The sequence below is a fragment of the Flavobacterium sp. RSP46 genome, assembly GCF_003984825.1.
Classification (GTDB): Bacteria; Bacteroidota; Bacteroidia; order Flavobacteriales; family Flavobacteriaceae; genus Flavobacterium.
In genome coordinates this window covers 57672-103047 of the sequence record NZ_RYDM01000010.1, presented here as the reverse complement: position 1 = coordinate 103047, position 45376 = coordinate 57672, and the positions used below count along the sequence as shown (strand labels likewise).

Genomic DNA, 45376 nt, shown 5'->3' with positions numbered 1-45376 from the left:
TTTGAACCCCAGTCTGAAAAGACTGGGGTTCTTTTGTTTATAGATACCACGTGTTCGCCCTGCGGGCTCGGTTCGTCACCTTTCTTTGAAAACCCCTATTCCTATCGGAATAGGGGTTTTTTGTTTTAAAAAATTATGTTTTTTTTTGTTTTGTTTCATTGTTGTCCGATAAAAAAGAAGCCAAATTAATGGCTTCTTAAAAATCATCGTAATTTTGAGTTGCAAAAATCAAATAACGATGGGTAAAAATAAGTATTTTCGACTAAATCTGTTTTCGGACAGTTGATTTCTTTAATAGATGATTCAATGATTCAGAAAGCTGGTGTCCGAGCGGAAATAATCCCAACGGCTAGCGCGATGCCTCTGGCTCGTGCCCAATGTCATTAAGTTAAGGATTTTCATATTGTATCTTTATGATTTTTAAGTACTACAGTTCTACCTAAGTCTTAGTTATGTTTGCAACCGAGTGAATGAGATTGCTAAAAAAATAAGAATAGTCACTGAATTCATACTTTATCCAGACTTATTTTCAATATAAAAATATCTTGAGCTTGTTTTTATGGTTTAGGAAGCGAACTTTTGATTTTTAAGAAAATTATAGGCTAGCATAAAAAATCATTCTTAAAATCTGCTATTTTCTAAAACTAATTTCATCCAACCCAATTGTGTATTCTGCACGTTGATTATTATTGACATCCCAAATTTCCATTTTTATTTGAGGAATTCCCCCCCCCCAATTAATTGTTAATAAGCCAAAATGGTTATCCATAATAGGGCCTTCAATTCTATTTTTGTTGGGTGTCGCAAAGTGCCAGGTGGAGGAAAGTCCGCTGGAGGTAAAGTCGTAAATAGGATATAATCCGGGTTCTGTAAGTTTAGAAATTTCACCATAATGAACGTCTCCGGTCAAAAACAAAATACCGTTTGCTTTGGTTTTCTTGATTAGATCTAAAAATCTTTGTTGCTCCAGCGGAAAATTAGCCCAGCCTTCATACCCGTTGTACTCAATCCCAAACTGGGATCCTGAACCAATTAGGCGAAGATCAGCTGGTTTTTGTAGTTCTGTTTCTAACCATTTCCACTGTTCGGCTCCTAAGTATGTGGAATCCGGGTTTTGTACTGGTGCATAGTCCAATGAGTAAAAATAACGTTTGTCATCCTCAAGTTCGTTATTATATAGCTTGTAATCATCCCGGAAAGTACGGTTGTCTAACAGGATAATCTGTACTTTTTTGCCTTTAGTTTCATACAAATAAGAGGTATATATTCCCTCGTGTTTTCGTCTTTCGGAAGCTATAGGTTCCCCAAAAAAATTAAGAAAAAGTTCTTTTGATTCTTTCTTTTTGGGATAATGCCTTCCTGCATCATTTTGGCCGTAATCGTGATCATCCCAAGTAGCTATGATAGGCATATTTTTTTTCAAATTTTGAAAAGTAGGTTTAGCTGCCAATCGCTCGTATTTGGCTTGCAGTGTGTGCATATTTTCAGTGTCACCGTAAATATTATCTCCCAGAAATATAAATAAATCTGGTTGGTGTTTTACCACGACATCAAAAATAGACAGGGAATTACTTTGGTTTGAACACGATCCAAAAGCAATTTTTGAAAGGTTTTTTTGCGAGTAACCATTGCAGGAAAGCAATGTTAAAGCTGCTAAAAACAAGGGTATTTTAAAGAGATTATTTTGAATCATTTTTTATTGTTTTGTTTATAATCGTATTTAAAAGGAGATTGGTTGTCCAAAAAAATTAATGCTTCTCTACAAATCACATGGTGACTTTTAGAAAGTATTTTTAAACGGTGACAATTAAAAATATAGGTTTGAGTAATAATTTTGAACTTAATTATAAAAAAAAATCTTCCCAAATGTAATAAAAAAAAGGTATCTAACTAAAATCACATTAGAAACGTATTGCTACTATATTACCTTAAAACAGATTGGTTTGCTGTTAATTAAAAGTTAAACCAATAGATTATATGCAATTTACAGGTGCTAAAATTTATTTTTGATATTGATTAACCAATAAAAAACCTATTAATGAAGAAATTTTTCATTTTAACTGCAATCGCAGCATTAATGCTTGTGCCTACAACCCAATTTGCACAATCGAAAAGAAAAAAAGATAAAAACACCACTGTAGCCCCTCCACCAGAAAAGAAACCAGAAGCTACCATCAAGGAATACAGCAAGGTGATTACCAAAGACGCCGTTTCTGACGAAGGTTTGTTTATGGTACACAAAGTGGACAAAAAATATTTTTTCGAAATCCCGAATAAATACTTGGATAAAGACATGCTTTTGGTAAGTAGGTTGGCTAAATTACCGGCTAATTTAGGAGGCGGATATGTAAATGCGGGTTCCGAAACCAATGAACAATTAATTATCTGGCATCGTTTTCAGGACAAAATTCTGATCAAATTAAAATCATTTAGTGCCGTTGCCAATGACAGTTTACCCATTAGTATTTCAGTAAAATCAAATAATTATGAACCTACTTTATTTGCTTTTGATATTGTAGCATTTAGTAAAGATTCTTTAAATACCGTTATTGATGTGACTAAATTTTATAGCACTGACGTTAAATCAATCAGCGGTTTATCTAGTGAAATGAGAGAAACCTATAAAGTAAAAGGCCTCGATGAATCCCGCAGTTTTATCAATACGATGAAAAGTTATCCTATGAATATTGAAGTAGTTCAGGATTTCACTTACAATGCATCTAAACCGCCTGTTCAGGAAGATGCAGAAACAATTAGCATCCAAATGAATCAATCGATGATTTTGTTGCCGGAAAAACTGATGCAACCCAGATTAGCAGATCCGCGAGTGGGTTGGTTTACCATGAGCCAGATTGACTATGGAAGTAATGAATTGAAATCCGACAGTAAAACCTATATCCGCCGTTGGAAATTGGAACCAAAAGATCCTGTCGCTTACGCAAAAGGTGAACTGGTAGAACCGATCAAACCTATTGTGTACTATTTAGATCCTGCCACGCCTGAAAAACTACGCAAATACATTAAACAAGGAATTGAAGATTGGCAAAAGCCTTTTGAAACTGCTGGTTTTAAAAATGCAATTATTGCCAAAGACGCGCCTACTAAAGACGAGGATCCTGATTTTAGCCCGGAAGACATTCGGTATTCTGTGATTCGTTATGTAGCGAGTACGACGCGTAATGCGGTTGGACCAAGTGTTTCTGATCCCAGAACGGGAGAAATTATCGAGAGTGACGTAATTTGGTACCACAATCATTTGCGTTCCTACAGAAACCGTTATTTGTTAGAAACCGGAGCAGCAAATCCTTCAGCAAGAACCTTGAATACCACTGACGAAGAAATGGGTGAAATGATGCGCATGGTTATTGCACATGAAGTAGGGCATGCGCTTGGTTTTCCTCATAATATGGGCGCGAGTTGTGCGTATGATACTGAAAATTACAGAGACGGTGCCTTTACTCAAAAAAATGGAATTTCAGCGAGTTTGATGGATTATGCCCGTTTTAATTATATCGCTCAACCTGGAGATAAAGACATTCGTTTCATACGCCAGATGGGGCCTTACGATCATTATGCTACCAATTGGGGATACAGAGTCATTCCTAATGCCTCTTCTCCGGAAGTAGAAGTGCCTATTTTAGACCAATGGATTATGGAAAAAGCAGGAAACCCTGTTTATAAATATGGGAAACAAAGTAGTAGTTTTGATCCAACTTCACAAACGGAAGATATTGGAAATAATTCCATGAAAGCAAGTTCATACGGACTTAAAAACTTGCAATATGTAGCTTCTCATTTATCAGAATGGACGAGTGATGTGACTAATAACTATGAGGATTTAGACGAATTATACAAAGAAATGCTGGATGTCTGGAGTAGATATGTGGGACATGTGGTAACGAATGTGGGCGGTGTTTATGAAACAACCAAAAAGCCAAACCAAACCGGAAATATTTATGAAATTGTACCAAAAGCAAAACAACAAGAAGCCATGCAATGGTTACAAGCCAATGCTTTTACTTCTCCAACGTGGTTGGTGAATGTAAGTACATTGAAAAATATTGATTACTCCGGTTACACAGAACGTTTTCGAAATTTACAAGCCATACATTTGAATGCTATGTTGAGTTTTGAACGAATTGGTCGATTGATGGATGCGGAAATAATGGGAACTACTAATTATAAAGCATTAGATTTATTGAGTGATATGCGTAAAGGAATTTGGAAAGAAGCCAATTTAGCTTCGAATGTGACTATTTACAGAAGAAATTTGCAACGCGCATACATTGAAAGAATGAGTTATCTGATGAAAGAAGAAATTAAATCCGGACGTTCTTCTGACTATTATAATGTGGCTCAGTCCGATGTGAGAGGATTGGTGAGAGGCGAGTTGAATGCATTAAAAACCACCTTAGCAGTTGCTAAAACCAGAGTTGTAAATGCAGAAACAAGATACCATTATGAAGACGCGATTAAAAGAATTGAATTGATTTTAAATCCAAAATAATCAAAACTTAGATTCTGTTTTACAAAAAAAATCCGCTTTCGAGCGGATTTTTTGGTGTTATAAAAAAAGATTTTATACTATGAAAATGATTTACTTCAAAGGAAATGTAGCTTCGAAAGCCTTAAATCTGGACTCTAAATCATTTAGCAATTGTTTTTTTACAGAAGCCTCTTTGATGAAACTGTACTGAATGCTGTTGTACACATATTGCTTTATATCTTTATAGGAAACGTCTTTGTATCTTTTGGCTAACAAGACATATTGTTCGGTCATATTCGTGCGTAAAATCCCTGCATCATCCGTACTAATTACGATTGGCACGCCAAATTCTTTATATAAAGTCAATGGATGACGGCTTTCTTTTACCTTCAAAATAAACTCATTGCTTACTAAATTGATTTCGATAGGAATGGTTTTCTTTGCCATATAACGCAGCAAATTATACGAATCATTCTCGTAGGCCATATCTACTCCGTGCCCAATACGGTTGGCTCCTGCAGTATAAACGGCTGATCCAATATGCCACGTTAACTCTTCCGGTTGTACTAAACCAAGCGTCAACTCGCCGGCGTGCATTGTATATTTTACATTTGGATAACGGGAATGACAGTATTTAAACATTAGCATGTGTAACCAATAATCCTTCATCGAGGTTTCGCCATCTTCCGGAGAAACAATGTTAACTCCTGCCATCAGTGAACTTTCATCTGCAGATATGAATGCGATTACCAGATTTTTGAATAAATCTACGGGTTCCATAAATCGCAATACAAAATTTTGATACCGCATTGTAAATTGCTTGTCATCGATTTTAAGGTCTTTGTGCAGCTTAGTAACAAAATTGGTATTGAAGGCTTTAGCATAGGATTCGGCATCTTTTTTTAGTAGTGAATTGTACACCGAATCCAATGATTTTAAAACTGCTTTTTCATCTTTTGCTAAAGCTGATTTTCGCAATCTGGAATTGAATTTTGTTAAATCATCGGTATTCATATCTGTTGGGATTGTAGACAATTGGGTTTCAATATAACTGACATTTTCTGAAATAGCTCTGTTTTTAAGTTCCAATAATCCTTGTCCAAAATTCCCTTTGATGGCCGGTTCGAACTTCATAAATGATTCGAAAAACAACTTGTCGGATGGATAATCTACATCATTATAGTCTTTTATAGACCACTTTTGCATGATTTTTTGCTTATATGCTTCTAATGTTCCGTTATTTTTCAATGTCGAAAATAGTAGCCAGTTTCCCGTTGCTGGTTTTTCTTTTAACACATCCATCGTCTCAATATTGAGATAAAAATCGTCTGCAATAGCGCGTTGCAATATGGATTCAGCGTAAATGGAACCTGAGAAATGATGATGCAAATCACCGCCTTTTGGCATTTGCGAAAAGAAAGCAGTTAGTTCCGCTTCATTGTTTCTGATCTTTTCAAAATAGTCATTCGTGGATTGTGAGTAACTATTATTTAAAAAAAGTGCGAAGAATAAAGTATAGAGTAATTTCATGATTTTTTAATTGTATTGATAGTATTTTGCTGGTTCTTTTTTCAAAACGGTTTTTTTGCTTTTAAGCTTTTAATGCAAAGGATATTTTTTTATGCTTGAATCTATTGATGTGGCATTTAAACCCTTGTTTTTGAAAAAAAGATATACCTTTTGCCAAATTTAAGCAATTTCACTTTCTGTTTGGTGAAACAATTAAAAAGTTTTATTTTTGCAACTCTTATGAAAAACGGTACCATTCTAATCTCTCAAGGTACTCCGCCTTGATTTATAGTTTTTAAATCAAAAGAGTTTTTTAAAAACATTTTATCACATTTTTTGTCGACACAACTTCTTTATATGAAATTGTACCCAAATATTCTTATTATAATTATCACATGAAAAAAGTATTTAACTTATTTGATTTTTCACGGCAAGTCAATTACAAAACTGAAATTTTAGCAGGATTAACCGTGGCTATGACTATGATTCCGGAATCATTATCTTTTGCAATAGTAGCAGGTTTTCCGCCATTGATGGGTTTATATGCGTCTTTTATTGCGGGATTGATTACGGCTGTCTTTGGTGGTAGACCGGGAATGATTTCTGGAGGAGCAGGAGCAACGGTAATTGTTTTAATTGCTTTAATGAATTCAAATGGATTAGAATATGTTCTTGCAGCAGTTGCTTTGGCAGGAGTTTTACAAATTTTAGTAGGGCTTTTTAAACTTGGAAAATTTATCCGACTGGTACCACAGCCCGTTATGTTTGGTTTTGTAAATGGATTAGCCGTAATTATTTTCATGTCGCAATTGGATCAATTCAAAACCTTTGTTAATGGTAAAAGCGAATGGCTTTCTGGAACTTCTTTCTTTATTATGGTAGGATTGGTTGCATTGACAATAGCAATTGTGGTGTTGCTACCCAAAATAACAAAAGCAGTTCCATCTTCATTAGTGGCAATTATTGTGGTATTTGGACTGGTTTTTTTCTTTGGAATTGAGACTAAAACGGTGCGGGATATTGCTTCCGTAAGTGGCGGTTTTCCACCTTTTCATATTCCTAATATTCCTCTTAACCTGCAAACGTTACAAATAATATTTCCTTACGCATTAATCATGGCTTCTGTGGGATTGACAGAAGGGTTATTGACCTTGAACTTAGTCGATGAAATAACTGAAACAAAAGGCAAAGGAAATAAAGAGTGTATCGCCCAAGGAAGTGCTAATATTTTGAATGGTTTTTTCTTTGGGATGGGAGGTTGTCCTATGATTGCACAAACATTAGTTAATCTTTCGGCGGGTTCCAGAGCGCGATTATCAGGAATCATTGCTGCACTAACCATACTTGTAATTATTTTGTTTGGTGCTCCAATAATTGAACAGTTGCCTATGGCGGCTCTGGTTGGTGTCATGATTATGGTAGCAATTGGAACATTTGAATGGGCGAGTTTCAGAATCATCAATAAAATGCCAAAACACGATATTTTTGTTGGGATTTTAGTGGCACTAATTACTATAGTATTACACAATTTGGCTTTAGCCGTCTTAGTTGGAGTCATCATTTCTGCATTAGTTTTCTCTTGGGAAAGCGCCAAAAGAATTAGGGCTAAAAAATATCTAGATGATAAAGGAGTGAAGCATTACGAAATTTATGGGCCTTTATTTTTTGCTTCAACAACCGCTTTTTTGGAAAAATTTGATATTTTGAATGATCCAAACGAAGTCATTATTGATTTTAAAGAAAGTAAAATTACCGATATGAGTGCTATTGATGCCGTAAATAAAATTACAGAGCGGTATGCAAAAGTCGATAAAACGGTTCATTTGCGACATTTAAGCGAAGATTGCAGAGTGTTACTAAAAAACGCGGATAGCGTAATTGACGTAAATATTTTAGAAGATCCTACTTATAAAGTTGTTGTTGATTAGCTTTACAACTTGAAGCTATTCAAAAAAGAATAGCCACAGATTCACTAATTTTATTTTTTATTCGAATTAAAATCATTAAAAATGTGGCGATAATCTTATTTATTATTTTTATAATAAGCTATACTTTCATCGCCTCTGCTGCTAATCATCCTGTTTTGAGAGCGGCATTGATAGAACTATTCAGTAAGTTGTCGCCACAAATGAACAGCGTATCTGATATTTTTATTTCCGAAACAGCAATCGTATTTCGCACACTTGCCTGATTAGGCAAAGCATAGTCAATGTGATACGCCTTTAGAATTTTCCACGAACTTATTTTTGAACCAAGGGTATTTATTTTATCTTTTAAATTCCCAACGGGAGCAAAAAGAGTGGCAAGTGCGGCCGATGGTATTCAGAATGGATCTGCCAGTCTAGCTCCCACAATAATTACATCCTGTTTCATAGCTTTTTGATAAATTTTCGTATAAAAACAGACCAAATAGAGTTTTATAGTCACTTAAATAAACGACAATTTAAATTTTGATTATTGTTGCTGTATTTGAAATTGCATCATTAAGTCAATTTGTTCGTCATTTCCTAAGGTAAAAATGTGTTTGTCAAATACTACAAATCCATTTTTAGTATAAAATCGAATGGCTCGGTGATTTTCTTCCCAGACACCAAGCCAAATATAATCAACGCCAGTACGTTGTGCAATCTTTTTTACTTCGTTCAGCAACAGTTGCCCAATGTTTTTACCATGAAAAGTTTGTAAAACATAAATCCGATGTATTTCTAAAGCATTTTTGTTTATGTTTTCCGTTTGAGCATCACCTATGTTTATTTTTAAATATCCAACGATTTCTGATTTTGAAATGGCTATATAAAAAAAGGAATTTGGATTGTTCAATTCAGTTGTTAATTGTACTGCATTGAAGTTTTTTTCGATGTAATTAGTGATGTTTTCAGGGGTGTTTACAGCGGCATAAGTTGCTGTAAATGTTTGGATACTTATCTTTTGCAGTTCTTTAAGATCAGCGATTGTAGCTTTTCTAATTTCAATTAGATTCATGTTGACCTACTCTTTGTGTTATTTTTAAACTCAAAAATACCAAAAAAAAGGTTGCTAAACTAAATCCTCTAGTACACTATTAAACAAATTAGTTTAAAGGCTCTTGATTTCTTGATTTCAATTAGTACTTTTGGGAGAATTAATAAAAAGCGCTCGAAAGAGTAATGTGTATGAAAATTGTAATATCGCCAGCCAAGTCGTTAAATTTAGAGAAACAGCTACCTACGGAGTTGCACACCCAACCTTTGTTTTTAAAAGAATCGCGAGAAGTCCACAAAGTTTTAAAAGAGATGAAGCCTGCTGATTTATCAATTTTGATGAGTATTTCAGATAAGTTAGCAGATTTGAACTGGAAACGAAATCAAGATTGGAAAACACCTTTTACCACTTCAAATGCACGTCCGGCTGTGTTTACTTTTGATGGTGATGTGTACATTGGATTAGATGCCTATTCGATTCCAGGAAAAAAAACAGAAGCTTTACAAGATCGTTTAAGAATCCTATCCGGTTTGTATGGCTTGCTGAAACCATTGGATTTAATTCAGGCGTACAGATTGGAAATGGGCACCAAATTACCCATTGGCGAAAGCAAAAATCTGTATGAATTTTGGAAACCAATCGTTACAAAAGCTTTAAATAAAGAGCTCAAAGAAGACGAATTGTTTGTCAATCTTGCAAGTAAGGAATACTTTTTGGCAATTGATGTCAAGGCGTTGAAAGTTCCTGTGATCACTCCGGAATTTAAAGAGTACAAAAACGGAAAATTAAAGATCATCAGCTTTTTTGCCAAAAAAGCAAGGGGAATGATGGTGCGTTATATTATTGATACGGATGCTCAAACGATTGAAGATTTGAAAGGGTTCAATTATGATAGCTATCAATTTGATGCAAATTTATCGGAGGGCAATCATTTGGTTTTTACCCGTTAGAGACGCTATTAATCGGCTCTTTATTAATGCATGGCATCAGCAGGATTGATTTTGTTTTTCCCTTTTTTGATAAAAAAGATGATTGGAATACAACACAGAAACATAATTCCCAGATACAGAAAAATATCCATATACGATAAAACGGTACTTTGTTTCATCACTGAATAATCAATAACCTGATAGGCTTTTTTCAGCGATTCATTAGCACTAAATCCTTTTGACATAAACCCTTTTTGCAACATTATAACGCGTTGTTGGACTTCGAACTTGCTGGCATCTAAATTTGAAATCAAATTTACTCTGTGTTCCTGACCAAATCTCGTGATAAAGGTGGTGATAATTGCTATTCCAAATGAACCTCCCAATTGGCGCATCATTCCTGTAAAGGCTGCCCCTTCGCCAATATCCTTTCCTTTTAAGGTGGAGAGTGACAGTGTGGTTATGGGTACAAACAGCAGTCCCAATCCTATTCCTCTTAAAATTAATCCCCAATACAAATGCTCAACACCCGTATTAGGAGTCAAGCTGTTGTGCATCATTAGGGTAAAGAAAAAGAAAATCAAAAAACCAAGACCCACCATATAACTTTGCGGAACACCTCTTTGAATTAGTTTACCAATAATGGGCATCATAATAGCAGTGGTGATTGAACCCGGAATAAGCAATAATCCTGCGTCTGTAGCGGTCCAGCCTAGAATTGTTTGGGTATAAATTGGAATTATTAAGGTAGAACCATAAAGACCAAAGCCTAATATGAAACACATTATGACACCAATTCTTAGATTTCCATCTTTTAAAACCCTCAAATTGACAATAGGATGTTTATAAGTCATTTCTCTCCAAATGAATAATACCAAACCAAAAATGGATACCGTACTCAAGAATATAATTATTTTATTGTTGAACCAGTCATCTTGTTGTCCGTGTTCTAGAACATATTGCAAAGAACCAATAAACACAGTCAACAGAAAAATCCCCAACCAATCGACCTGATTGGCTTTTAGTTTTTCGCCATATTTAGGACTTTTAACAAAAGTTAAAGCTAGAATAGTAGCTATGATACCAATGGGAATATTGATATAAAAAATATAAGGCCAAGAGAAATTGTCAACAATATAACCCCCTAATGGCGGACCCAAAGTAGGTCCCACGATAACTCCCATTCCATAAATAGCCTGTGCCATACCTCGTTTTGCAATGGGATAACTCTCTGTTATAATGGTTTGTGCGGTCACTAATAAAGCACCACCTCCCAAACCCTGAATAAATCTAAACGTAATAAGTTCCCATATATTATTGGCATTGCCGCACAAAAAAGAGGCTACTGTAAAAATGATAATGGAAGTCACAAAATAATTTCGTCTTCCAAATTGTTGTGAAAGCCAGCTGGTCATAGGGATTACAATCACGTTTGCAATAGCATAAGCGGTAATGACCCAAGCAACATCATTTAATGTGGCACCCAGACTTCCTCTCATGTTTGTCAGTGCCACATTGACTATAGTGGTATCTACGATTTCAAGTAAAGCACAAAGTACTGCTGTGATCGTAATAAGAACTCGTCTGTAGCCATATTCTACTAAATCGTCTTCTCCTGCTTGTGCCATTTATACTAAAGTGTAAACTATCATTTTATTAAAAGAGGTGCCGTTTTTAATTCAAAAAAAACAGCTTTAATCTAAATGTACATCAACATCTACATTCATTCCCGGACGCAGTAATTTTATTTTTTCAGGGTCATTTGTTGGAATCAAACTTATTTTAACAGGTAATCTTTGAATGGTTTTCACAAAATTTCCTGTGGCATTATCTGGCGGTAATAAGGAGAAACGGGATCCTGTTGCTGGGGAAAAGGAAGTAATGGTTCCCTTGAAATCATATTCGGGATACGCATCTACTTTTACGATTACTTTTTGACCAATAACCATTTTGTTGAGTTGCGTTTCTTTGAAATTAGCAACTACCCATGCTTCATTGTTGTTGATAATATAAAATAGGGATTGCCCTGGTTGCACTAGTTGTCCCGGCTGAATATCAATTTTTGATACCTGACCATCAATAGCAGCAGTGATAGCAGTGTAGGTTAAATTTAATTTTGCGGCATCAAGCATTGCTTTTGCTCTTTGTATATTGGCTGCAGCCACTTCTGTCTGTTTACCTGAAACTTTAGATTTAGCTATAATAACTGATTTTTGAAAGGCAGTGGCTCTTTCCTGTTGTTGTAACACGCGTACTTGACTTTCAGCTTCCAGTTTGGCGGCTAAAGCCTGTTCGTATTGTTGTTTTGTGATCGAATGGCTTTTGTATAAATTATCATATCGATTGTAATCACTGGTTATGCGTCCCAATCTTATTTTTGCGGATTCGATATTACCACTTGCAGATCGTACATTGGCATCCGAAACAGAAATACTGGCTAAAGCACTTCCTATATCAGCTTTAGTAACTTCAAAATTACCTTCAGCGCCAATCATTGCAGCATGTGCTTCTTCAATTTTTAACTGGTAATCCCTTTTGTCAATGGTAAAAAGCGTATCGCCTTTCTTTACAAAATCATTGTCCTTGATGTACACTTTATCCACATATCCTGAAACTCTTGGGATAATTGGGTTCATGTTTTTTTCAATTTGGGCATCATCAGTTTCTTCGTGAGATTGTGAATGCAGGTATTTAAAAGTTCCGTACGTCCCACCTAAAACTACCAATGCCACTAGGATTATGATAAATTTTGTATTTGTTTTTTTGTTTTCCATGGTAGGTATATTATAATTTTGAAAGTGTGAAGGTTTGAGATAATTGGCCGGTTACCGAGAGTAACTCATAGTATTTTTGAATGGTATTGGCTTTGGCCAAAGTCTTGTTGATTTTAGAACTCAATTGCTCTACATCAGCCTCCAGTAAATCATTGGTGTCCGAAAGACCGTTGTCATATTTATCTTTGATGATTCTGTAATTTTCAGAAGATTGTTCCAGCGCTTGTCCATATACAACATCTTGTTTTAAAGCTAAATCATAATCTTCAATCGCTTTTTGAACTTGGATTTTAATATAATCCGTTAGTATGGCTTCAGAGTTTTGGACTTCTAAAAATTTATTTTCGGCCAGCCGCACTAAAGTTCCGTTTTTTAGAATGGCACTCAAATCATACGAAAGCCCGATGCCTATATTCATCGCGTTTTGCACCGTAATCACATTGCTCAGGTCTAATGCCGTATACCCGCCAACTAACGCAATGGCCGGATAGTACGACCCTTTAGCTATTTTTATATTGGCTTCACTGGCTTTTCCCTGAAACCGAAGGGCTTCTAAATCCTTCCGATTTTCTAGTGCCGGTAATTCATTTTCAGGGATATTAGTCATTTGGAAATCGGCAAAATCACGCTCTCGAATCTCTAATTTTGTGTCCGGATTTAGTTTTAAAAGCGTAACCAGATAAAAGTTGATGATTTTTAAATTATTATTTGTTTCGTCTAATGACAATTGGATTTTCGAAGCCTGTAATTGGGATTTTAACAAATCATTTCTGGGGATAATTCCATTTTTTTCAAGGGCTATAAAATCGTTTACCCGCTGTTGCGCACTTTTTTGATTTTCTTTTAGTAGTTCAATTGTTTTCTGGGCTTTGTATAAACTGGCATAATAATCAATCACCCGCAACGCAATTTCCTCCTTTGTTTGCAATGCCGTAGCCATTTCTGCCTGATACAAATTTTCATAAACGGTGATGCTATTTTGAATTTTAAAACCTGAGAAAACCGGAACACTAGCATTCAACTGTCCAATCATCAATTGATTGACAATTGGGAGTGCTTCCTGAGTTCCTGTATTATTTTGATTGAGTTTGAAATTAACGGAAGCATTTGCTAATCTTTGGTATTGCCCTGAAAGTTTCAAATCAGGATATTGATTGTTTTTGGTAGATTGCAGTTCGTACTTTTTAGTTTTTACTTTTGTATTGGCTAGTGTAACTTCATTACTTTTGGCCCAAGCCAAATTGATGGCTTCGTTCAATGTTAAACTTGTTTTTTCTTGCGCTGCTGCAGATGAAATTCCAATGAAGAAAATCACAATGAGCATGAATGGACTAACTTTCATACGTAGATAATTTTTGTTTTTTGTAGGAATATGGAATTCGCATAGGTCTTTATTATTGTTTGCATAGCATTTCTGGTGTGCCCATTTCATAGATCAGAAGTGCCTTTACAGTTTGTTGAATGTGCGTTGTCAAATTGGTTTTGATGTAATTATTGTATAAATCTTCAGTTTTCAAGTTTAATAAATTTTCGAAGAAAGGTTTGTTCATGTGAAAATGAAAAAAAGTGCCCAGAATTGTGGGTGTGATAAGCGGAATAATAATATCTTTTCTGAAAATGCCTTTATTCTGGCCTTCTTTAATTATAATTTCAAGGGATTTTAGATTTCCTTTTTTTAATTCTGAAAAAACCGAAAGATTTTGTTTGCTTTTTTTGGAGGGGAATTCAAAGTGTAATATTCTATAAATCCCTCGATTACTATTGATTCTGTTGATGTACAGTTCAATCAGCTTATTGATTTTGTCAAGGGGTTCCAGATCTTCCAGCAATAAATGTTCTAATTGATTTTTAAGATCTGAAGTTCTGTACACTATAAGCGATTCCAGTAGTCGCTCTTTGGACCCAAAATAATACGAAACCATAGCAATATTGATTTTTGCTATTTTTGCTATGTTCCTAATCGAAGTACCGTCAAATCCCTTTTCTGCAAAAAGAGTTTCTGCAACTTCCAGGATTTGAATTTGTTTGTCGTTAAAATTACGTTTCAAGAGAATTTAATTTTTTCAAAAACAAAACTAAACAAGCGTTTAAATTAAACAACCGTTTGGTTTTTATTTAACATTGTTTTAACATTTTAAATAAAGCGGAACGGTTTGTTTTATTTTTGATAGTCTCAAAAAGGAAGGTTTCGGGAACGGTGACTTCTATCTAAAATTGTGAATATCTATTTTAGGAATAGTAAATTTAGTTTCCTTTAAAATCTATCTTTGACATCCTAAAAATAAAATAAAATGAGCACAACTTGGTACGAATGCAAAGTGAAATATAGAAAAACAGATGAAACCGGCGGGCAAAAAATTACGACCGAACCCTACTTGGTAGATGCGTTATCTTACACAGAAGCCGAAAGCCGAATTAATGAAGAAATGTCAGCGTATATCAGTGAAGAATTCAAAATCACGAATATAAAAGTGGCTAATTATGCTGAGATTCATCCTTTTGAAAATGCAGATCGCTGGTTTAGATCTAAAGTTTCATTACTCGCCTATGACGAAGAAAGTGGCAAAGAACGCAAGACCAATATGTATTTATTAGTGCAAGCCAATGAGGTAAAAGAGGCTTATGATAATACTATCAGTGTGATGAAAGGCACGATGGGAGATTATACGATTCCTGCTATTTCAGAATCTCCTATTATGGATGTTTTTCCGTATTTCAGTGGAGAAGAAGGAGAATTGGAACAAATAGAAAGGTTCAATGCAATCAAAGCTTCTAAACCGGAAGCAACTGTCGAGATAGAAGATCACATGGAGTTTGAAACCGCTCTTGAAGAAGAAGCTGCAGTTTAAGATAAGTTGTATTAAATAAAACTCACCGCAAATTCGCAAATTATAGAAACCGTTGCTAACTGTTTTTATCTGCGAATTTGCGGTTTTTAAATTTTAATACTAAGTTTTTTATAATTCCAATTGGTTCTGTCTAGCCAAGACTTTCTCGTATGCTTTTCGTGGGCTTCCTCTAAAATAAACTTCGCCACAATAGGTATAACCTGAATTTTCAAAAATTTTTATCATGGCAATGTTGTCAAAATTGGTGTCTGCTTTTATGCTGTAAATGAGGTTGCTTACCGCAAAATCCTCAATGTGTCTGAGAATCATTTTAGCCAAGCCTTTGCCTAAATACTTTTCAGCAATAGCTACGCGGTGCAGTACAACAAAATCATCATTGGTTAACCAGTTTCCTTCAATTTTCTCATAAGCAGGTTCGTCATTGATTAATACCGCACTATAACCAATAATGGTTTTTCCTTCAACCAAAACAAATCCTTCCCCTTTTTCTATATCTTTTTGTACAACCTCTGGATTTGGATAACCGTCTTGCCATTGATTGCTGCCGTCTTTTTTTCTTCGAATGATAGCTTGTTGTAATATCTCCCATATTGGAGATATCTCAGAGGATTCTGCTTTTCTAAAGTGATACTTGATCATCGTAATTTAAGTTTTTTAGGGTATTCGCTAAAGTATTTCTGCCGCTTACAAAGGGTACTAAATTAGGTTTTATTTTTCGTTTTTTTTTAGCTTTGGTCTATAAAAGAGTGTTTTTTTATACTCAAAAGAAGCTGTAGAGTACAAATGAATCAACTTCTGGAACGTTTATGGAATGACAGAACAGAACTGTTGAATAAAAAAAAGACTACAGCAATTCCTGAAATTAAACTAGAGTCAAATTTAACAATGATAGCGGTGGTGGGCATCTAACACTATTTGTCAATAGATAAAATACGTTTTTTATGTTTCATAAGTGTGTAAATTATTCGAGCGCAATACCCAAAACAAATCCTAAAGTATTCTAAATTGTATTGATTTACAGTTTTTTATTTCTGAATTTTGATATCTAAAGATAGATCATGAAAAAGAAAATTCTGGCCTTAGGAAGTCTAACATTGCTCTCAGTAACTTTATTCGTAATGAATCTGTGCCACTCTACACCTAAAAAGGTAAAGGCAATACAAAATTTTGATAAAGACAAATTTCTAGGCAACTGGTACGAAATTGCACGGCTGGATTTTGTTTTTGAAAAAAATTTAAACAATACCACAGCTAAATATTCACTCAATAAGGATGGAAGTCTTAAAGTGATAAATCGGGGTTTTAATTTTATAAAGAACAAATACGTTGCAGCTACAGGCAAGGTTAAGTTTGCGGGCGATTCAAACACCGGAAAATTAAAAGTTTCTTTTTTTGGTCCATTTTATTCAGGGTACACCATTATAGCACTTGATTCGGATTATAAATATGCTTTGATGGCTGGGAGAAGTCTTAAGAATTTATGGTTTCTTTCACGAGATAAAACAATGCCTCAAAATATAAAACAAGAGTATCTAAAAACAGCACAAGACCTTGGCTACAATACTTCCCAGCTCATTTGGGTCCAACACAATTAATTGATACAATTGAAAACGTACTTGCTTATTTTCAATAATTGGTACTTAGTACGTTCCAATTGAAGCCGTAAATTGTGCAGGAATGTATGAAAAAAAATATTTATTAATTTTTTCAGGAAAAATTAGAATAGTATTTTTGTCACATGAATTTATCCAAATCAAGTGTTTTGTTTATGGCAGCCTGCACTGGACTTATTGTTGCCAACCTCTATTATTGCCAACCCTTAATTATTTTAATAGCATCCGAATTTAAAATCCCCGTAACGGATTCCGGTACAATAACCTACCTGACGCAAGCAGGTTATGCTATTGGACTTTTTTTTATGGTTCCGCTTGGCGATAAGATTGAACGTAAAAAACAGATTTTAATCACCACTTTTGCCTCAGTAATAGCCTTGATTATTGCTGCTACTGCCCAAAGTTTTGTGGTGCTAGAAATTGCTTCATTACTTATAGGTATTACTTCTATAGTGCCACAATTGATTTTACCTTTGGCTGCCTCTTTGAGTAAGCCGGAAGAACGGGGTAAAGTGGTAGGGACCATTATGAGTGGTTTGCTTGTGGGGATATTATTGTCTAGAACCCTTAGCGGCTTTATTGGAGATATTTGGGGCTGGCGAGCCATGTTTTGGATAGCCGCCGGAATATGTCTTTTTATTTTTTTTGTAATCTACAAGCAATTTCCATTCAATCAACCAGTATTCGGGGGAACTTATGCGCAATTAATCCAATCGCTTTTTTCTTTGATAAAAACCCAACCGTTATTGCGAGAAGCAACCGTGATGAATGTATTTTGTTTTGCTCAATTTGGAGCGTTTTGGACCACAATGGTGTTATTGCTTTCTGATGATCCTTTTCATTTTAATAGCGCAACAATAGGTCTTTTTGGCGTGGTGGGCGCTTCCGGAGCATTAGCGGCACCTTTGGTAGGTAAAATCGGAGACAAAGGCAGTTCTAGAGTTGTTGTGGGATATGGCAGTTTATTGATGTTAGTCAGTTTTGTTATTTTTTATTTTTCAGCACAAAGTATTATCGGAATAATTATAGGGATTGTCTGTATTGATATTGGTTTACAAAGTGTTCATATTTCAAATCAAACCCGTGTATATTCAATACTTCCAGAGGCACGAAACCGTATGAACACCGTGTATATGTCGTTTAGTTTTTTAGGAACCGCGGCAGGTTCAGCTTATGGTTTGATGTTATGGAAATATGGAGGCTGGCAGGCCGTTACTTTGGGTTGTATTATTTTGTCCTTATTAGCATTAACTGTGTATGCAGTTACTTATAAACGCAAAGACAAAGTGCAAAAAGTACAATGAATTGAGTGTATAAAAAAAGCGCAAAGTATTTTGACTTTGCGCTTTTTTTATAATACTCTGAAATACTTTAAAAAAAAATATAGTTTTTTACATGAGTTTGCCAAAGAAAACAGCATTCCAAAATAATTTTTCTGTTCCCAGCCAGAAGGCTCGGAAATTAGTATTGTCTGTGAAAATTAAAATAGCTCCATCTCCTTTTCGAATGGCTTGAAACGGTACGGTTTCTTTTAACAACTCCAGTTTTGGTTTCGAAATGTAACCGCTCAACAATGGATTTTTAGTATATTGGATTGGATTACCAAAACTGTTTTTATTGGGTTCAATAAAAACAGAGGAGTTTCTGAAAATAGGCATCATATTTCTTGGCATTCCATAATTAATAGGATGTGATAAATCTAATCTGGTTTCAAATATTGCCCCGCCAATCTCTTGTGCTCCCGTGAAATCACTAGTTTGTTCAAATGAAATTGCTTTAGCTTCATTTTTAGTAGTTTTCAAAGTTAATTCAATTAATTTACTATCATTCAGCCATTTAATAGCATCCTGATACGCAATTAAAGTTCCTCCACTTTGAGTCCATTGCTCTATTTTAGCTGCTGTAGCTGGTGAAAGTCCACCATAATTTCCATTGACCATGATCAAAGTCGTATAACCACTTAGAGTCACTCTTTGTAGTTGTTCCATATCTATTTTAGTCAATGGAATTTGTGCTTTTTGATCAAATAAATGCCATAATTCTCCCGCATCTGATGGATCAACACCACGTCCCACGACCATAGCTACTTTAGGCATGGTAAGATTGACTAGATTGGGATTTCCTAAATTGGCACCATCAGTAAACCCGGTTTCTACGGCGGTAATAGCAATAGCGTATTCCGGGATAATTTGGTTCAGGTACGCATACATTTCATCTGAACTCATTGTCTGATTCTGAACAGGTACTAACAAACTCCCATAGGAAAAAGTTTTTCCGTTGTGGACAAATGGTTTCTTAGTGGTTTTTATACGCAGTCCTTTGGCCTGTAATTGGTATAAAAGTTTAGGAGAATTGTAGTCTGTCCATTCGATTAGGTATCCTACATCACTTTTTTGATTGACCGTTCCGGGTTTCAATACATTTTCGTAACGTGCCCCGGCTTGTGAAAGGGAATTCAGTTCCTCAAAATTTAAATTGAAAGCCAGATCAAAATTCCATGCTGAAATGTCATAAAAGATACTGTCTTTGAACTTGGTTTGTCTATCAAAAATAGCGTGTATGAGCTTTGAGTTTTTTTGTTCCATGGGAATAATAATACTCAAATCTTTACTGAATTTCTTTTTGTTGATGGTGATGTCTTCTTTCAATTGCAGCATTTCAATTTTATGCTGGCTAAGTATTTTGGCGAGTTCTTGAACTTTAGTAGCATCTTTTTCGTCTCCAAATACATAGCCTTTTGTTTTGTTTCTTTTACTTTCGGCACTGGAATTAGTAAAAAAATCGCGTTGGTATTCCAGCAACTCTTTTCGCATTTCATACGCAGCCTGTACTGATGACAAGCTGGTTGTAAATTGATTTTTGATGGTAAATGGAAAAGTGATTATTCCGTTTACGCTTTGTTGGGCATGTCCTCTTGAACTCGCTTGTTCAAATAAAATACCGATACCTCCATTGATGTCAGGATAGGTAGATCCTTTGCCGTAATAAAAGTCATCAAAACCATCTTCGACATAATAAAAACTTCCAATTTTATCCAATGCTTTGGCATGGTAGCCTGCAATTTTTTTGGTTAGTTTTTGGTTTAATTCAGGAGTGAGTGGGTTGGTGCGACTTTGAACTCCCGGCTGAAAAAAGTAAGTCGAATTAGTTCCCATTTCGTGAAAATCACACAATACATTTGGCATCCATTTCCTGAAAGTCCTAATGCGCGCCTGACTTTCAGGAAGTTGAACGGGAAGCCAGTCTCTGTTCATGTCAAACCAGTAGTGATTAAATCTTCCGCCTGGCCATGCTTCATTAAATTCTCGGTCATTAGGATCTGTTACTAAGTTTTTACTTTTATGGCTGTTCACCCAAGTTGAAAAACGATGCAAACCATCTGGATTTAAACTTGGATCTAATAGAATAATCGTATTATCCAGCATTTTTTTTAGTTCAGGACTTTCTGAGGCTGTAAGATAATAGGCCAGAGCAATTGCGGCACCGGTTCCGCTGGATTCATTTCCATGGATTGAATAGCCTAAATAGAGTACGATAGGCAAATTAGATACATCCGAAGCATTAGTATCTGAATCCGATAAAGCGAGGTGTTTTCTATGAATTTCATCAATTTTTGCTAAATTTTCAGGACTTGAAATGGTAAGTAATTGTAGTGGACGGTTTTCATAAGTGTAACCGGTTGTTTCTATTTGCACTCTGTCAGAAGCTTTTGCAATAGCTTCCATAAAGCGAACTACTTGATTGTGATCAGTATGCATTTCTCCTAATTCAAAATTAAAAACACTTTTAGGTGTCGGAATTTTGTCATTGTACGTTTCGTTTTGCGGCAAAAAATACGCTAGCGGTACTGGTCTTTCTTGCGCATTGCAAATGAAACTAAAAAAGAATAAAAGGTAATAAATAGATTTCATAGATAAATAGGTTTTTAGTGGTGACGGTATAAAAAGAATCATTTGAATACAGGTTGTGTTAGAATTACATCAAAGATTAAATTTCAAGTGGCTTTAAATAGGATCCTTTTTAAGACAGAAAATTGGAAGAAATTTCAAGATGATTTATCAAATGTAACGTTTTAGTGAATAGGTTCAAATAAATTAATTTTGTAAATTTGCATTTCAATAAAAATTAAAAAGCAATGGAAAACGGAATATATGCTAAGTTCAACACCACAAAAGGGGCTGTTTTAGTAAAACTAACACACGATTTGACTCCTGGTACAGTTGGGAACTTTGTAGGATTAGCAGAAGGTAACTTAGAAAATAAAGTTAAACCACAAGGAGTTAAGTTTTATAATGGATTAAAATTTCACAGAGTAATTCCTGATTTTATGGTACAAGGCGGTTGTCCACAAGGAACAGGAACTGGAGATCCAGGGTACAAATTTGATGATGAGTTTCATCCAAGTCTAAAACATGATCGTCCGGGTGTTTTGGCGATGGCCAATTCAGGACCAGGAACGAATGGTTCTCAATTTTACATTACACACATTCCTACGGAATGGCTGGATAATAAGCATACTGTTTTTGGTCATGTAGTTGAAGGTCAGGATGTCGTTGATGCTATCGCTCAAGGCGATGTTTTAGAGACTTTAGAGATCGTTAGAGTAGGAGATGAAGCTAAAAATTGGAATGCAATTGAAGCTTTTATTAGCTTTAAGGGATCACGGAACAAACGGGATGCCACTTTGAAAGCTGATGCTGAAGCTGCGATGGAAAAATTAGCTGCGGGTTTTGAAAAAACAGAAAGTGGACTGCGTTACCAATTCATCCAAAGAGGAGAAGGTAAAAAAGCAGAAAGCGGAAAAACCGTTGCTGTTCACTATGAAGGTTCATTAGAGAATGGAAAAGTGTTTGATTCCTCTTATCCAAGAAAAAAACCAATCGAATTTAGATTGGGGCAAGGTCAGGTTATTGAGGGTTGGGATGAAGGAATTGCCTTGTTGCGTGTAGGTGACAAAGCACGTTTTGTGATTCCATCTCATTTAGGGTATGGATCTCGTGGTGCCGGAGGAGCAATTCCGCCAAATGCTACTTTGATTTTTGATGTAGAATTGATGGAAGTAAAATAGTTTTTAGTACTCTTTTCAGCGACTAGAAAAGACAAATACAAAGAATCCCAAAACGAAAGTTTTGGGATTCTTTTATACCGCTTATTTTACTGTACTTATTTTTATATTTTTTCGCTTATTTTTAAGGCTTTTTTATCGGAATACTTAATTGTCAATATTTATTCTTACTTCTTGGTAATTGGCATCATAGCGCCAGGAAAAACCAATACCTCCATACAGTGCAGATGGAGTATCTTTAAGACTTGTACTTATTGAGGCATCAATTTGCATGTCTTTATTTAACAAATAAGCAGCGCCACCACGAACTATTGCATCGCTGTAAAAATCACTTTTGAACCCCTGATTTTCTACAAATCCGGACCATTTGTCATTAAACCCTCTAGTCAAAGTTACCACGTAGCCATAACTCGGGAAATCAGTTGTAATATAGTCAGCAATGATATTCGTCACAAAAACCCACCTGCCATCACCTAAATGATTTTGGGTAATCAACATAATTTTTGGAGATATACCGGATTCAGTGGAAAAAGAATACGGATTGTCTGCCATTGTAAAATTAGCTCCTGCAAACACAGATACAGCAGGTATTAGTTGATGCCAGTCAAAACTGCGATTGGCTTTCCAGCTGTAGAGGTTTGTTTTTTTTTCATAATTCCGGAAAGGATCATACACTAAATATTTAGCTCCCAGAACCGTTTGCTTGAAGTCTGCACGATTGCTTTTGTTGAATAAAGAAGTGTACAGTTCGTTTTGGTATTGTATATCGGCTATCAATTCCAGCTTTTCCATGAATAATCCCCATCGCAATGTGGCATCAATCCCAAAACCGTTTGCATCATAGTTCAATAAACGATGGTTTTGTTTGATCCCGTAAACACCAGTTTCTATTTGGATAACAGACTTTCCAACAGCAAAAGCCGACATGGTTTCACCCGGTCTGTTCGAATTGATTTGATCCGTATGTTGCCCATAATGAATACTTGGAATCATTGAGAGAGCTACAATTAGTAAGATTTTGATTTTGGACATCTTATTTTTTTTAGTTAAAAAGTAACAACGCTTTTCAAATGTACTATATTTTATTATTTATTTAAGAGAGATAGTTTAATTTTGAACAGTTGATTTATTAATTTTGGAAAAAATTACACTTATATGCAAACAGCTTCATTTACGGGTTTTATAAAAGCACTTTTTTATATGATTGCTTTCTATTATATTTTTAGATTTTTGGCTAAATTATTTCTGCCATTATTAGTAAAAAAAGTAGTGCAGAAAGCAGGCGAAAACATGCAGAAGCAACAGCAGTATGCACAAGAGAATACGTGGCAAAAAACGCAATCTAAGGAGGAAGAAGTTCTTTACACAACAGCAAATACTAAAAACCCACGCGAAACCAAAAAAGTGGGCGATTATGTAGATTACGAAGAAATAGATTAAATTTGTCATTATTAGCATCATTTTTACTATAATCCAAACCATTTTACATTGAAAATAATAAATAAGTTCTATCCACACGCCATAGCCATACTTGGTTTTGTTGTGATTTCTCTGCTATATTTTTATCCTGTGTTGCAAGGAAAGCAAATTTTCCAGTCTGATATTGTGCAATATACAGGAATGGCCAAAGAGCAAAATGACTTTAGAGCCACCGATGATGTGGAGCCGTATTGGACTAATTCCGCATTTGGAGGTATGCCAACCTATCAACTAGGAGCAAAATATCCACACGATTATATTGGTGCGATAGACGATGCATTGCGATTTTTACCGCGTCCTGCGGATTATTTATTTTTATATTTTCTTGGATTTTATGGCTTGATGCTGGTATTAAAAGTGGATCCCTTGAAAGCCTTTTTTGGTGCATTAGCCTTTGGTTTATCTACCTATTTGATAATTATTCTTGGAGTTGGTCATAATGCTAAAGCACACGCTATTGCGTATATGCCACTGGTTATTGCTGGATTTATTTTGGTGTTTCAAAAAAAATATATTCTTGGAGGTTTGATTACGCTTTTTGCGACAGCATTAGAAATCAATGCGAATCACTTCCAGATGACCTATTATTTATTGATTTTCTTATTGATTCTTTCTATATATTTTGTGTACCAACAAGTAAAAGAAAAAGACTATAAATCGCTACTGTATTCATTTGGAATACTTGCGGTTGCGGGAATATTTGCTATTGGCACCAATGCGACTAATTTATTAGCTACTGCCGAATATGCAGATTTTAGTACTCGAGGGAAAAGTGAATTAACCTTTAATCCTGATGGTTCAAAAAAGGATAGTAATAGCGCCTTGACGTATGAGTACATAACGGAATACAGTTATGGAATTATGGAAAGTTTTAATCTGATAGCGCCCCGACTTTTTGGAGGCTCAAATAATGAGGCAGTAGGAAAAGACAGTAATATGTTTGAACTAATGGTGGGCAAGGGCGTACCAGAAGATCAGGCAACTGATTTTGTTTCAGGAATGCCAACCTATTGGGGAGATCAACCCATAGTTGCTGCTCCCGCATACATTGGTATAGTGGTTTTCTTTTTGGCTATTATGGCCTTGTTTATTGATACACGCAAAATAAAATATGTATTCCTTTCTGGAGCTGTAGTTGCTTTGATACTTTCATGGGGGAAGAATCTTCCTTTAGTGACTGATTTTTTTATTGACTATATTCCTATGTACAATAAATTTAGAGCAGTTTCCTCCATACAAGTTATTCTTGAATTGTGTTTTCCTGTTCTGGCTATTATGGGATTGCAGTCTTTCTTTACATTGGACAAAAAACTACAAAAGAAAGCCGTAATGGAGACCGGTGTTTTAGGGCTGGGATTAATACTGATCTTGTTTTTTAGTAAAAGTATGTTCAGTTTCTCTGGAGGTAATGATGCGTATTATCAACAAAGTTACGGACCTGACTTTGTTAATGCCTTAAAACAGGACCGAATGAGTTTGTATAGTGCTGATTTATTGCGATCTGGTTTCTTGATAGTAATTACAGCGGGTATTTTATGGTTGTTTATTAAAGATAGGTTTGCTCAGAAAACCGCTATTATACTTGTAGGCTTATTGATGGTTTTTGATTTGTTTTTTGTTGATAAAAATTATGTGTCAGGAAAAGATTTTGTCAGCGGCAGGGAAGTGGAAGTCCCATTTCAGGAAACAGCTTCCGATGTTGAAATTCTCAAGGATACAACTCATTACAGAGTTTTTGAAGTAAGTGGAAACTTGTCCAGCGCACGTGCTTCTTATTTTCATAAATCAATTGGTGGCTACAGTGCCGTGAAGCCGCGAAGAATGCAACAATTATTTGATTATCAAATTGCCAATAATAATATGGAAATCCTAAACATGCTAAATGTCAAGTATGTAATTCAGACGGATAAGGAAGGAAAAGAATTTCCAACTTCGAACCCAAATGCCAATGGGAATGCCTGGTTTGTAAGCAGTGTGAAAGTAGTTAATACCCCTGATGATGAGATGAAATCTTTAGGACAACTAGATACTAAAGATGTCGCAATATTTAACCGGCATGAGCATGGATCTAAGTTTAGAAATGTTGGATTGAAAAGGAGATGGGATACCAGTGGAACCATTCAATTAGACGTTTACAAACCCAATTATCTTAAATATACTGCTAATAATACTAAATATGCTTTGGCAGTTTTCTCTGAAATATATTATGAAAAGGGATGGAATGCCTATGTTGATGGCGTAAAAACAGTTCATTTCCCTGTTGATTATGTATTGAGAGCACTAGTTCTTCCAGGGGGGCAACACAAAATAGAATTCAAGTTTGAACCTCAAGTTATAAAAACCGGAAGCACGATTACGTTGGTAAGTTCCATAGGAATGTTGTTGCTTTTGATTGGTGGGATTTATTTTGAAAGAAAAAAAAGGCGTTAGCTGTCTGATATTTATTTGTAAATTTGATCTAATAAATTTCGAATACATTCTAAATTTTTAATGCAATGGGTAAAGTCAAATTAAATCACGAACATCCTACAGTAAAGGAGGCTAGATATGTTGAGGAAACAAGAGGATTGACTTATCAGCAACGTTTTGAAAAACTGATGGCAATAATCGAAATATCTTGCTTATTAAAGGCAGCAAAGAAATATTCAAAATCAAAATAATTTGAAATGAATATGCATAAACAAATAATAGATGTTTGGAAGTACTTGTCAGAAAACAAGGTAAACTATTTAACTATCGGTGGATTTGCAGTAAATATTTACGGCTACGGAAGAAACACAGGAGATATTGATATTTTCATTGAAGATACGATTGCTAATCGTGGAAATTTAAGAAATGCGATCAAACAAATTGGTTTAGGTGATTTTTAAAGTATTAATACAATGCAATTTATTCCGGGACGGACAGATTTCACTCTAAATATTAATTTTAGATTGGATATTATGACTTCTGTTAAAGGTTTAGAAAATCAGCCTTTTGTAGTACTTTTAGAAAAAGCAAATATCATAGATATAGATGGAATTCCAGTGTTTTTTATTGATTATGATAATTTGATTATTTCCAAAAAAGCAGCTAATAGACTTAAAGATCAACTAGATATTGAAGAGTTGGAGAAACTAAATAACAAAAATATTTATTAAAATTATGATAGAATTATTCGGTTTAAAATCGTTTCAACAAATATTGTTGTTACTTTTTGTATTAGGTTTTATTTTTGGAGTATTGTTTGGTATTTACTTATTTATACCTGACAAATTTAAATATTATTCAGTAATCCCCGCTTTACCGGCTTTTTACATTATTTCAAAAGGATTGTATCAAAACAGTACTTTGTTTTTTACGGATTTAAAATCAATTACAACAAAATCCTAAACTTGGAACCAAAAAAAATTTTAATAATTACCTATTATTGGCCACCGGCTGGAGGACCTGGGGTACAACGTTGGCTAAAGTTTGTTAAGTATTTGCCAGATTTTGGCATTCAGCCGATTGTGTATATTCCGGAGAATCCAACGTATCCTATTGTTGATGAAAACTTGGTTAAAGAAGTTTCGGATAAGACCATTATTCTGAAACAGAAAATTTTTGAACCGTATCAACTGGCTTCGTTTCTTTCGAAAAACAAAACCCAAAAAATCAGTTCCGGGATTATTCCAAATCAAAAAAAACAATCTTTTCTGGATAAAACGTTTCTTTGGATTCGCGGGAATCTTTTTATTCCAGATGCACGTGTTTTTTGGGTAAAACCATCAGTTGCTTATCTGGAGAAATATATTGTAGAAAACAATATTGATACCATAGTTACTTCCGGACCACCGCAGAGTCTGCATCTTATTGGAATGGAATTAAAACAGAAATTAGATTTAAAATGGTTTGCTGATTTCAGGGATCCATGGACCACTATTGGTTATCACAAATCCTTGCGATTGTCGAGTTTTGCTGCTAAAAAACACAAAGCACTAGAACACCAGGTTTTGAATACAGCCGATACCATTATAGTCACGAGTAAAACTACTAAAACTGAATTTGTAGCGATTACAAATAAGCCCATTGCGGTAATTACCAATGGGTATGATACGGAGCAAGTCGAAAAACAAGCGTTAGATTCTAAATTTTCTTTGGCACACATTGGTTCTTTTCTTTCCGAGAGAAATCCTCTGATTTTATGGGAGAGTTTGGTTGAATTAATTAATGAGATTCCGGAGTTCAAATCGCATGTAGAAATAAAGCTAATCGGAGCAGTCAGTCAAGAAGTTTTGGAAACTATGACGCAATTCGGGTTAAATTCCTATTTGAATAATTTGGGATATGTTTCGCATGCAGAAGCGATTGCACATCAAAGAAAATCCCAGGTTTTGTTGCTTGTCGAAATTAATTCTGAAGAGACTAAAAGCATTATCCCTGGAAAATTATTTGAATATATGGTTTCCAGCCGTCCAATTATTGCAATTGGTCCCAAAGGTTCTGATTTTGCCGAAATTATTACCACTACCAACACAGGCATATTTTTTGATTATTCGGAGAAAATGAAACTTAAAAGTGTAATTTTGGACTTTTATAATCAGTTTTTGGAAGGTAAATTGCAAGTAAATGGAGTTGGATTACAGCGTTATTCCAGAAAAAATCTTACCAAAGAATTGGTTGAACTGCTTAATAAAATATAAATTAAAAGTGAGATTGCTTTGTGTCTCGCAATGATAAAGAAATGGGAATAGTATTAAATCAATCTTTAAAGAATACGATAATTACCTATTTTGGTTTTGGTATTGGGGCAATAAATACACTTTATTTGTATCCGTTTTTTTTAGGAACAGTATTTTATGCGTTAACAAACTATATTCTTTCTTGGGCAAATATCATTATGCCTTTGCTGGCTTTTGGTATGCAAAATACGTTGGTGAAGTTTTATACCCAGTATAAAACAGAGGAAGAACGCTCTCAGTTTCTCTCGTTTACGGTACTAATTCCTTTGTTGTTGTGTATTCCTTTAGTATTGATTGGATTTTTATTTTTTGAACCTATTTCATTATACTTGAGCAAAGAAAATCCTGTAGTCAAGGATTATTTATGGCTTATTCCATTTATAGGACTTAGTATGGCTTATTTCGAGATCTTTTATGCTTGGGCCAGAGTGCACATGCATTCGGTTTTTGGAAATTTTGTGAAAGAGGTAGGGCTAAGATTATTTTCTTTATTTGCTTTGATTGGAGTCTATTATAAATGGATTACAGTGGTACAATTTATTTATGTTACTGCTATTATTTATTTTCTGGCTTTTGCTATAACGATGTTTTATGCTTTCCGAATAAAAAAACCTGTATTTCAGTTTTCCATTCCTCAAAATGTGAAAGATGTTTTAGTATATACTTTTTTCATTATTTTATCAGGTAGTGTTGCGGTTATGTTGTTGGATATTGATAAAATTATGCTGAATCAATACATTAAAATTGAGAATATAGCCTATTATTCCGTTGCTACTTATATTGCATCTGTCATAGCAGTTCCCAGTAGGGCGATGCATCAAATTACATATCCCATAACGGCTAAGTTAATGCATGAGAATAAGCAGGATGAATTAAATGATTTGTACAAAAAGACTTCAATTAATTTGCAAGTTGTAGGTGGTTTTGTAATGCTGTGTATTTTTGTCAATATCAACCAGTTGTATATAATGGTTCCAAAAGAGTATAGTGGAGGAATTCTAGTGGTATTTTTGATAGGGATTTCTAAATATTTTGATTTGATTTTAGGAAATAATAATGCTATTATTTTTAATTCAAAATACTACCGTATGGTCTTGTTTTTAGGTTTATTACTTGTTTTTCTAACAATAGGACTGAATATGTTTTTTATACCAAGATATGCTATAACAGGAACTGCTGTAGCTACTTTGTTATCAATAACGCTGTATAGTTTGGCTAAACTGCTTTTTGTAGTCAAGCGTATGCACTTGTATCCGTTTACAATACAGACATTATATTCTCTTGCGATAACTTTTGTATTGTTCTTGATGTTTTATTTCTGGGAATTTCCTTTTCATCCAATCATAAGCATAGGATTAAAATCTATTTTAGTAGCCATTTTATATATTTATATTAATTACAAGTTTGTTATTTCAATAGAGATAAACGAAGCTCTGAATTTGGTTGTAAAAAAATTCACCTAAATATTATTATTTTCGGATTGTTACGTATTAAGTCGCTTATTTTTATGTATTTATAATTATTTTTTTTATATTTAATAAAAAATAGAAATGCAAAATATCACTAAAAGTGGGTATTGTGAAGTTCTAAAATTGCCATTATTTTTGTAAACGTCATTTTGTCACTACTAGTAAAAAAATTAGAGATAAATTATCTGAAATAATATGAAAAGCAATACAAGTATAACCGAGGAGAATTTTATAAAGTTTTCCTCCATCCTGGAAAATAAAACCAACCATGGATTTATAGTGTTGGAACGAAACGACAAGTTGCCCTTCGCTATTTTATTGAAAAAAAGACAAAAAGTAGATCATCTTTTTAATTTTTGTATCTGTTGCATTACATTAGGACTGTGGTCCATCGCCTGGATTTATATTACACAGGTTTCCTCAAAAGCTAAAAAAATACTTGTAGCTATTGATGAAGATGGAAATACTTTTGAAGAGAAATGTTATATGGGATAATATTTATAATTTATCTTTCAAATATTTTCCCGTAACAGATTCTTTTATTTTAACAACTTGTTCAGGAGTTCCCACAGCCAATAATTTTCCGCCATTTTCTCCTCCCTCAGGCCCCAAATCAATAATCCAATCCGCACATTTTATTAAATCAAGGTTGTGTTCAATAACAATAATTGAATGTCCTTTATCAATCAATGCATCGAAAGACGCTAATAATTTTTTGATGTCATGAAAATGTAATCCCGTTGTAGGCTCGTCAAAAACAAATAAGGCTTTGTCTTTTGTAGCTCCTTTCACTAAGAATGAAGCCAGTTTTATTCGTTGGGCTTCGCCTCCGGACAGAGTAGAAGATGATTGGCCTAATTGAACATATCCCAATCCCACATCTTGCAAAGGCTGTAATTTTTGAGTAATTTTAGTCTGTTTATTTGCTATAAAAAAGGCAATAGCATCATCGATTGTCATTGTAAGAATATCGTGAATGTTTTCACCTTCAAAAGCGACTTCCAGTACTTCTTTCTTGAATCGTTTCCCGTTGCAGGTTTCACAAGGTAATTGTACATCAGCCATAAAAACCATTTCTACGTTGATAGCACCTTCCCCTTTGCATGTTTCACATCTCCCTCCATCAACATTAAAAGAAAAATGTTTGGCTTGATAGCCTCTAATCGTTGATAGTTTTTGTTTAGCATACAATTCTCGAATATCATCATACGCCTTGATATACGTCACCGGATTAGAACGGGAACTTCTTCCTATTGGGTTTTGATCTACGTATTCTATGTGTTTAATTTGAGCAAAAGAACCGGTCATTTCAGTAAATTGTCCTGCTTTTTCACCTGCGTTTTCCAACTTTTTTTGCATGGCCGGAAAAAGGATTTTCTTAACAAGCGTACTTTTTCCACTTCCAGAAACTCCTGTAATAACCGTTAATACATCCAGTGGAAAAGTAACATCAATATTTTGTAAATTATTTTCTCGTGCTCCTTTTATGTCAATAAAATTCTTGAAAAGTCTTCGTTTTTTAGGGACGCTAATTTCTAAATCACCGTTTAGATATTTTGCTGTAAGTGAAGTAGATTTTAGTATTTCATCATAGGTTCCCTGCGCGACTAAATGCCCGCCTAAAGTTCCTGCTTCCGGACCTATATCAATAATCATATCAGTGGCTTTCATGATATCCTCATCGTGTTCTACCACAATGACCGTATTGCCTAAATCGCGTAACGATAACAATACTTTTATCAAACGTTCCGTATCTTTTGGATGTAAACCAATACTGGGTTCATCCAAGATATACATTGAACCCACTAAGCTGCTCCCTAATGAAGTGGCTAAGTTGATGCGTTGTGATTCACCTCCAGAAAGTGTTGCAGAATTTCTGTTTAATGTAAGGTAGTCTAATCCTACTTCGGTTAAAAACGATAGACGGTTGTTGATTTCAACCATTAATCGCTTCGCAATTTGCTTTTCATACACATCTAAATCAATGTTTTCGAAAAAGGTTACCAGATGTTTAATCGGTAAATCAACTAAATCAGAAACCGTTTTTGCGTTTATTTTCACGTAGGAAGCTTCTACTCTCAAGCGTTTTCCTTTGCAGGAATGGCATTTGGTTTTGCCTCGATAGCGCGAAAGCATTACTCTGTTTTGAATTTTATAATTTTTTTCTTCCAGTTCTTTAAAAAAATCATTCAGCCCTTGAAAGTAGCTATTTCCATTCCAAATTAGTTCTTTTTGATCCTCAGACAACTCATAATACGGTTTGTGTATTGGAAAATCAAATTTGTAGGCATTATTTACTAATTCGTCGCGAAACCAGCTCATACTTTCTCCTCGCCAAGGGAAGATTGCGTTTTCATAAACAGACAAAGTGGTATTTGGCACGACTAATTCGGAATCAATTCCTATAATATTTCCATATCCTTCACAAACGGGACATGCTCCATACGGATTATTGAAGCTGAACAAATGAACGTTGGGTTCTAGAAATGTAATACCATCCAACTCAAAATTATTGGAGTAGGAATACTTTTTATCAGCGTTTAATTCTTGTAAATGGCAGATCCCTTTTCCTTCAAAGAAAGCAGTTTGCACCGCATCAGCAAGACGATTGTAGAATTCTTCTTCTCCGGAAGTATCGTGATTGACTACAATTCGGTCAATGATTAAGAATATTTCTTTTATATCTAGTGAATCCGGTAAGTCGTCCAGACGAACCATTTCGTTATTCACTAATATTCGGGCAAAACCTTGCTGTAATAGGACCTTTAGTTTGTCTTCCAGTTTTCGCCCTTCTTCCAGATGAATCGGAGCAAGCAGCAACCATTTGCTGTTTATTGCAAATGTTTTGACATCGGTAACGACATCGGTAACGTTATTTTTTTTGACTTCCCGACCAGAAATAGGCGAATACGTGCGTCCAATTCTGGCAAAAAGCAATTTTACATAATCGTATATTTCGGTTGAGGTTCCTACAGTAGAGCGGGCATTGGTAGTATTCACCTTTTGTTCAATAGCAATTGCCGGAGCAATTCCTTTGATGTATTCCACTTTTGGTTTATCCAATCGTCCAAGAAATTGTCTCGCATACGAAGATAAACTTTCTACGTAACGGCGTTGCCCTTCGGCATATAAAGTATCAAAAGCCAAGCTTGATTTTCCAGAACCCGAAAGTCCCGTGATAACCACTAATTTATTGCGGGGAATGGCGACGTCTACATTTTTTAGGTTGTGTACTTGCGCTCCTTTTATAATAATATTTTTCTTTGGATCTAGTTTCGAAAGGTCAACTTGCATAAAAATGATAATTTTTACAAAAGTAATCAATTTTGAACAGAGAAAAGGGAATGAACAACTCACAAATAATCATAAAAAGCACGGTTGAAAAGTGCTTTTCTTCTTGTATCGTTTTAATATTTTCAATCCAATAAATAAATACTATTTTTAATTTTATTTTTGAAAAATTAATAACAAGAACTTTTGAAAACAAAATTATATTTAATATCTTTTTGTATTTTTCGCAAGAGCTACCGCCAATTGTAAAATATTTCTCTACTACTTATGGTGCAGGAAATCAAAACTGGATGATTTCTCAAGATCAAAATCATTATGTTTTCTTTGCAAACTATGAGGGATTATTAGAATTTAATGGATCTAATTGGGAATTGTATCCATCACCAAATGAAACTATTGTTCGTTCTGTAAAAGTGATTGGAAATAAGATTTTTACTGGTTGTTATATGGAATTTCAGTTTTGGAAAAAACGAATAATTAGTGGAGTTTTAGAAATAAAATTGGCGAATTTGATTATTCTGCTAAATATTTTGAAATTACAAACAACTTGAATGTATTCATCGGCATGCTATTTGTGTTGTAAATGTGAAAAAACAAGAAAAATTTTAACAAATTTCAATGAACATCTGTTAATTTATATTAATTTTACTTGGATCTTAAAATAATAATTGGTTAAATTTGAAAACTTTAATAAACCTAAAAACTCTTTAGCCTATATACAAAACTACTTTTTAGAGAAAACTCTCCAATTTTAATTAAAAACTAAAAAGTATAATTATGGTTAATATACAACTCCCTGACGCATTATTGGTAAAGGAATACATCTCAGGTAATGAGGATGCCTTAGCTAAATTGATAAAAAGGCATGAATCAAAAATTTTTGGTTTTATATATTCTAAAATTCCGGATAGAGATATTACCAAAGACATTTTTCAGGATACTTTTATCAAAGTAATAAAAACTTTAAAATCAAATTCGTATAATGAAGAAGGTAAATTTTTACCTTGGGTAATGCGTATTTCCCATAATCTGGTTGTTGATCATTACCGAAAAACTAAAAAAATGCCCATGTTCAGAGAAACGGAAGAGTTTTCCATTTTCTCAATTATGTCCGATGATTCGTTGACCATAGAAAACAAAATAATATCGGAACAAGTCGAACTGGATTTAAAAAAACTAATAGAAGAACTTCCTGCTGATCAAAAAGAAGTTTTGGTGATGCGAATGTACCAGGATATGAGTTTTAAGGAAATTTCAGAGACAACAGGAGTGAGTATCAATACCGCCTTAGGGAGAATGCGTTACGCTTTGATGAATTTGAGAAAAGTGATTGATAAACACCAAATTGTTTTGACTAATTGACAATATACTGAAACTTGCTGCGTTGTAATAGAAAACAAATTTGTATTACTCTATGGCAAAAACTTACTCAAAAAAATCATTAGTTTCTCAAACAATGAAACCCAGTAAAGAAACAATTTCTTTTTTATTAAGCTATTCTAAGGCGTTAAGCATACTGAAAATAGACAATAAAAATTTCGAAATTATATCGAATTGACCAAGAAATAGCAGCTTTCCTATTTTATTTGGATTGTAAAAGACTAGAAAACCGCTTATTCCATTTGGAAGCAGCGGTTTTTTAGCATACTTTATTTTTTATAATATGTTTCAATAACCGTTTTTCGGCCAATAGTTTTAGTAATAATATCCTGATCTAAATCCCAGCCACGAGCCGGAGAATATTCTCTTCCGTACCAAATAATTTGAAGATGCAGGTCATTCCAAATTGCTTCAGGAAAAAGGCGTTTAGCATCTTTCTCTGTTTGAACTACGTTTTTCCCATTGGTTAAATTCCAGCGGTACATCAAGCGATGAATGTGTGTGTCAACCGGAAAGGCTGGAACTCCAAAAGCTTGGGACATCACAACACTGGCCGTTTTATGTCCTACCGCGGGTAATTCTTCCAGAAATTCAAAACTCTGAGGTACTTTTCCGCCATGTTTGTCAATTAATATATGGGATAAACCATGAATTCCTTTCGACTTCATTGGCGATAAGCCACAAGGCCGAATGATTTCCTTAATTTCTTCGACAGACATTTTGATCATATCAAACGGATTATCTGCTTTTGCAAAAAGTAAAGGAGTGATTTTATTTACTTGAATATCCGTACATTGTGCGGATAATAAAACGGCAATCAGCAACGTATACGGGTCTTTATGATCCAAGGGAATTGGAATCGTAGGATATAGTTTTTTTAACGTATTTATAACAAAAATTACACGTTCCTGTTTATTCATTATTTATTAAATTTGATTGGTAAAGAAAAACAATTTCGGCGGCATTAGCAAAATTCAAATTCAAATCAATAAAAATAATGACAACATTAAAAAAAGGAGATAAAGCACCTGATTTTTCAGGTCTGGATCAAGATGGAAAATTACATCAATTAACAGATTATGCAGGTAAAAAATTAGTAATTTTCTTTTATCCAAAAGCAAATACGCCAGGATGTACAGCCGAGGCTTGTGACTTAAGAGATAATTTCGAGCGATTTGAAGCAAACAATTATGCTCTTCTGGGCGTTAGTGCCGATGTTCAAAAAGCACAGGCCAAGTTTAAGGAAAAGTATAACTTTCCTTTTCCATTACTTGCAGATGAAGACAAATCAGTGATACAGGCTTTTGGGGTTTGGGGTCCCAAGAAATTTATGGGAAAAGAGTATGACGGGATCCACAGGACTACTTTTGTAATTGATGAAAACGGGATTATTGATGAGGTTATCTCGGCTGTAAAAACCAAAGTGCATGCTGCTCAGATACTAAAATAAGGATTCCGTGGTGTCATCCTTTATTGCATTTGCAAATATAAATGCAAACCAACTTTTAATAATAAACAAAGTCCAGATCTGCGGTTTTAATCGACCCCAGCTCTGGACTTTGTTTTTAATTTAACTCAAAATTTGACTACTGATTCACGAATTGATTTCCTTCAAAACTTTATTAGGATCAAATCCAAAAAGTCTGTGTTCCTTAATTATTTCTGCAATACCAGGGGGAAGCATTGTTTCCCAACCGGGCTTTCCATTATTAATCATATTTAAAACTTCACGAGAGAACACCTCTAAAATAGAGGGGTCATAATCATCTATATCAACTACTTTTCCGTTGAATTTAAAGAATTTATAGAGTTCTTTCATTCTTGGGTGTACTTTTAAATTTTCGGAGGTGATTATTTCTCCATTTTCCCCAATCATTGGATACAAGAATACTTTCATGTCGCGGTAGAATAATTTCCCGAAAGCTTCCAGAATTCCGCCACTTAAATGACGGTAATATTTCTCGTCAAAAATATCTATTAAATTATTCACGCCCATGGCTAATCCCATTCTGGCTTTGGTATAATTCGCAAAATACTCCACTACCTTGTAATATTCCTGAAAATTTGAAATCATTACGGTTTGTCCAAGTGAACAGAGTAATTCAGCTCGATCCATAAAATCTCTTTCATCGATTTCTCCATCAGATCGTAGGTTGGATAATGTAATTTCAAAAATCACTAATGTGTTTTCCGGACTGACCTTGTTCTCATTTAAAAACATTTTTAATGATTTCTCATACATGTCCATGTTGACTTTTGTAACCGGACGAAAACTACCCCTAAAAGCAAGGATGTTTTTCTTGTATAATATAGCAGCAGGAAGTATGTTTATTCCATCAGGATTAAACATAACGGCATCAGTCATTCCATTTTTGACTAATTGTAAACTCATCAAACGATTGTCAACATCAGCAAAACGTGGACCTGAGAAATTTATGGTGTCTATTTCTAATTGATCTTTGTCTAAATGGTCATACAAATAACGCAAGAGACGTTTGGGATCATTGTATTTGTAATACGCCCCGTAAATTAAATTTACGCCCAGAATACCCAATGTTTCCTGTTGCAAACGCACATCAGTTTCTTTAAATCGAATGTGAAGAATAATTTCATTATAATCCTCATCCGGCTCAATTTGATAACTAATACCGACCCAGCCATGTCCTTTGAATTGTTTGGCAAAGTCAATAGTGGCCACGGTATTCGCATAGCTAAAAAACATTTTATTAGGATGTTTTTCTCTGCTTAGCCTTTTTTCTATTAGATTTACTTCATGAGAAAGCATTTTTTTGAGTCGACTTTCAGTCACATAACGACCGTCCTCTTCAATTCCATAAACGGCATCACTAAAGTCTTTGTCATAGGCTGACATTGCTTTTGCAATTGTACCTGACGATCCACCAGATCTAAAAAAATGTCTTACAGTTTCCTGTCCAGCGCCAATTTCTGCAAAAGTTCCATAGATATTTTCGTTCAAATTGATACGAAGTGCTTTATCTTTGACTGAAGGGATTTGTTCGATGATTTTATCACCTTTTAATTTTATTTCTGTATCCATTTTCTTTTAATATGGCTAATATTTTGTAAAGTTAGTTAAATAGGTTTCTAATGAAAGGGAATTAACCCTATTTTTGCAAATAAAATAAAGAAAGTTGACGGTATATTTTTTAGGAACTGGTACATCACAAGGCATTCCTGTTATTGGTAGTAATCATCCTGTTTGTAAAAGCTCTGATTCTAAAGATAAAAGACTGCGCGTCTCTGTATGGATTTCTTGGGAGAATTATTCTTTTGTAATTGATTGCGGACCTGATTTCAGACAGCAAATGCTTGCGTCAAATTGCCAGAAAGTAGATGGTATTTTATTTACTCATGAACATGCAGATCATACCGCAGGAATCGATGATATTCGGCCTTTTAATTTCAAACAAGGAGAAATTCCAATTTATGCACATCAACGGGTTATAACTAATCTAAAAAGACGTTTCGATTATGTTTTTGAAACGGTCAATAAATATCCCGGTGCGCCTTCTGTTACAACTATTGAAGTTGTCAACAACCAGTCATTTGCCATTGGCAACAAAACGGTTGTCCCCATCAGTGTCATGCATGGAAATCTTCAGGTTTTTGGGTATCGAATTGATGATTTTGCCTACTTAACGGATGTGAAAACTATTGAAAAAAGTGAAATAGTCAAGTTGAAAAATCTAAAGGTATTGGTTGTGAATGCTTTACGGGAAGAGTCTCATGAAACGCATTTCAATTTAAAAGAAGCGTTGGATTTTATAGCTTTGGTCCAACCAGAAAAAGCCTATCTTACACATATTAGTCATATCATGGGGTATCACGAGGAGGTTCAAAAAAATCTCCCCGAGCATGTTTATCTCGCCTATGATAATCTAGAAATTAAAATTTAATTATATTTAAAATGAAAAATTCATTATTCCTGTACCTTACTATTCTGGCTGTGCTTTCTACTGTTTTTACGTATATGTTTTTGAGTAAACAAGTAGTATTTGAGCAAACTAGATATGAAAAAACCACTAAAAAATTAAGAGACAGTCTGAGTTTGGTTTCGAATCAATTAGTGGATGCCAACTATTTTTCTTTGGAAAAAAATGAGAATGCTCAAAATTATTTTGATACTACAAGCGCTAACAAAACAATTCAATACGAGAAATTGATTCCTTTCGTCACTGAAAAATTATTGGATTTGAACGCCAACCCAAAGGGAAATCCGTATACGGGTCAAGATCAAATTAGCACAAATAAATTTATTATTAACAAAGTCAAAATACTAAACCACAGATGGATTATTGCTGATTATAGTGATGGTGAAATTTGGGGTGAAGTTTTGTTGAAATATTTTGTCAATGAAGATAAAAGTATTTCTTTTGAGGTCAATCAATCGTTGTTGTACCAAAAATAATTAAGGTGCCGTATTCCGTTTATAAAGACCTGAATACGGCACAAATATTATTTATTCATTCTCTAAAATCCAGTTTTTGAAGTCATAAAAATTCTGTGGAGCAACTCCATGACCTATAGGATATTCTTTGTAGGTTATATTTATCCCTAAATTTTCTACTATTGCTGGTGTTTTTCTAGCCCATTCAACTGGAATTACTTGATCCACTGTTCCATGTGAAGCAAATATTTTCAGGGTATGAAAGTTGTTTTTTAGGTAATCCTCAGTGACAATTTCTAAATTTAAGTACCCGCTCATCGCAACTACTTTCTGAACCTTTTCAGGGTACGAAAGTGCAATTGCATAACTCAATATAGATCCTTGGCTGAAGCCAATCAATGTGACTTTCTCAGCATTTATGGGGTAGGTTTGAATTAATTCATCAATAAATCCGGCAATTAAATCTCTTGAAACTTTGGCTTGATCGTGATCCGAAAATTTATTTTGATCCGCATCAAAATTGATTGCATACCATGCATATGCACCGTATTGCATGGTATAAGGCGCACGTGCTGAAACAATATAATATTCATCAGGAAGCTCGGTTGCAAATGAAAATAAATCGTCTTCATTGCTGCCGTATCCGTGCAATAAAAGTAAAAGTGGATTTTCGTCTAATTTTATTTTAGGCTCTCGTATTTTATATTCTAAAGATAAATTCATGGATTATGAGATGTTTGATAACCATTTTTGATAATACGTTCCCAATAATGGAACCGGTTTTGTTTCTCCTTTTATAGCACTGGTAATACCGTAAGACCATAAAACAAATACGAAAATCCACATGGGAGCCGAAATCATTAGGCTGTCAAAATTGCTGATGATTAATCCCAGTGATATGAATGTTAAAGTAAGTCCCAGTCCCTGACGGATGTGAAATGAAGCAAATTCATTTTTGTCCTCGGAGTTCATAGACATGGCAATAAATACGCCAATTCCTAAAATATAACTGGTGATTGCGGCCGTCTTTCCTGACTCTGTATTATTATTATTATTAATAGTATTCATTTTTTTATGCTAAAATTAATTTTCCTTGATTCACAATTCCGTACACTTTACCTCTTAGTTCAGTTCCTAAAAAAGCAGTGTTTTTAGATTTGGATAAAATGGATGATTTTGTAAAAATGCTTATTGGTTCCGGATTAAATAAGGTAATATTTGCTTTTGAACCTTGATTAATTGATGCTGTTTCGATGCCAAAAGTTGTTTTTCCTGAAGTGAGTTTTTCTATTACGGTTTCTAATGGCAAAACAGTCATCAAAGCTCCAAAAGCACTTTCCAGACCAATAGTTCCACTCTTGGCTCCATCAAATTCCATTTTTTTGTGCTCAATATCCATCGGATTATGGTCGGATGTAATCATATCGATCGTTCCGTCTTTTATTCCTTTCAGTAATGCTTTCCTATCGTTTTCAGTTCTAAGCGGTGGAGAAATTTTATAACGGGTATCAAAACCTTCCAGTTTTTCATCAGTTAGAACTAAATGATGCACAGCAACACTGCAGGTTACCTGCAGTCCATTGGCCTTAGCCTCTTTGATTAATTGTACTGATTTTTTAGTTGAAATAGTTGGAATATGAAGTTTTCCCCCAGTATATTCTAACAGAAATAAATTCCGTGCAATTTGTATTTCTTCGGCAAGATTTGGAATTCCTTTCAAACCCAGTCGGGTCGAAACTATGCCTTCATTGGCCACTCCATTTCCTTTTATATTTTCGTCTTGGGAAAAAGCAAGAATCAATCCATCAAAATCCTGAACGTATTGTAAGGCTATTTTTAGCAAATTAGCATTATCTAAACTTTTATTATAATCTCCAAAAGCAACGGCTCCCGCTTTTTTCATATCATATAATTCAGCCATGTCTTTTCCTGCACTTTCTTTGCTCAAAGCGCCGATAGGATACAGTTGAGTTGCAAATTCTTGTGCTTTGTTTAAAACAAAATTCACTTGGGATTGATTGTCAATAATAGGAAAGGAGTTGGGTTGTAATGCGATTGCCGTGAAACCACTTTTGGCAGCTACAGTAAGTCCGTTTGATATGGTTTCACGGTCCTCAAAACCAGGCTCCCCGAGCGAAACGCTACTATCAAACCAGCCTTGGGAGACATGTAAATTATCAAGTTGTATTTCTTCTGCTTTATCCAGATTTGGGAGCCAGGTTCCAATTTTTTGTATAAAACCATCAACAATTAAAATATCTGCAGTCTTATTATGAAAGGGACTTTTCGAATCGATAATTTTGGCGTCTCTGAGGATTAATTTCATATGTAGATACTATTTGTTTTTTTGATTGAATATGAAATTTGCATTGACTTTTATGACTAAAGTACATTCATGCTCATTTTATATTGATTTTTAAGTATTGAACTTCGTTATTTACTTTACGAATCGTATAATTGCCATTTCGGTTATTAGAAATAACAGTGCAAAGATAACAAACCATTTCCAAATTTGATTATCAGTTCTGTCAGTTTGTAAAGTGTCAAAGAACGATGGTATTGATTCGATTGTTTTATAGTCAGAAAGAATAGTCTCATTGGCTGAAGCCAAATCACTTTCGGTTCGGTTGTAATTGAAACTAATGTTTTCAATCCACTCTTTTGTATTGTAAATGCTGAAATTCCCTGCTTGTATCGGATAATCATTGAAAGTCATTTTGACTTTATTATTCAGAATTTGTTGGATAGGAATAAATTGTTCGTCTAAGCCTTTTGCCGTTAAAATAGCGCCTTTGTTTAGCGATGCTTCTATAAAATGCGGGTTGTTATTACCAATTATCAAGGCATTTACTCCGTTGTTTTGATTGTGCATCGCCATCTTGTAAAATGTAGGTACAATTAATGGAGATTGCTGAAAATTTGAATTTTCGATGTTAATAGGAGCAGCAAAAAAACTAACTGCTGAAACCGAATTTGCTATCGATGTCAAGAAAACGCTTTGGTCTTCATAAGACAAAGCAGCAGGAGAGGAACTGGATATTACAAAAGATTTTTTTGTCTTTGGATATTGAAAATTAGTCACTTTATTTTCAAAAACACTATGGAATATAGGATGATTGAAGTTGATTTTAGTAATCAATTTTTCTCTATTTTCTAAAGAACTAAATTTGAGGTTTCCAAAATTCGACAAAAAAGAATTCATATTGGTAATGGAACTTATCGCCGAAGGAATTACAATTAAATTTCCACCTTTCTCTACAAAAGAGTTCAAAGTGGTTATCAAAGCTTGCGGAATTTCATCCAATTCATTAAGAATAATTGCGTCTTGTTCTTCCAGTTTATTATAGTCTAAGGTGCTTAAGGTATAATTGTTATAATTGAATTCTTCACTGGTATAAATTCTGGAAAGGAAGTTGCTTTTCGCTAGTTCTCCAATGCTGATAATGTTGGTTTTCTTCGTTTTTGAAATACTGAAAAACAACGTGTTGTCATAAGACAAACCATTGTCAACTATAGAAAAATAACCATGAAAGGATTGTTTAGGAATCGTGAAACTGAGGTTTTTTTTCTTTGTGTCTAAAGTTGTTATCGTTTTAGCAATAAGCTTGTTTTCATTGTATAGAGAAATTGGAATCGGGTTGAAATTCTTGCCATAACTGGATATTTGGACACTAATTTCATAAAAATTTTCTACTGTTTTATGGATGAATACGCTGTCAATAGAAACATTGTTTTTTTGTTCTGCTTTTGGAATTATAAATGAAGGAGAATCAGTTGCATCACTATTTTTCAGTTGTTTTTCATCAAGACCTACCGCATCCGTAATGATGACGATATCTTTATTAAAAGCTGATTTATGCGCTTTTATTTTTGCCATTATATTGTCTAATTGGAACGGAGTTGGGCTGTATTTTAGATTTTGTAAAGCACTACGAACAGACTTTATATCCGTGTTCCAATAATTTTCGGAATTGGTAATTAAAGAAAAATTTACATTTTCCGGAGTTTCTTCAAGTAATTCCTGAACCGCTCTTTTTAACAATTCCCCTTTTTTGCCTTTGGCTTGCATGCTAAAAGAATTGTCCAAAATAATATACAATTCATTGGTGGCATTTTTGCTGTCTTGGGACTCGAAAAAAGGTTGCGAAAATGCGAAAATAAGGCAAGTTAGAAGTAATAAACGACAGGCGAGAAGCAACCATTTTTTGATTTTAGAGCTTTTTCTGGTTTGAATTGAAAGTGCTTTTAAGAACCGAACATTGGTGAAATCTTCTTTTTTGAAATGGCGTAATTGAAACAAATGAACCAAAATTGGAACAATCAACAAGAACAGAAAGTATAAAATTTCGGGATGTTTAAAATGCATTCTAAGGTTGAGTTTACTTTACTGTATTTTGTTTTCAACGGTGTTCATTGAATTTCAGGAGTCAAAAATACAAATTTGTTGACAGTTTTAGATGAAGTTGTTATAATTTTTCAAAGGAATAAACTATTGACATTCATTAGGAATATAATGTGTATTTTAGCTTTCTAATAAATTTTAAAAACATGAAAAAGCCGTTTGCGGTTCTTCTATTAATCTTCCTTTTTACAAGTGTTCATGCACAAAAAAACAAATTGAATTTACTAATAGGAACCTATACCCAAAGTTGTGACAGTAAAGGAATTTATGTATATGATTTTGATTCAAACACAGGCGATTTCAGTTTTAAAAATGCGACTGAAAAGGTTATAAATCCCAGTTATTTAACGGTTTCAAAAAATAATAATTTTGTGTATTCCGTAAACGAAAATGGGACTAAAAGTACGGTGAGTTCTTTTAGCTATAATCCAGCAAGAGGAAAATTAGACTTAATCAACAAGCAAAGCTCCAAGGGTGCGGATCCTTGTTACATAATCAATGACGATAAAAATGTAATTGTTGCTAATTATTCCGGGGGAAATATTTCCGTTTTTGCTAAAAATAACGACGGAAGTCTAGCTGAAGCGAAGCAAGTTATTCAACATTATGGAAAAGGAACTAATACACAAAGACAAGAAGGTCCGCACGTACACATGGTTCATTTTTCTCCAGATAAAAAGTTTGTTTTGTCTAACGATTTAGGGAATGACAAAGTATATTCATACGCTTATAATCCTAATGCTGAACACACTGTTTTAGAATTAAAAGACAGCATTTCAGTGAAATCCGGGAGTGGACCCAGACATTTAACCTTTAGCAAAGATGGTAAATTTGTTTATTTATTACAGGAACTGGACGGAGCGCTAACAGTATTTAGTTATTCTAACGGAACATTGACAAAGATTGATGAAACGATTATTTTAGCCAAAGATTTCAAAGGATCATTTAGTGCTGCGGATATCCATATTTCACCTGACGGGAAGTTTTTATATGCCTCTAATCGCGGCGAAGCAAATAATATCACCATTTTTGAAATTCTAAAAAACGGAAAATTACTATTGAAAGGGCAAACCAGTAGTTTAGGAAAAGGACCTCGAAATTTCACCATTGACCCAACGGGAAATTTTCTTGTGGTAGCACATCAATATACCAATGATGTAGTGATTTTTAAAAGAAATAAAAAGACTGGATTGCTTGCTGATACTGGCAAAAAAATTGTTTTGTGTTCTCCGGTTTGCTTGGTTTTTACTAAGAATTAAAATTAAAAACTCACAAAAAAAGTGTTGAAAAACGAAAATTATTTTTCAACACTTTTTACTATTTATTTTTGTTTTTATCTTTAGACCCCGATGTTCAGAAAAAAATCAGGATTTAGAAAATGAACACTAAACACGGAATACTGATCACTATTTGTTCTTGTCTTTTCTCTTTTTGTCTCTGGTTTTTAGCATATTCCTATTTACAGAACCATGTGTTTTTTTCTTAGTTACACCAGGGCCGCCTAAATTGACTTTTTTATTCTTTTTACTTTTCTCTTGAAAAGCGCCATCTCCGTCAAGTTTTTGTTTTTTCATCATAAACTTGATCGGTTGTCTCTCTTTTTCAGGTTCAATTAATTTCGATGAGATTTCAACTGTTTCCGGGAAAGGTTCAATGGCTAATACCATATTCATCAGCACTTCAATCTCTACTTTAAATTCTTCTTCGCGAGGTGCGATAAGACTTATAGCGGTTCCTGTAGCATCTGCACGACCGGTTCGACCAATTCTGTGCATATATAGTTCAGGTAATTCAGGCATTTCAAAATTGATAACGTGGGTAATATTAGAAATATCCAAACCTCTGGCCATGATGTCAGTAGTGATCAAACCTCGTAAATTTCCTTCTTGGAACAAAGCCATAGTACTCAAACGATAATTTTGTGATTTATTCGAGTGAATTACTCCAAACTGACCTTCAAAATCCTCCTCGATTCGTTCGTGAACCATATCAGAAATTTTCTTATTATTGACAAACACCAGCACACGGCTCATGTCTTCGTTGTTTTGCAATAAGTGT

At 34.4% G+C, this 45376-nt stretch carries 40 protein-coding genes (1 of these 40 running past the window's edge); 22 read left to right on the top strand and 18 right to left on the bottom strand.

Going from position 1 to position 45376, the window contains the following annotated elements:
• Positions 1-631: 631 nt before the first annotated feature.
• Entirely contained in the window at positions 632-1693 is a 1062-nt protein-coding gene (locus EKM01_RS13940) for an alkaline phosphatase D family protein (RefSeq protein ID WP_126742112.1), read from the bottom strand.
• 345 nt (positions 1694-2038) lie between these two features.
• Between EKM01_RS13940 and EKM01_RS13935 the strand changes: the two genes are divergently transcribed.
• Positions 2039-4507, top strand: a complete 2469-nt coding sequence (locus EKM01_RS13935; RefSeq protein WP_126768684.1) for a zinc-dependent metalloprotease — start codon at positions 2039-2041, stop codon at positions 4505-4507.
• Between the two features lie 90 nt (positions 4508-4597).
• On the opposite strand, the gene EKM01_RS13930 is transcribed toward EKM01_RS13935, so the two are convergent.
• The gene (locus EKM01_RS13930; protein WP_126768683.1) at positions 4598-6016 is read right to left on the bottom strand and encodes an adenosine deaminase; all 1419 of its coding nucleotides are present in this window, start codon (positions 6014-6016) and stop codon (positions 4598-4600) included.
• A gap of 374 nt (positions 6017-6390) precedes the next feature.
• Here EKM01_RS13930 and EKM01_RS13925 point away from each other — a divergent pair, with 374 nt between their 5' ends.
• Positions 6391-7923, top strand: coding sequence for a SulP family inorganic anion transporter (locus tag EKM01_RS13925; protein ID WP_126555426.1), 1533 nt, complete (start codon positions 6391-6393; stop codon positions 7921-7923).
• Between the two features lie 526 nt (positions 7924-8449).
• Here EKM01_RS13925 and EKM01_RS13920 read toward each other — a convergent pair.
• The gene (locus EKM01_RS13920) at positions 8450-8977 is read right to left on the bottom strand and encodes a GNAT family N-acetyltransferase (RefSeq protein ID WP_126564430.1); all 528 of its coding nucleotides are present in this window, start codon (positions 8975-8977) and stop codon (positions 8450-8452) included.
• 170 nt (positions 8978-9147) lie between these two features.
• Between EKM01_RS13920 and yaaA the strand changes: the two genes are divergently transcribed.
• Positions 9148-9906: a peroxide stress protein YaaA gene (yaaA, locus tag EKM01_RS13915; RefSeq protein ID WP_126564431.1), complete on the top strand. Its 759-nt coding sequence runs from the start codon at positions 9148-9150 to the stop codon at positions 9904-9906.
• A gap of 23 nt (positions 9907-9929) precedes the next feature.
• Here yaaA and EKM01_RS13910 read toward each other — a convergent pair whose 3' ends face one another.
• The 4 genes from EKM01_RS13910 to EKM01_RS13895 form a co-directional block, all read right to left on the bottom strand.
• On the bottom strand, positions 9930-11513 hold the full coding sequence (locus EKM01_RS13910; RefSeq protein WP_126768682.1) for an MDR family MFS transporter: 1584 nt from the start codon (positions 11511-11513) through the stop codon (positions 9930-9932).
• A 66-nt stretch (positions 11514-11579) separates the two neighbouring features.
• Positions 11580-12659 carry an HlyD family secretion protein gene (locus EKM01_RS13905; protein WP_126463428.1) on the bottom strand — a complete coding sequence of 360 codons (1080 nt, stop codon included), beginning with the start codon at positions 12657-12659 and terminating at the stop codon, positions 11580-11582.
• 10 nt (positions 12660-12669) lie between these two features.
• Positions 12670-14001, bottom strand: a complete 1332-nt coding sequence (locus EKM01_RS13900) for a TolC family protein (protein WP_126463426.1) — start codon at positions 13999-14001, stop codon at positions 12670-12672.
• Positions 14002-14053: 52 nt separating this feature from the next.
• Positions 14054-14707: a TetR/AcrR family transcriptional regulator gene (locus EKM01_RS13895; RefSeq protein ID WP_126463424.1), complete on the bottom strand. Its 654-nt coding sequence runs from the start codon at positions 14705-14707 to the stop codon at positions 14054-14056.
• 243 nt (positions 14708-14950) lie between these two features.
• On the opposite strand from EKM01_RS13895, the gene EKM01_RS13890 reads away from it, so the two are divergent.
• Complete coding sequence (locus EKM01_RS13890) at positions 14951-15508, top strand: DUF4494 domain-containing protein (protein WP_126768681.1); 558 nt, start codon at positions 14951-14953, stop codon at positions 15506-15508.
• A gap of 108 nt (positions 15509-15616) precedes the next feature.
• Here the strand turns inward: EKM01_RS13890 and EKM01_RS13885 are convergent, their stop codons facing one another.
• The gene (locus tag EKM01_RS13885; RefSeq protein ID WP_126768680.1) at positions 15617-16147 is read right to left on the bottom strand and encodes a GNAT family N-acetyltransferase; all 531 of its coding nucleotides are present in this window, start codon (positions 16145-16147) and stop codon (positions 15617-15619) included.
• A 419-nt stretch (positions 16148-16566) separates the two neighbouring features.
• On the opposite strand from EKM01_RS13885, the gene EKM01_RS13880 reads away from it, so the two are divergent.
• A complete protein-coding gene (locus EKM01_RS13880) occupies positions 16567-17103 on the top strand; it encodes a lipocalin family protein (RefSeq protein ID WP_126463420.1) in 537 nt (178 codons plus the stop codon).
• 143 nt (positions 17104-17246) lie between these two features.
• On the top strand, positions 17247-18425 hold the full coding sequence (locus EKM01_RS13875) for an MFS transporter (RefSeq protein WP_126555446.1): 1179 nt from the start codon (positions 17247-17249) through the stop codon (positions 18423-18425).
• Between the two features lie 87 nt (positions 18426-18512).
• On the opposite strand, the gene EKM01_RS13870 is transcribed toward EKM01_RS13875, so the two are convergent.
• Positions 18513-21032 (bottom strand): M14 family metallopeptidase, encoded by a 2520-nt coding sequence (locus EKM01_RS13870; protein WP_126768679.1) that lies wholly within the window; start codon positions 21030-21032, stop codon positions 18513-18515.
• A 224-nt stretch (positions 21033-21256) separates the two neighbouring features.
• Between EKM01_RS13870 and EKM01_RS13865 the strand changes: the two genes are divergently transcribed.
• Complete coding sequence (locus EKM01_RS13865; protein WP_126455419.1) at positions 21257-22189, top strand: peptidylprolyl isomerase; 933 nt, start codon at positions 21257-21259, stop codon at positions 22187-22189.
• Between the two features lie 144 nt (positions 22190-22333).
• On the opposite strand, the gene EKM01_RS13860 is transcribed toward EKM01_RS13865, so the two are convergent.
• Positions 22334-23218: a transporter gene (locus EKM01_RS13860; protein ID WP_197037254.1), complete on the bottom strand. Its 885-nt coding sequence runs from the start codon at positions 23216-23218 to the stop codon at positions 22334-22336.
• 123 nt (positions 23219-23341) lie between these two features.
• Between EKM01_RS13860 and EKM01_RS13855 the strand changes: the two genes are divergently transcribed.
• The 9 genes from EKM01_RS13855 (at position 23342) to EKM01_RS13825 (ending at position 30332) form a co-directional block, all read left to right on the top strand.
• A complete protein-coding gene (locus EKM01_RS13855) occupies positions 23342-23626 on the top strand; it encodes a DUF4834 family protein (protein ID WP_126455421.1) in 285 nt (94 codons plus the stop codon).
• 48 nt (positions 23627-23674) lie between these two features.
• Positions 23675-26095 (top strand): YfhO family protein, encoded by a 2421-nt coding sequence (locus EKM01_RS13850; protein WP_126555452.1) that lies wholly within the window; start codon positions 23675-23677, stop codon positions 26093-26095.
• A gap of 65 nt (positions 26096-26160) precedes the next feature.
• Positions 26161-26325, top strand: a complete 165-nt coding sequence (locus EKM01_RS14605) for a hypothetical protein (RefSeq protein WP_158616105.1) — start codon at positions 26161-26163, stop codon at positions 26323-26325.
• Between the two features lie 6 nt (positions 26326-26331).
• Entirely contained in the window at positions 26332-26535 is a 204-nt protein-coding gene (locus tag EKM01_RS14885; RefSeq protein ID WP_233579320.1) for a hypothetical protein, read from the top strand.
• Positions 26536-26547: 12 nt separating this feature from the next.
• Positions 26548-26805, top strand: a complete 258-nt coding sequence (locus tag EKM01_RS14880) for a hypothetical protein (RefSeq protein ID WP_233588568.1) — start codon at positions 26548-26550, stop codon at positions 26803-26805.
• A 4-nt stretch (positions 26806-26809) separates the two neighbouring features.
• Positions 26810-27037: a hypothetical protein gene (locus EKM01_RS13840; protein ID WP_126768678.1), complete on the top strand. Its 228-nt coding sequence runs from the start codon at positions 26810-26812 to the stop codon at positions 27035-27037.
• Between the two features lie 2 nt (positions 27038-27039).
• Positions 27040-28329: a glycosyltransferase family 4 protein gene (locus EKM01_RS13835; protein ID WP_126768677.1), complete on the top strand. Its 1290-nt coding sequence runs from the start codon at positions 27040-27042 to the stop codon at positions 28327-28329.
• Positions 28330-28370: 41 nt separating this feature from the next.
• Entirely contained in the window at positions 28371-29831 is a 1461-nt protein-coding gene (locus tag EKM01_RS13830; RefSeq protein ID WP_126768676.1) for a lipopolysaccharide biosynthesis protein, read from the top strand.
• Positions 29832-30032: 201 nt separating this feature from the next.
• On the top strand, positions 30033-30332 hold the full coding sequence (locus EKM01_RS13825; RefSeq protein WP_126555461.1) for a hypothetical protein: 300 nt from the start codon (positions 30033-30035) through the stop codon (positions 30330-30332).
• Between the two features lie 3 nt (positions 30333-30335).
• On the opposite strand, the gene uvrA is transcribed toward EKM01_RS13825, so the two are convergent.
• Positions 30336-33131 carry an excinuclease ABC subunit UvrA gene (gene uvrA, locus EKM01_RS13820; RefSeq protein ID WP_126768675.1) on the bottom strand — a complete coding sequence of 932 codons (2796 nt, stop codon included), beginning with the start codon at positions 33129-33131 and terminating at the stop codon, positions 30336-30338.
• A gap of 212 nt (positions 33132-33343) precedes the next feature.
• On the opposite strand from uvrA, the gene EKM01_RS15020 reads away from it, so the two are divergent.
• Positions 33344-33679: a hypothetical protein gene (locus EKM01_RS15020; RefSeq protein WP_370274347.1), complete on the top strand. Its 336-nt coding sequence runs from the start codon at positions 33344-33346 to the stop codon at positions 33677-33679.
• Between the two features lie 226 nt (positions 33680-33905).
• Complete coding sequence (locus EKM01_RS13810; RefSeq protein WP_126562083.1) at positions 33906-34490, top strand: RNA polymerase sigma factor; 585 nt, start codon at positions 33906-33908, stop codon at positions 34488-34490.
• Between the two features lie 287 nt (positions 34491-34777).
• On the opposite strand, the gene nth is transcribed toward EKM01_RS13810, so the two are convergent.
• The gene (nth, locus tag EKM01_RS13805) at positions 34778-35428 is read right to left on the bottom strand and encodes an endonuclease III (protein WP_126768674.1); all 651 of its coding nucleotides are present in this window, start codon (positions 35426-35428) and stop codon (positions 34778-34780) included.
• A 77-nt stretch (positions 35429-35505) separates the two neighbouring features.
• Between nth and bcp the strand changes: the two genes are divergently transcribed.
• Positions 35506-35958 (top strand): thioredoxin-dependent thiol peroxidase, encoded by a 453-nt coding sequence (bcp, locus tag EKM01_RS13800; protein ID WP_126463396.1) that lies wholly within the window; start codon positions 35506-35508, stop codon positions 35956-35958.
• Positions 35959-36102: 144 nt separating this feature from the next.
• On the opposite strand, the gene EKM01_RS13795 is transcribed toward bcp, so the two are convergent.
• Positions 36103-37566 (bottom strand): TonB-dependent receptor, encoded by a 1464-nt coding sequence (locus tag EKM01_RS13795; RefSeq protein WP_126463394.1) that lies wholly within the window; start codon positions 37564-37566, stop codon positions 36103-36105.
• Positions 37567-37660: 94 nt separating this feature from the next.
• Between EKM01_RS13795 and EKM01_RS13790 the strand changes: the two genes are divergently transcribed.
• Together EKM01_RS13790 and EKM01_RS13785 are read left to right on the top strand one after the other, a co-directional pair.
• Complete coding sequence (locus EKM01_RS13790) at positions 37661-38425, top strand: MBL fold metallo-hydrolase (protein ID WP_126463392.1); 765 nt, start codon at positions 37661-37663, stop codon at positions 38423-38425.
• 11 nt (positions 38426-38436) lie between these two features.
• Positions 38437-38937, top strand: a complete 501-nt coding sequence (locus EKM01_RS13785; RefSeq protein WP_126555469.1) for a hypothetical protein — start codon at positions 38437-38439, stop codon at positions 38935-38937.
• A 51-nt stretch (positions 38938-38988) separates the two neighbouring features.
• On the opposite strand, the gene EKM01_RS13780 is transcribed toward EKM01_RS13785, so the two are convergent.
• The 4 genes from EKM01_RS13780 to EKM01_RS13765 form a co-directional block, all read right to left on the bottom strand.
• Entirely contained in the window at positions 38989-39639 is a 651-nt protein-coding gene (locus EKM01_RS13780; protein ID WP_126768673.1) for an alpha/beta hydrolase, read from the bottom strand.
• Between the two features lie 3 nt (positions 39640-39642).
• Positions 39643-39984, bottom strand: coding sequence for a hypothetical protein (locus EKM01_RS13775; protein WP_126768672.1), 342 nt, complete (start codon positions 39982-39984; stop codon positions 39643-39645).
• Positions 39985-39988: 4 nt separating this feature from the next.
• Positions 39989-41242 carry a dihydroorotase family protein gene (locus EKM01_RS13770; protein WP_126768671.1) on the bottom strand — a complete coding sequence of 418 codons (1254 nt, stop codon included), beginning with the start codon at positions 41240-41242 and terminating at the stop codon, positions 39989-39991.
• A gap of 111 nt (positions 41243-41353) precedes the next feature.
• Positions 41354-43282, bottom strand: a complete 1929-nt coding sequence (locus EKM01_RS13765) for a BatA domain-containing protein (RefSeq protein ID WP_126768670.1) — start codon at positions 43280-43282, stop codon at positions 41354-41356.
• Between the two features lie 182 nt (positions 43283-43464).
• Here EKM01_RS13765 and EKM01_RS13760 point away from each other — a divergent pair, with 182 nt between their 5' ends.
• The gene (locus EKM01_RS13760; protein WP_126562076.1) at positions 43465-44577 is read left to right on the top strand and encodes a lactonase family protein; all 1113 of its coding nucleotides are present in this window, start codon (positions 43465-43467) and stop codon (positions 44575-44577) included.
• Positions 44578-44724: 147 nt separating this feature from the next.
• Here the strand turns inward: EKM01_RS13760 and EKM01_RS13755 are convergent, their stop codons facing one another.
• Positions 44725-45376, bottom strand: the 3' portion of a protein-coding gene (locus EKM01_RS13755; protein ID WP_126768669.1) for a DEAD/DEAH box helicase. Its footprint extends 701 nt past the window's final position; only the last 652 of its 1353 coding nucleotides appear in the window; its start codon lies beyond the right edge, outside the window; it ends in the stop codon at positions 44725-44727.

What these genes read in the sequence shown, in the direction of transcription:
- EKM01_RS13940 (WP_126742112.1), bottom strand. Translation starts at nt 1,693, where the DNA reads ATGATTCAAAATAATCTCTTTAAAATACCCTTGTTTTTAGCAGCTTTA.
- EKM01_RS13935 (WP_126768684.1), top strand. Translation starts at nt 2,039, where the DNA reads ATGAAGAAATTTTTCATTTTAACTGCAATCGCAGCATTAATGCTTGTG.
- EKM01_RS13930 (WP_126768683.1), bottom strand. Translation starts at nt 6,016, where the DNA reads ATGAAATTACTCTATACTTTATTCTTCGCACTTTTTTTAAATAATAGT.
- EKM01_RS13925 (WP_126555426.1), top strand. Translation starts at nt 6,391, where the DNA reads ATGAAAAAAGTATTTAACTTATTTGATTTTTCACGGCAAGTCAATTAC.
- EKM01_RS13920 (WP_126564430.1), bottom strand. Translation starts at nt 8,977, where the DNA reads ATGAATCTAATTGAAATTAGAAAAGCTACAATCGCTGATCTTAAAGAA.
- yaaA (WP_126564431.1), top strand. Translation starts at nt 9,148, where the DNA reads ATGAAAATTGTAATATCGCCAGCCAAGTCGTTAAATTTAGAGAAACAG.
- EKM01_RS13910 (WP_126768682.1), bottom strand. Translation starts at nt 11,513, where the DNA reads ATGGCACAAGCAGGAGAAGACGATTTAGTAGAATATGGCTACAGACGA.
- EKM01_RS13905 (WP_126463428.1), bottom strand. Translation starts at nt 12,659, where the DNA reads ATGGAAAACAAAAAAACAAATACAAAATTTATCATAATCCTAGTGGCA.
- EKM01_RS13900 (WP_126463426.1), bottom strand. Translation starts at nt 14,001, where the DNA reads ATGAAAGTTAGTCCATTCATGCTCATTGTGATTTTCTTCATTGGAATT.
- EKM01_RS13890 (WP_126768681.1), top strand. Translation starts at nt 14,951, where the DNA reads ATGAGCACAACTTGGTACGAATGCAAAGTGAAATATAGAAAAACAGAT.
- EKM01_RS13885 (WP_126768680.1), bottom strand. Translation starts at nt 16,147, where the DNA reads ATGATCAAGTATCACTTTAGAAAAGCAGAATCCTCTGAGATATCTCCA.
- EKM01_RS13880 (WP_126463420.1), top strand. Translation starts at nt 16,567, where the DNA reads ATGAAAAAGAAAATTCTGGCCTTAGGAAGTCTAACATTGCTCTCAGTA.
- EKM01_RS13875 (WP_126555446.1), top strand. Translation starts at nt 17,247, where the DNA reads ATGAATTTATCCAAATCAAGTGTTTTGTTTATGGCAGCCTGCACTGGA.
- EKM01_RS13870 (WP_126768679.1), bottom strand. Translation starts at nt 21,032, where the DNA reads ATGAAATCTATTTATTACCTTTTATTCTTTTTTAGTTTCATTTGCAAT.
- EKM01_RS13865 (WP_126455419.1), top strand. Translation starts at nt 21,257, where the DNA reads ATGGAAAACGGAATATATGCTAAGTTCAACACCACAAAAGGGGCTGTT.
- EKM01_RS13860 (WP_197037254.1), bottom strand. Translation starts at nt 23,218, where the DNA reads ATGTCCAAAATCAAAATCTTACTAATTGTAGCTCTCTCAATGATTCCA.
- EKM01_RS13855 (WP_126455421.1), top strand. Translation starts at nt 23,342, where the DNA reads ATGCAAACAGCTTCATTTACGGGTTTTATAAAAGCACTTTTTTATATG.
- EKM01_RS14605 (WP_158616105.1), top strand. Translation starts at nt 26,161, where the DNA reads ATGGGTAAAGTCAAATTAAATCACGAACATCCTACAGTAAAGGAGGCT.
- EKM01_RS14885 (WP_233579320.1), top strand. Translation starts at nt 26,332, where the DNA reads ATGAATATGCATAAACAAATAATAGATGTTTGGAAGTACTTGTCAGAA.
- EKM01_RS14880 (WP_233588568.1), top strand. Translation starts at nt 26,548, where the DNA reads ATGCAATTTATTCCGGGACGGACAGATTTCACTCTAAATATTAATTTT.
- EKM01_RS13840 (WP_126768678.1), top strand. Translation starts at nt 26,810, where the DNA reads ATGATAGAATTATTCGGTTTAAAATCGTTTCAACAAATATTGTTGTTA.
- EKM01_RS13830 (WP_126768676.1), top strand. Translation starts at nt 28,371, where the DNA reads ATGGGAATAGTATTAAATCAATCTTTAAAGAATACGATAATTACCTAT.
- EKM01_RS13825 (WP_126555461.1), top strand. Translation starts at nt 30,033, where the DNA reads ATGAAAAGCAATACAAGTATAACCGAGGAGAATTTTATAAAGTTTTCC.
- uvrA (WP_126768675.1), bottom strand. Translation starts at nt 33,131, where the DNA reads ATGCAAGTTGACCTTTCGAAACTAGATCCAAAGAAAAATATTATTATA.
- EKM01_RS13810 (WP_126562083.1), top strand. Translation starts at nt 33,906, where the DNA reads ATGGTTAATATACAACTCCCTGACGCATTATTGGTAAAGGAATACATC.
- nth (WP_126768674.1), bottom strand. Translation starts at nt 35,428, where the DNA reads ATGAATAAACAGGAACGTGTAATTTTTGTTATAAATACGTTAAAAAAA.
- bcp (WP_126463396.1), top strand. Translation starts at nt 35,506, where the DNA reads ATGACAACATTAAAAAAAGGAGATAAAGCACCTGATTTTTCAGGTCTG.
- EKM01_RS13795 (WP_126463394.1), bottom strand. Translation starts at nt 37,566, where the DNA reads ATGGATACAGAAATAAAATTAAAAGGTGATAAAATCATCGAACAAATC.
- EKM01_RS13785 (WP_126555469.1), top strand. Translation starts at nt 38,437, where the DNA reads ATGAAAAATTCATTATTCCTGTACCTTACTATTCTGGCTGTGCTTTCT.
- EKM01_RS13780 (WP_126768673.1), bottom strand. Translation starts at nt 39,639, where the DNA reads ATGAATTTATCTTTAGAATATAAAATACGAGAGCCTAAAATAAAATTA.
- EKM01_RS13775 (WP_126768672.1), bottom strand. Translation starts at nt 39,984, where the DNA reads ATGAATACTATTAATAATAATAATAATACAGAGTCAGGAAAGACGGCC.
- EKM01_RS13770 (WP_126768671.1), bottom strand. Translation starts at nt 41,242, where the DNA reads ATGAAATTAATCCTCAGAGACGCCAAAATTATCGATTCGAAAAGTCCC.
- EKM01_RS13765 (WP_126768670.1), bottom strand. Translation starts at nt 43,282, where the DNA reads ATGCATTTTAAACATCCCGAAATTTTATACTTTCTGTTCTTGTTGATT.
- EKM01_RS13760 (WP_126562076.1), top strand. Translation starts at nt 43,465, where the DNA reads ATGAAAAAGCCGTTTGCGGTTCTTCTATTAATCTTCCTTTTTACAAGT.